This window comes from Corynebacterium drakensteinense (assembly GCF_041224285.1).
GTDB lineage: Bacteria > Actinomycetota > Actinomycetes > Mycobacteriales > Mycobacteriaceae > Corynebacterium.
In genome coordinates this window covers 57672-115342 of the sequence record NZ_JAXOFP010000007.1, presented here as the reverse complement: position 1 = coordinate 115342, position 57671 = coordinate 57672, and the positions used below count along the sequence as shown (strand labels likewise).

Below are 57671 nucleotides of genomic sequence, written 5' to 3'. Positions count from 1 at the left end.
GATCGTCGGTGTCTCCGGCGCATCGACGTGGATGCTGGCGGCAACGACAGTACTAATTACCGTGCTGATCATCGTGTTGTGGCGCCCACTGTTGTTTGCCTCCGTAGACCCGTTGATGGCACAGGCAGCTGGGGTTCCGGTGCGTGGGCTGGCCGTGTTGTTCGCGGTGATGGTGGGTTTGACCGCCGCGCAGTCCGTGCAGATCGTCGGTGCCCTGCTGGTGATGGCTCTGCTGATTACCCCAGGTGCTGCCGCGGTACAGGTGACGTCGTCGCCGGTGAAGGCCGTGCTGTTAGCGGTGGTTTTCGCAGAGATTTCCGCCGTGGGTGGTTTGGTTGCCTCCCTGGCTCCCGGCCTGCCGGTCTCGGTGTTCGTGACCTCGATTTCTTTCGTGATTTATCTGGTGTGCCGCATTATTGGCAACCTGCGTAGCCGCAAGACCTCCCGCGATGAGGTTGCCTATGCCCGCCGCATGAAAGCACTTGGCGCGGGAAACGATGCCACTGCGAATCCGCACCACCACGTCGCCCACGATGCTGGCGGCGAAGGAAAAGATCACCGGCGCTGAGCTCGCGGAACGGGCTCGGCGCGGGTAACGAGCAATAAAAAACACAAAACCGGGGCTTGCAGCCTGCCAGCTGGTGCTGGTGGTGGCTGCAAGCCCCGGTTGTCATTTCCGGAAAGTTATCGCCTAGGGCGTAGTAGTTACCGTTACCGGTTACGGCAAATTTTTACTTCTTACCGTTATCCCACTGGTTATCGGTACTCCACTGGGTGGTTTCTGCGTTGGCATCTACACCATCAGCGGTGGAGTTGTGACCAGCATCGCTATCGAAGTTCGGGGTAGAAAAGTCTTGGTCGTCAGAGTATTCCTGCCCGGAGCTCTGGCCGTAATTCTGGGCGGAGTTCTGGCCGGAGAAGTTCTCACCGCCAAAGTTCTGCTCAGCACCGAAGTTCTGCTCAGCGCCGGCAACGCCGGAGCCAGCAACGCCAGCACCGGCAAAACCAGCGCCAGCGCCAACAGACTGCTGGTTAGCAGCGGCTTCTTTTTCATCCTTGCGCTTACGGAACGGTGCGATAAACAGGTGATCCAGCGAGACCCGACCAGCACCGGCAGCAGCCAGCGCCAGACCTGCGGCGCCGATTACGGCGACAAACTCCCAGCCGCCGTCGGAAACAAAGATGCCGGAATCGCGGTGCGCAAACCACGCAGCACCGGCCATCTGCACGAACAGTACTGGGCCGACCAGGCGCACCAGCAGGCCAAGAATCAGGGCTGCGCCACCACCAATTTCAAACCAGGTAGCAATCTGTGCGGAAATCTCTGGGGAAGGCACACCCATTTCCTGGAAGGAGCTTGCGGTACCATCAATGGTCCACTCATTAAGCTTCTGCCAGCCGTGTGCGATGAGCACGCCACCCAGAATGATGCGGGCGATGAGCAGGAAAATATCTCTGATGACAGTCATATCACCAGTCTAACCGGTTAGTGGCCATGTCACCTATTCGCCTGGGCGAATGTCTCCACAGATGATGCGCCGGGATCGCCTATGTCCCCTTAACGTTAAGCACCTGCCGCAGTTCCGTGACCACCTCTACGAGATCTGCGGCATCAGCCATCACCTGGTCAATCGGCTTATACGCGTCCGGAATTTCATCCACCCATTGCTCACCTGGCCGGTACACGATATCGCCCATGCGACTCGCCAAATCTTCCGCGGTGTACTGCTTCTTTGCTTGCCGACGCGACATCACTCGCCCCGCCCCGTGCGGCGCAGAGTTCAGGCCCGCAGCGTTACCGCGACCGCACACAACATATGATCGCGCGCCCATCGAACCGGGAATCAACCCAAACTTGCCGACGCTGGCATCAATCGCACCCTTGCGGGTAAGCCACACGGACTCATCATTGATGGTCACCTTTTCGGTGTAGTTATGGTGGCAGTTCACGCGTTCCACCTCGGTATCTGCACTATCTGCAGGCACTTCCATGGAAATACGCCCGTCGTCATGCGCCTGGCGCATCATACGGGCCAACTGGTCAACGAAGCGATCCATCATCTCATCGCGGTTCAGCCGTGCAAACCGTTGCGCCCAAGCGAGTTCCCGCAGGTAAGTATCGAAGGACTCAGTCCCCTCACGCAGGTAGGCATGATCCTTTTCTGCAAGCTCAACACCCGCTTCTGCGATTTCTCGCGTCGCGATCTTAATGTGCTTTTGCGCGATCTTGTTCCCCACCCCGCGCGAACCCGAGTGCAGGAAACACCAGACATTATTATCGCCATCCAGGCACAACTCGATGAAGTGGTTGCCACCACCCAAGCTGCCTAGCTGCTCGCGCCACTTCGGGGAATGCGACAGGTCGACGTCGTCACGCTCGGCTAATTCCTCGAGTTCTTGAATACGAGCCTTGGTGTGCTCGCGGTGGATCTTCTTATTGTAATTTCCCGGCGAAAGCGGAATGGAACGCTCAACCTCATCCCGCAGCTGCTCCAGGGAAATCTGCGCAATATCGTCGGCAGTAAAAATGGTGCGCACTGCAGCCATTCCACAACCAATATCTACCCCGACAGCAGCCGGAATCACAGCCCCGACAGTGGGAATAACCGTGCCGATGGCTGTGCCCTTGCCGCTGTGTGCGTCGGGCATCAACGCGATATGTGGAGAAACAAAATCCAGCCGCCCCAACCCAGCGGCTTGGTCTGCGGTGTTCTGATCAATAATGCTGGCCCACGATAAAACCCGTGGGGCAAGTTCTATTGGCTTATGTGTCATGCTCACGAGCGTAGCAGTCAGGTAGCACACTATTCGAACATGTATGCGATTATATCTGGCGGTACCGTTCTTCGATACTTACATATACCGTTATTTTTGCAACTTTCTACGCTTTAATAAAATTCTGACACTTCGATAATTACCTATATGGTAATATTTGCAACATGAAGATGGGTGAAGCGATTGAATTGACAGCAGATTTAGCAACCCAACAATGGGGCCTGTTCACTTCAGCTCAAGCTCGTGCAAAGGGAATCGATGCGGTCACCCTCAACCGATTGGTCAATAAATCTTTACTCACCAGGATCCGACATGGAATTTACGCTTTTGCCGCTACGCTATGGACACCAGAACTTGATGTTCGAGTTCAATGGTTAGCGCTCGACCCTGCGACCATGGCTATTGACAGAATCGATGGCAACGACAATACCGCAGTAGTCTCCCATGAAACCGCGGCGAGCCTTTATGGAATTGGCGACCTACAAAACGAAAAAATCAACTTTACAACGAAAAAGCGACGTCAGACTAAGCAACCAGAGGTCATCTTCCATACTGCTGCATTAGCCGATACAGACATCACTTACCTTGATGGCCTCCCCATCACCACAATCCCAAGAACAGTTCGTGATTTGCTGGCATCCGGCCATGAACCAGGTCATGTCACTGACATCATCACTGCTGCTTTACAAGATGGACTAGTCAGCAGGGAAGATCTCAGCACTGAGCTTGCCGAGATTGCAACTTCACTTGGGGCTAGAGAAAACACCACCGTGGCACTACGAGCCCGTCTCAATGAACTTGTTCCCCTCCCTGCCGGAGAAGATCCTGTTGTGCAAGCAGTTCTAGACACACTGGAAAAAATTTCGGATTCAGCAATTGCCGCTGCACTCAACAAACTAAAACCCCTTGAGTTTTCTCCTGATATAAGGAAAAACCTTCAGCATTCGACTTCCCCGCGAACCCTCAGCGCATCGGAGCCTAACGGAAATGAATAATTCAAAGCTTCGAAATACCCATACCCAAATCACCGCAGGTTTACGTCAGCTGGCCAAAGACGAAGGTAAAAATCCAAACCATGTTTACAACAGGTTCTTTCGAGAAATCTTCCTCGCAGAACTGATGGCTATCGATGATGGCTGGGTCATAAAAGGAGGAACGAATCTCAACTGCATTCTTCCCGGCGCACGCCATACCAAAGATTTAGACTTATACCGCCAACAAAATCCAACTGGATACCTCGAAGCATCCAAAAATTTAGTGGCTCGCATGAATGGAACACGTGTCGGACCTTATGAATTTAAAGTAGAACATGCCAGACAACCGCAAAACAACGATGGTATTGAAAATATTCCTCTAAGAATCACCACCCGAATCGGCACGAGGAAATTTTTGGAATTCTGGATTGATGTTTCCGGCGACCTACAAGTTCCGCCGGTCACCTCAACCACAACCGTGAAGAGATCTGATAACCTCAACATCCCATTCGCGCCACAGACTTTCCAAATATTGTCATACCCAGTAGAAAACCAACTAGCTGACAAAATTTGCGCCATGTACGAAATGCACGAAGGTCGTGCATCAACGCGCTTTCGCGATCTCTACGACATCACTTTAATCGCACTCAATCTTGAAGTTGATTCTGAAGAACTTGCCCTCGCATTAAAAACTCAACAGCAAGTGCGAAATATGCGGTTACCCTTACGCTTTTCTCATCCGGGTAATGAATGGCCCCTTCGTTACCCGAGATTTATTAAACAACTCGGAATCGCTAATGAGGAAGTCTATGACATGAAAGCCTCATTAGAAATTGCCGAACAGTTATTTCTTCCAATACTATCTGACCAATTACCGCTCCACCCAATGACCTGGTCTCCAAATGAAAGAAGGTGGAAACAATGAACCGGCAAATGGCCATACAAGACAAGGCGGCAACATGCCTGCCGCCTCTGTCAAATCAGGCTAAACCAGACGAGCTAGCCGACGCGGCGCTGGCGCGCGAACTCACTCAAGACGGCACCGGCTGCCACCGACGCGTTCAGTGATTCCACCCAGCCCACGGTCGGAATCGACATCAGCACATCGCAGTTTTCGCGCACCAGCCGGGAAATACCCTTGCCTTCCGAGCCAACAACGACAACCACAGGATCGGTGCCGCCGTCGTAAGTATCCAAAGTGTGCTCGCCACCGGCTTCCAGCCCGACGACCTGGTAGCCGTTCTTCTGGAATTCTTTCACCGTCCGCGTCAGGTTCGTCGCCCGCGCGACCGGCAACTGTGCGGCGGTACCAGCAGAAGTACGCCAAGCAACAGCCGTGACCGAGGCCGAACGACGCTCCGGAATAATCACGCCGTGGCCACCGAAACCAGCGGTCGAACGGATAATCGCGCCGAGGTTTCGCGGGTCAGTGATGTTATCCAGAATGACGAACATGCCGGTCTCATTGCGCTGCTGCACATCAGAGATCAAGTCTTCTACCGTGGCATATTTAAACGGCGGAATCTGCAAACCAATGCCCTGGTGCATGCCGTTTCCGGTTTTGACATCCATCTCGTGGCGCGGCAATTCCGTAATCGGAATGCCACGGCTATTCGCCATCTGCACCGCCTGCGTGAGGCGCTCATCCGAACCGGTACCCGCAACCACGAACAACATGCTCGCTGGAACTTTGGCGTTCAGGCATTCCACCACCGGGTTACGGCCGACGACCAGCTCCGTCGTCGCCTCATGCTTGCCCGAGTTGGAACGCTCACGCTTGTTTTTCGCCTTGTGCTTCGCGTGATAGACGCGGTCTTCCGCCTTCGGAGTCGGGCCTTTGCCCGCCAGACCACGGCGACGCACCGCGCCGGAGCCTTTGGTGGCGCCCTTTTTGTTGGTCTTGCGGATTCCCGCGCCGCCCCTACCGTGGGTACGTGCCATAACTATTCACTATCCTTGCTCTAAAAATCTAAAATTCTGTATTCCCAGCACGACGTTGCATAATGCTAGCGCAGTTACGCTAATCCAGTTTGCGCCAACGCAGCACTACGCTGCGCAGGCTAGCGCAGTTTCCACTCCGCGCCATCCGGGGTGTCAATCACTTCGATCCCAGCGGCGCTCAAGCGGTCACGCACACCGTCGGCAGTTGCGAAGTCTTTGTCTTTCCGCGCAGCCGCCCGCAGCGCGAGTTCGTGTTCTATCAAACTAGCAAGAGCCTGCTGCACACCACTATCCGCAGATTGCGCGGCGCTACCCGACCACTGCTCATCCAACGGGTCGATACCCAAAATCGCAGTCATCGACCGCACCAGCGAAGCTAAAGCAACGGCCTTGGTGGCAGCTTTTTCGGCCAACGCATTATTGCCAGCTTTCACCGTCGTGTGAATCACCGCAAGTGCCCGCGGAACTGCGAAATCATCATCTAACGCCGCAACAAATTTCTTCCAGTGCGCGCGCACTTCAGCAGCATCATCGCCCGTCGGCAAGCAATCGTCGGCAAGCTCACCACCCACGATGCCAAGCTTGTCGACGTCTGTACCCGCCAGCTTCGACGCCCGCGCCACGAAATCCTCAATCCGGCGGTAGCCCGCGGCGGCCTCATGCACGGAAGGTTCCGAGTATTCCAAAACGCTGCGGTAATGCGCGCTGCCCAGGTAATAGCGCAGCTCCACCGGGCGGACCTTTTCCAGCAACGCATCAATATCAAGCACGTTGCCCAGCGATTTCGACATCTTCTCGCCGGCCATCGTCACCCAGTGATTGTGCATCCAGTAGCGGGCGAAACCATCGCCGGCAGCGTTCGACTGCGCGATCTCGTTTTCATGGTGCGGGAACTGCAAATCCAACCCGCCACAATGCACGTCGAATTCCGCGCCCAAGTAATACGTCGCCATCGCCGAACACTCCAGGTGCCAACCAGGGCGGCCATCACCCCACGGCGTAGGCCACGACGGTTCACCGGGTTTCGCGGCCTTCCACAACGCGAAGTCAAGGGGGTTTTTCTTTGCGGAATTTTCCGCCTCGCCTTGCTCCATATCTTCTGGGCGGTTGCCGGAAAGGTGGCCGTAATCCGAACCTTCTGCTTGTAGCCACGCGGCGACATCGAAATACACCGAACCGTCGACTGCATAGGCAAAGCCGTTATCCAGCAGGCGCTGCATATAGGCGACCATTTGCGTCACGTGCCCGGTGGCACGTGGCTCGACGCTCGGCGGCATCACGCCGAGGGACTGATAAGCGCGGGTAAATTCGCGTTCGTGGGTGGAGACCCATTCCCACCAGGGGCGCGAGTGGGCTGCGGCTTTGGTGAGGATTTTGTCGTCAATATCGGTCACGTTGCGCACGAATGCGACGTCATAACCTTTAGCCAGAAACCAGCGGCGCACAATATCGAACGCCACCCCAGAGCGCAGATGGCCGATGTGTGGTTTCGCCTGCGGGGTCGCCCCACACAGGTAGATCGAAACCTGACCTTCGCGCAGGGGTTGAAAATCGTGGGTCTGGCGCGTCGCGGTGTCAAAAATCCGTAAGCTCACAACCCACTAGTCTACGCACTGCCGCGCGCACTAGTTAGCGCGCCATACCACCGCGTTCGCGATTGCCGCGCGGCCTTCCTCGCGGCCGGTAAAACCCAGGTGATCCGTCGTCGTCGCTGATACCGAAACTGGTGCGCCGAGCAGCTCAGATAAGACTTGCTGGGCTTCTTCACGGCGCGGACTGAATTTCGGAGTCTGCCCGATCAGCTGCACCGCGACGTTGCCGATCTGGAAGTCATTGTCATCGAGAAGCTCGCGGACCTCGCGCAAAAGCTGCGCCCCGGACACGTTGGCATATTCTGGCCTGCCGACGCCAACGAATGAACCGAGATCACCCAGGCCAGACGCAGACAACAAAGCATCGACCATCGCGTGCGAGACGACGTCGCCATCGGAGTGCCCTTCGCAGCCATCGACGCCGTCGAAAAGCAGCCCGGCGATCCAGCACGGTTTACCGGCCTCGATTTGGTGGGCGTCGCTCGCAATGCCCACACGCGGGACGGGCATCGCAGCGGGTTGAGATTGCTGTGGCTGCGCAGTGGTTTGCTGCGGTTGCGCGCTGGATTGCGCGGAGTCCGGGTGCTGCGCGCTGGATTGCGCGGAGTCCGGGCGCGATGCCGCGGGCGCTTCCGCGCTTTCACGCAGATACGCCTGCGCCAGCAGCAGATCTTTGGGGGTGGTGATTTTCAGAGCGCGCTCATCGCCAGCCACGCAGATGACTGGCACGCCCTGCCATTCCAGCAACGAAGCATCATCGGTCGGGACGAAGCTTGTGGCTCCGGCTTCTTTTTCTGCTTGTACTCTGGCGAAATACGTCTCGTTGGCGGACAGCAGCGCGCTATACCGAAAGCCTTGTGGGGTTTGTGCGGCCCGCAATTCGCTGCGGTCCACGGTCTTGCCGACGCGCAGCTCGCCGCCGGGCTTGCCGTCGTGGTCGCCAGCAGGTTCGCCGCTAGCGCTGCTTGCAACAGTTTTGATGGTATCGACCACTGGCACCACCGGAATTACTCCGGCAGCGCCCTCGCGCACCGCGGCGATCACGCGAGTGATCATCTCGGGCGGAGTCAGCGCGCGAGCAGCATCGTGAACTAAAACCACCGGGTCGGCAGCACGAGCGCCGATTAGATCCGCCGCGGGTACCGAAATGGCTTCCAATCCGGCCATCACGGAATCGACGCGTTCACCACGTCCCGGCACCAAGCGCAGTTTCGGGATGCTCGCGTTGGTGCCAACTCCAACGCCGGTACTACCAGCAGAGCGTTCCGCGCAGCCTTCACAGCGTTCGAGCACTGCGGCGGCGTCGTCAAGCTTGTCTGGGGCAGCCACGACGATGATCTCGTCGACAAGCCCGGTTGCCTGCAGCGAGTTAATCGTGCGCTCGAGCAGGGTCTTCCCAGCAAGTTCGACGAATGCTTTCGGTTTTTCGGCGCCTAAACGATGACCCTGCCCGGCAGCAGCCACGATGGCGATTACTGGGGCAGGGTTAGCAGACACAGCGGGATTAATCTTCGTCATCGAAGCTGAGGTCGTCCAAGTCAACATCGACCTTGGTGTCTACCTCCGGGCCGGAAGTGCCGGTCAGACCAGCTGCGCGGTGGCGCTCGATGGTGGCATCGACTTCGGCGAGCATCTTATCGGCCTTGGCATCATCGACGGGCCCAGCCAGCGCGAGTTCACCCACCAGGATCTGGCGCGCTTTGACCAGCATGCGCTTTTCACCTGCGGAAAGGCCGCGGTCTTGATCACGTCGCCACAAATCGCGTACGACTTCAGCTACCTGGTTAATATCACCGGATGCCAGGCGCTCCTGATTGGCTTTGTAACGCCGCGACCAATTGCCGGCTTCTTCCACGTCGGTTTCGCGCAGCACAGAAAAGACCTTCTCCAGGCCTTCCTTGCCAACGACATCGCGCACACCGACGCGCTCGACGTTTTTCGATGGCACGCGGACAACCAGGTCAGATTGGTTGATGGAAAGCACGACGTATTCAAGCGTCTCCCCGCCCATCTCGCGCGTTTCAATGGCTTCGACCTTCGCCGCGCCGTGGTGCGGGTAGACAACAACCTCGCCGACCTTGATTTCCATTCCCACTCCTCGCTTAACAGGCAGACTTCAATCCGTCAGTTTAACACGGCAGGCATGCTTGACGACGAGCGGGATCGCGAATCGCACACCCAGAACGGGCCGCACGAGAACGTTTCAGCCTGACTAAATCCGCCAACCACAGCGAGCGTCGACAAGCACCCATAAAAAGTTTGCCCCCGAATGTCCCGCCGGGTGATGCGAAGGAAACCAGAAACTGTGTGCAACCGGGGGTAAACGGCTAAGGTAAAGTCTGAAAATTCTTTGTGCTCGATGAGTTGTTGGAGGACCCCACAGTGACGTCCCTGAAATCTGTTGTTCGTCGCGGCGGAACCATGTCCGCTGCCGCCCTGGCTGCCCTGACCCTGGCTGCCTGCTCGGCTGGCCACATCACCCAGACGTCTTCGCAGGTCGCGACCGTCGACGGCCAGAGCGCCGACAGCGAAAACAACGAGCTTTCTGTACGTGACGTCACCATCCTGCTGGACGACAACGCCGCTGCCCTGAAGTTCACCGCCACCAACCAAGACCCATCGATGAAGGCACACACCCTGCAATCGATTTCGGTCGACGGAAATGAAGTCTCCGTGGACTCGCTGGACCCTATCGAATCGGGCTGTACGGTCTTTGGTGATAGCGCGCTGGCTTTGAAGGACACCCCGCAGGCAGAAAGCGGTTGCATCCAGTACCTCGAAACCACTCTGGAAAACGATGACTTCGCTCCCGGCGGAAGCCGCGAAGTCGAATTCGTCTTCGACAACGCAACGATCACCGTTGATGCTGCAGTTTCTGCTGCTCCACTGGTCACCGGCGAACACGACCGCGACTGGGAAGAAGGCTACGCCCCACGCGGTGACGGTTCGATCAGCCGCGATTCCCACGGCCACGGCGACCACGGCGATGACCACAGCGGTCACTCCCACAACGAAGGCGATCACAGCCACTAAGCGTTGGCTGCTAGCGCCAGACCTTTGGCGCTAAGCATCAAACACTCAATCCATTCGATTTATTGTTCGAATTTAGCCCTGCTGGTGGGTTGCGTGTGCGGCCGCTGTCTTAGGATAAAGACATGGCGAAAAAACAGCGGGCTATTCACACCTGTTCCGAATGCGGCTATTCCTCCCCGAAATGGTTGGGGCGCTGCCCGGAATGCGGTTCGTGGGGCACGTTGGAAGAAACGGCCCCACTTTTTTCTGCCAGCGCAGCCAGCGGCTTGGGTTCCGATGCCGCGGGTGGCGGAGCGCGCGGGGGCGGTTTCGGCGGTGGAGCTGGTCGCCGCAGCAACAGCGGAAAGAACTCTCGCGGCGGCCTTACGCCCAGCAGCGCGGCGGTGCCGATCACGCAGATTTCGGCTAGCTCGGCCCGCAGCATGCACACCGGGATCGGGGAGTTAGACCGGGTGCTTGGCGATGGCATCGTCGCCGGTTCTGTGGTGTTAATGGCTGGTGAGCCGGGGGTGGGTAAATCTACTTTGCTGTTGGAAGTCGCCGCACGCTGGAGCCAAGAACCAGAACCCCAGGCAGATAGCGGAGAAAGCTTCGTCGCCGCTACTGAAAGCGCTGCAGACCAGCAAGCACAGCCTGCCACCCGCACGGCGTTGTATGTGACTGCAGAAGAATCCGCAGCGCAAGTTTATTCCCGTGCCAAACGTACCGGCGGGCTTTCCCCCACGCTATACCTGGCTGCAGAATCAGACCTGGATGTGGTCTTTGCCCAGGTTGAGGCGCTCCGTCCGTCACTCATCATCGTCGATTCCGTGCAAACCATGCAGGCTAGCGGCGTGGAAGGCGTAGCCGGTGGGGTCGCCCAATCACGGGCTGTAACCGCGGCGCTGACCACCCTGGCCAAGACCACGGGCATTCCGATCTTGCTGGTCGGGCACGTAACCAAAGACGGCAACGTCGCCGGCCCCCGCGTGCTGGAGCATCTGGTGGATGTCGTGCTCAACTTTGAAGGCGAACGCCAGTCCAGCCTGCGGATGCTGCGCGGAATTAAAAACCGCTTCGGCGCCACCGACGAGGTCGGCTGTTTTGAACAAACCGCCGACGGTATCCGCGAAGTTGCCGACCCATCCGGGCTGTTCCTATCCCACCACGGCGCGACACCCAACGGTTCCGCGGTCACCGTCGCCATGGATGGGGTGCGCCCGCTGGTGGCAGAAGTACAATCACTGACGGTAGATCCCGTCGCCAAGAACCCTCGCCGAGTAGTCACCGGACTAGATCAAAACCGCATTCCGCTGGTTCTGGCTGTGCTGCAGGCGCGTGCCGGTGAGCGCACCAATGAAAAAGACGCCTACGTCGCCACCGTCGGTGGGGTGCGTATTACAGAAACCGCCACGGATCTAGCGGTGGCACTGGCGACGTGGTCATCGCTGCATGAAACACCGCTGCCGGCCAAGACCGTGTTCATTGGAGAAATCGGTCTGGCCGGCGAATTGCGCACGGTGCCGAATTTGAAACGGCGCCTGCAAGAAGCCGCGCGTATCGGTTATCGCTGCGCCGTTGCCCCAAGCCGCAACGACGCAGAAGACCGCGCTCTGGCACGAGATTTAGCGGCCGACGGGCTGGATCTGCGCAGCGTCAGCACCCTGCGCCAGGCACTAGCCGTGGTGCGTGAACTGCGCGGTTAGCCGCTGCGGGTAGGCCTTTACGGTTAGCCGCCACCGCCAGCGCAAACATGCCGCTATCCCCTAGGCCCGCAGCGCGAAGGTAAGTGCGTCGGAGGCGTTATCGCCAACGACAGCGTGCAGGAAGTAGTTGCCTGCAGGGGTAGCTGGGCGGTGGTTGCACTCGCCCGGCGCGGAGTTGGTACGCGACCACACGGCTTCGAAGTGGCGGGTTTGCCCAGCCTTGAATTCCTGCTCACCGGTGATTACCGCCGGGTAGCAGTCGGTATCCGCCCACATGCGGTGGTTGGTGTTGAGGTCATAAACTTCGAAACGCAACGGGTTCTCGTCCAAGTTCACCGTGCAGTCGTGCTCAGTGGGGTTGTCGATAGACATGTAGAACGAAGGCTGCTCCCCTGGGCCGTAGTATGCCTGGTTGCTGTTGGCCGTCACGCGCAAATTGTGCAGATCGCAGGTGCTGGCAGCAGCAGTGGTTTCATCGGCTTCGGCATACGGCGATGGGCGCTCATCGGCCGAGTTTTTGTCTTCATCCTTGCGCGGGCGGTCCGCCTGCTTGGCGTCGTCGGCGGCGTCGATGTCGTCGGCTTCTTTCGCCGCGCTGTCGTTGGCTGCGTCGTCGGCATCTTTATCCGTAGCGTCTTTATCTTCACGCGCCGCGGTGGCGGTCGCGGTCTGGTTAGCAGCCGAGGAATCTGCCGTGGACTGCGCGTTCTGGTCGTCGTTGCCGCCAAAGACGGCACTGAAGAACCACACCAGCAACAGCACGACCACAATAGCGATTGCCAGGCCAGCGATGCGGCGGCGCCGGTAGATTTCTTCGGGCAGGCGGGGTTGTCTTGGGGAAGTCACAATTCCTAATTTATAACGAATCCGCAGCCACTGGGCGCAAGGACAACGCGTGTCCTAGCACCAGACCGTACATACACAGCTAGTGCACGCCATTAAGAACAACCGGCTCTACCCTGCCCTCGCTCAAGTTATAGCGCAGGCCCACGATCCCCATCGACTGGCGGATCAACCCCTGACCCAGCCCCGGAGCGCGGGCCATCAGCTGGTACACGGTCTCGGTGATGTGCTGGCGTTCGACGTCCTCGCGGGTAACCAGACCGCGCTTGTTGGCCTCTGTCACGGACATCAGTACACGCTCGACGATGGTGCGCTGGAAGCCGTTTGGTGCAGAACCACCTTCGGCAAATTCCATGGTGGCGCGCACCGCACCACAGGATTCGTGCCCCATGACTACCAGCAGGTTGACGTCGAATTTCTCAATGGCGTATTCCACCGAAGCAATGATCGAGCTATCAATGATTTGCCCGGCGGTTCGGATCACAAAGGCGTCGCCAAGCCCTAGGTCAAAGACCATTTCGACGGGCACACGCGAGTCCGAGCACGAAAAGATTACTACGCGCGGCGACTGGCCCACACTCAACAACGAACGGTATTCCGGGTCCTGATTTGGCCGCTCGGAACGGTTCGCCATAAACCGCTCATTGCCCTCCCGAAGGGCCTCCCACACTGCCTGCGGAGTCTTGGCCACATTCTGCATACTCACAGCTTCTATTTTGTCCTAAACTATGCGCGATGACGAATCACTCGGACGCGCACACGGAATCAAAGCGAAGCGCCCAAACATCCATCGAACTGGATGCCACCGCGCTTCTACCTGACCTGCGGGATTGGTACGACGACAATGGCCGTGACTTACCGTGGCGCGCTGCGGAAACCACCGCGTGGGGCGTGTTGGTTTCTGAGGTCATGAGCCAACAAACCCCGGTCGCCCGCGTCGCCCCGCAGTGGCTGGAATGGATGGACCGGTGGCCCACCCCTGCTGCCCTTGCCGCCGCTAGTCAGGCTGATGTGCTGCGCGCGTGGGGCCGGTTGGGGTATCCGCGGCGCGCACTGCGTTTGTGGGAGTGCGCGCAGGCGATTGTGGAGCGTCACGACGGCGAGGTGCCACGGGATGTTGACGCGCTGTTGGCGCTTCCCGGCATTGGGGATTACACCGCGCGGGCGGTGGCGTGTTTTGCTTTCGGGCAGAATGTTCCGGTGGTGGATACCAACGTGCGCCGGGTTTATGAACGCGCTTGGCAGGGGCAGTTTCTGGCGCCACAGCCAGCGAAAAAGCAGTTACGGCAAGTGGGTGCGTTGCTTGCCGACGGTTCCGGGCCACGAACTTCTGTCGCTTTGATGGAGCTCGGCGCGTTGGTGTGCACGGCGCGCTCACCGCAGTGTTCAGTGTGTCCGCTGCGTGCCGGTTGCGCGTGGGTGCGCGCTGGTTCGCCAGCGCCGAGTGAATCGGAGATGGCTGCGCAGAAAAAGCGGGTGCAGAAATTCGCGGGCACCGACCGGCAGGTGCGCGGCAAGATCATGGCAGTGTTGCGGGAGGCTTCCGAGCCCGTCCCCAAGCCGGAAATCGACGTGGTGTGGCCGAAAGATGAGCAGCGGGAGCGGGCGTTGCGGTCTTTGCTTGCCGACGGTTTGGTGCGCGAAGTTCCTGGCGGTGGCGGATTCGCGCTTCCGGAGTAGAGCTGCACTGCAATAACGGAAATAACGGAGCCCCGGGTGCTTGCACTTGGCAGAGGCATCACCGGGGCGTTCGTCTGTCATTGTAGCATTAGAATATGGATGATCAAAATAGAATCGATCCCAAACTCGTTTTAGAAAGTCTCCCGGAACCGAGACTTCGCCCATTTCGCTTTGCAGCAGAGGACGACTCAGCAAAAACGCTACAGCTTTACAATTGGAACGCTCAAATGGCAGGCGCAGCTCTTGAACAACTCTCATACCTTGAAGTTCTGCTCCGTCATGCCATAGATAGGCGACTTGCCAAGACAGTTGCAGAGGAATTCAATGGGATCCCTTGGTTTCTCTTTCCCCCATTTTATGATGCTCAAAAAGACACGCTAGAAAAAGTCCGCCGCCAGCTTCGTCCTATAGGAGAAGAAACGCGGGACCAGATCATCGCCGGGTTACCCCTGGGTTTCTGGACCGGATGGTTCGGATCAAAGTATGAACAATTATGGCGTGATTCTTTGTATGAAGCGTTCCCAAACGGTACTAAACGCCGCAAAGAAATCACAGCTCTCACCGAGCAGATTAGAAAATTTCGCAACCTGGATGAAAAGCGTGGACCGGACGGTACAAGTAAGTAAAAACCGGCCAATTACACCATTGGATACGGTAGTCGTTCCCACTACGAAAGCATGGGATTTTTATCAAAATTCACGAGCATATATATGCCAAGCAGGCCGCTATTTCCAAAAGACGAAACATATTGCGTTTTACGCAAACCGGGAAATTCAACAGGAAATCCCGGCCATCAAAAGACGCTACGACAATGTTGTCTGGAACCATACTGAGGCCAATCGTCTAATGGATAGCCCCAGCCGTGATGACAGAAAACTTGGCAAAATAATGCAAAACGGACTGGATTGCGACTGGACACATGGAAAATACCAAGTTTTCATCCTCTCCCAGCCGCCAGACCCCTCGCATGTAAGGCTTCCGGCACCACTCAAAAAACGACCGCGATGGCAGATCTTCAGCATTTGTTCGAAGACAGCGGTACACAAGTATCCACAAGCTACGGCACGCGGATGATGTTTGGGATCTCGCCTAGACCCAACTCAAACTAGAATCACCTGAAACTACAGATAACTCGTGTTAATCACAGGGCACCCATGTGAAGTCACCCCCTCAAAATGGGGGTGCCGATAAAATTACAAGAGGGTGATTAATTGGACCTTTACGTTTAAGCTTGCCGTCATGTATTTTAAATCACACTTTTCTAAACAAAAGAGTAGTACCGATGCCGACTCTGCCACGCCGACTCGCACCGGCATTAGCAACAGCATCCGTAAAGGCTTCAGCTTAGCTGCCGCCAGTTTCATGGCCGCAGGACTTTTAACCTCAGCTGGCGCTTCCGCAGCACATGCCGATGAAGCAGTGGTTCCTGATTCCGCCACCACTGCTCCCGTGGCGTCGCCAACTGGTCCAACGCCAGGCACATTGCTGGAAGCCACCCCAGCTCCCCACCTGCTCAACATCGTCGGGCCACAGCTACCCGGATATGCGCAGCGCATCCGCTACGCTTCGCAAGATTCCAACGGTGCGCCAGTCGACGTTACCGGTTATGTCATCGAGCCAACTACACCTTGGCAAGGCAACGGGCCAACCCCGACCATCGTGATGGCGCCCGGCACCCGCGGTGCTGGCGATCAATGTGCACCGTCAGTGACACCAGATCTGTTTTCGGCATTCCACCTGCAAAACAACGCCGTTGGGCAACCGTATCTGAGCGCCAATGCTAACTACGAGCTTCCGCTGCAATACCTCGCGAACCTCACCGGCATCCGCATTATTAGCACCGATTACATCGGCCTGGGCAGCCCAGGCGCGCACACGTACGTGAATTCCGTCGAAGAAGCCCACGCGGTACTCGATGCAGCGCGTGCAGGCTTACAAGCTGCCGGTGTACCTGCTGATTCCCCAGTCGGATTCGCTGGATATTCTCAGGGTGGCGGCGCCGTCGCAGCAGCTGCTGAGCACAAGGCTAGCTATGCCCCAGAGCTGAACTTGGTGGGCACTTTTGCGGGAGCTCCTCCTGCGGATCTGCGCCAGGTGCTTGAAGCTGTCGACGGTTCGTCCATCGTGGCGGTCCTGGGCTACACCCTTAACGGCTACCTGGAGCGCACCCCAGAGCTGCGCTCTCTCATCGACGAAGAATTCAACGACGAAGGCAAGCGCTTTTTGGCTGATGCAGAAATCAGCTGCATCGGCGACGGCACCATCAACTGGGCTTTTACCGATACCCGTACGCTAACCAACAGTGGGGAATCCTTTTCCGAAATCATTAACCGCCGAACCGAACTTGGCGCAATGATCGATGCGCAGAAGCTGGGCAATCGGCCGATTTCGGGGCCGATGCTGGTTTCCAACTCGGGTAACGATGACATCATTCCGCACGGGCAAGCTGCAGAAATGGCACGCAATTATTGTGCCCACGGCGGGGAAATTGAATTCCTCAGCACCGACGTGCCACCAATTTTGCCGAATCTCAAGCCAGGTGCGAACCACGCGCTGCCATTGTTTAGCGATATGCCAGCTGGCTTGCGCTACTTGACGGATCGTTTCAACGCTATCCAGCCGGGCAACAGCTGCGGGACGTTTTAAACGCTAGCACTAGCCCCTGCCATCATGACAAAAGCTGGCCTGCTACCTCATAGTGAGGAGCAGGCCAGCTTCGTTATGCGGCGGCTGTTTTCACATCCGCTAGGCAACGGGCTCTAGCAGCACCACCCAGCACGGGCGGCGCCACCAGCGCCACTGGCTTTTTATTGGTCACGCTGTGGTTGCGGCTGCGGGCCAGATGGGCCATCGGAATCATCCGAATCATCATCGCCACGCTCGTCTTCAGGGCGTTCCAGCAGCGCACCAGAATCACCGGAGTTTGGCAAGTCTGGACTCAGTGTATCTGGTTGACCGTTCGGGTCACCCACGGTTCCCGGCTGATCGTCCGAGTTGTCGTCGCCGGATCCACCGGAGCCACCCTTGCCGTCATTGTTGTCGTCGTCGTTGCTATCTGCGTCATCTGCGGCAACAGGGGCATCGACTTCGCGCACGTCGTCTTCATCCAGCTCGCCGAACTCGTCTTCCGGCAGCGGCTTCGGACGTGGGCTGAAGGTGAAAGTGCCCTTCTTCTTGTTGTCCTCGTCGAAATCTTCCACGTCAACGGACACGATCTCGCCGGCACCAAGCTCACCGAACAAGATCTTCTCCGACATTGGATCTTCGATCTCCCGCTGAATGGTACGGCGCAACGGACGTGCACCCAATACAGGATCGAAACCGCGGCGAGCCAGCAGCTTCTTCGCGTTCTCGGATAGCTCGATATCCATGTCGCGGTCCTGCAGCTGCTTGGCAACACGGCCGATCAACAAGTCGACCATCTCGACGATCTGTTCCTGGGTCAACTGGTGGAAGACCACGGTCTCATCGATACGGTTCAAAAACTCTGGACGGAAGTGCTTCTTCAGCTCTTCGTCGACCTTGTTCTTCATCCGCTCATAGCGCGTATCTGGGTCCGCCTCTGATTCAGAGGAGAAGCCCAAACCAACGGCCTTGGAGATATCCGAGGTACCCAGGTTCGAGGTGAAGATCAGCACGGTGTTCTTGAAGTCGACCTCACGGCCCTGACCGTCGGTCAAACGTCCTTCTTCCAGCACCTGCAGCAAGGTGTTGTAGATCTCCTTGTGCGCCTTCTCGATCTCGTCGAAAAGCACCACGGAAAATGGCTTGCGGCGAACCTTCTCGGTCAACTGGCCGCCTTCTTCGTGGCCAACGTATCCCGGAGGGGCACCGAACAGGCGGGACGCCGTGAAGCGGTCGTGGAATTCCGACATGTCGATCTGGATCAGATCGTCATCGTTGCCGAACAGGTAGTTCGCCAGCGACTTCGACAGCTCCGTTTTACCCACACCGGATGGTCCGGCGAAGATGAAGGAACCAGAAGGACGGTTCGGATCCTTCAAACCCGCGCGGGTACGACGGATCGCACGGGAGACCGCCTTGACGGCTTCGTTCTGGCCGATAATGCGCTTGTGCAGCTCTTCTTCCATGTTGAGCAGACGGTTGGACTCTGCCTCCGTCATACGCAACGCCGGGATACCGGTCCAGTGCGAAAGCACATCAGCGATCTGGTCCTCGCCGACCTCGGCAATATCTTCCAGGTCGTTTTCGCGCCACGCCTTTTCTTTCTCCGCGCGCTCTTCGTTCAGCTTGCGCTCGCTATCGCGTAAACGAGCAGCCTTTTCGAAGTCCTGGCCGTCAATGGCAGCCTCCTTGTCGCGTCGAACTTCCGCAATGCGCTCATCAACCTCACGCAGGCTATCCGGAGCGATCAAGCGCTTGATGCGCATGCGAGCGCCGGCCTCGTCGAGCAAGTCGACGGCCTTATCTGGCAAGAAGCGGTCATTGATGTAACGGTGCGCCAGCTTCGCCGCTGCCTCTAGCGCATCATCGGTGTAGGACACACGGTGGTGTGCCTCGTACTTATCGCGCAGCCCCTTCAGGATGAGCACGGTATCTTCCAGGGATGGTTCTTCGACCTTGACCGGCTGGAAACGACGCTCCAGTGCCGCATCCTTTTCGATGTGCTTGCGGTATTCCTCCAGGGTGGTAGCACCGATGGTCTGCAGTTCACCGCGCGCCAGTTTCGGTTTCAGCAACGATGCAGCATCGATAGCGCCTTCTGCGGCACCGGCACCAACCAGGTTGTGGATCTCGTCGATGAACAAGATGATGTCACCGCGCTGGTTGATCTCTTTCAGAACCTTCTTCAGGCGTTCTTCAAAGTCACCACGGTAACGAGAACCGGCAATCAGCGAACCCAGGTCCAGCGAGTACAGCTGCTTGTCTTTCAGCGTTTCTGGAACCTTGCCGTTAACGATATCTAGCGCCAAGCCCTCAACGACGGCCGTTTTACCGACACCAGGTTCACCGATCAGCACCGGGTTGTTCTTCGTGCGGCGCGAGAGCACCTGCATGATGCGCTCGACCTCAGAATCACGGCCGACGACTGGGTCCAGCTTGCCTTCCTTGGCAGCCTGGGTGAGGTTACGGCCGAACTGATCCAGCACCAGCGAGTTGGAGCGGTCGCCTTTGCCGCCCCCGCCAGAGCCGCCGCCCATGGATGGGCCAGCACCAGCGCCGGCCAGTCCACCGCCACCCGGCGCGCCTGCAGAACCGCTACCGGAGCCATCCTGGTTGCCGCCTTCGTAACCAGACAGCAGCTGAATAACCTGCTGACGCACACGTGGCAGATCAGCACCCAGCTTGGTCAATACCTGGGCTGCAACACCTTCACCCTCACGGATCAAGCCGAGCAGCAGGAACTCTGTGCCAATGTATTTGTGGCCCATCTGTAGGCCTTCGCGCAGGGAAAGTTCCAGGACCTTCTTTGCGCGTGGAGTAAATGGGATGTGCCCACTGTGTGGTTGGGAGCCCTGGCCGATGATCTCTTCGACCTCATTGCGGACATCGTCTAAGGAGATCCCCATGGATTCCAGGGCTTTGGCTGCCACCCCTTCACCCTCGTGGATCAAGCCGAGCAGAATGTGCTCGGTTCCGATGTAGTTGTGGTTAAGCATGCGAGCTTCTTCTTGCGCCAAGACGATGACGCGGCGAGCTCGGTCCGTAAACCGTTCAAACATGTGCTCTTAGTTCTCCCTAACCGATTTGCGTTATGTTCCACCCACCATAACGCGCAACTATCACCAACCCTTCCCGTTTCGCGACCCCGTTCTGCTTTTCGACGAGTTATTGCAGGTCAAATGCCTGTTCGCCAATAGCGAACAGGCATTTTGTTATCACCGGCCAATAGCAAAAGGCGGCGCTCGGAGTGGAGATTTCCGAAACGCCGCCTTAACCTTCTACAGCCTTCTGCAGCAGCTTTCTAGAGCTTTCTACAGTTTGCTCGTATCAGGCAAAACGTTGTGTGAGCTGAGTAAGCTCTGCGATCACTAGCGAGCGATGGTCGATGGCTCCTCACCCAAACGTGCCTTTCGCACGTAATCGACTTCCTCGTCGAGTTCGGCAGCCGCGCCACGACGCCGAGAGGCGTAGATGACCAGCGACAGCCCCGTTGACAAGAGAGCAAAGACCAGCATGCCGCCGAGACCGCCCCAGAAGGTGGCGTCGTAAAGACCATCGGTGGCGCGCATGAACGCATCGCGGGTGTAGCTCATTGGGTGGAAGCTGTGCAGGAACTTCAGCGGTGCCGGAGTAGCATCCAGTGGCCAGATACCACCGAAGACGAACAGTCCGAGCGCGAACAGTCCCAGCGAGAACACGCCGCCGTACATGCGGCCGAACAGGATACGCAAGAACTGGAACACGGCCGAACCGGTGACCGCGGTCAATGCCAGCACTCCGATGCCGATCAGCCAGTTATCCGGCTTCCAGCCCAGAGCGACGGAGAATCCAGCGAAGAATCCGATCACCGCGAAGTTGACCAGCGAGATCAGGCCGAGTGCACGCAGGACCGGCCCCAGCACGGTGAAGCTGTTGGCGCGCTTGCCGACGATGTGTGGCAGCAGCGTCGACAGCAGTGCCATGGCGAGGTATCCGAAGACGACGATCACCAGAATTGCTGCACCGGCAGTGATGTTTTTGACGGTCGGGTCAGACTCGTCTTGCACCGTCTGCACTGGGTGCACGTTCGACGCGGTGAAGTTAATCGGTACCGCGATATTCGACGCGGATTCTTCCGGCTTCGTGATATTCGGTGCCTTGGCAGCACCCTCGGCAAGCTTGGTGGACAGTTCGCCCGTACCATCTTTCAGGCGGGTCATGCCGTCCATCAACTGGCCGCCACCGTCGGCAAGCTGGGTGGTGCCGTCTTTCAGGCGTCCTACGCCGTCGGTCAGATCGCCGGTTCCGGCATTCAGGCGAGTGGCACCGTTATCCAGCTGGTTAGCGCCATCTGCCAGGCGCGCGACACCGCCGTTGAGCTGGTTGATACCGTCGTTAAGCTGGTGAGCACCATCTTGCAGGCGCAGTACACCGCCGCGGTAACGCGCGTTCGGGTCAGCCAAGTTGTAGTGCAGCTCGCCGGTACCGTCGCGCAGACGGTTGAGCTGGTTGACCATGTTCTGCTGGTTTGCAGGGTCAAGTCGATTCACGATTCCAGCAAGCTTTTCGGCCTCCGCGTGTGCGCCAAAGGTGTGCAGCATGTCGATAATCGGCTGCATATCCGGCAATGCACCCTGCACATGTTCTAACAGTGGCAGCAGCATGCCGGTCAACTGGTTCACGCCTTCGTCGATCTGGCGAGCGCCGTCGGCAAGCTGGTCGGTACCATCCACCAAGGCGTCGGTTCCGTTTGCTAGCTGGGTAGAGCCATCCTGCAGACGCGCTGCACCATTCGACAGTTCTGCGACACCACCTTGCAGGCGTGTGGTTCCGGCTTTCAGGTCGGTCGTACCTTGGTGTAGACGACCGGCACCGTCTTGCAAATCAGATGCGCCTTTGTCCAAACGATTGATGCCATCAACGGCGCGAGTACCGCCGTCTTTCAACTGTGTAGCGCCCTCGTCTAAGCGCCCTGCACCGTCGGCAGCCTGGTGCAGGCCCTCGCCCATGCGGTCCAGACCGTCGATGACTTGGGTGGCGTATTTCTTAGAAATCGCATTAGCGACGCTGCTTTGCACCTGCGGAATCAGGCTGTTGGTGATCACCGCACCGTTGGTTCCGTAGAAGTCGTTTTCTGCGAAGTGAATATTCGGCTGGCGCGGGTTGTCACTAATGATGGTGACCGCATCGTCCGAGAATTCCTTCGGGATCGTAACGACGAAGAGGTAATCACCGCGGGTCAGGCCCTTATCGCCCTGCTCTTTATCGACTTCGGAAAAGTTCAGATAGTCAGTTTCCAGCAGGCCTTCGACGACTTGGTCACCGTAGTTGACGTACTCGCCGTTGCGCTCGACGCCTTCGTCTTCATTGACAACCGCCAGGGCAACATCACGCAGGTATTTCGATGGGTCCCACATCGCCCACATGAACGTCGCAGCACCGACCAGTGGCAGCACCAGAGTGAGCACAACCAGGATGCGCGGGATTGTTGTCCGCGGACGCCAGTCGAGCATCCGGTGCCACAAGTTTTTATCGTTGGCAGCTTGTGCGCCGGACTCTGCAGCCGAGCTCGACGAATTTCCTGGCGTGCTTGACGACGCCGCGGCTGCGTTATCTGCAGTACTCACGAGAAGACACCTCCACTAAATGTCTGTGAGAGTTCAGTTCCGTGCCGACATATCCGCGGTGCGCGGGGTTAATATGCAGCGACTGGCTCTGACCCATGCTTGCTTGGAAAACAAAAAATAATTGCTCGCAAGAGCGAAATACTGCGAGACCTAATTAGTATAGTTTTCCTAGCAAACATGTTTGGTTTTTAAAACGCATCACACAGAAAAATCCGGTTTGTGATGTGGAACACTACAGTATATGACTATTAACTGTTTGGCTAATCCACGTAGCGCTTTACCCGAAAACCCAGGTAAGAAAAAAGTGCCTTATCCCCTATCCTGGGAAATCCCAGCGGGAATAGGCACCGAACTTGTGATCTAGCGCGCGAGGCTCCTCACCTGTGGCATGCTAGCCCTTCACACCAGATCTAGCCCTTCACAGCAGATTACGGCGTCGCAATGTAACGGGTATCCAGATATTCGTTAATACCTTCGGTACCGCCTTCCCGGCCGAAGCCGGATTCTTTGATTCCGCCGAATGGTGCAGCCACATCGGAAACACCACCGCGGTTGATCGCCACCATGCCGGAATTGAGCTCATGCGCCAAACGCTCTGCGGTGTGGACGTTTTCGCTGAAGCCATAGGCAGCCAAGCCAACCGAGGTGTCGTTGGCAGCAGCGATGGCATCATCCAGATCAGAATAGGTGGTGATTGCCACGACTGGGCCGAAGATCTCTTCGCGCAAAATCTCGGCATCTTCCGGAATCTCCGAGAGCACCGTGGCTGGGTAGAAATAACCCTCACCTTCTGGAACCTCGCCGCCAGTGTGCACCGTGGCGCCAGCCTTGCGGGCGTCGTCGACCAGCTTCGCAATGCCATCGCGCTGCGCAGCGGTGATCATCGGCCCCAGGTCGACGCCTTCGCTCAGGCCGTGACCAACGGTGACCTGCGCGAGCTTCTGGGTAATGCGGCGGGTGAATTCTGCGGCGATGTCTTCGTGCACGATGAAGCGGTTCGCCGCCACGCAAGCCTGGCCACCATTGCGCATCTTCGCTGCGTACGCGCAATCCAGCACGCGGTCCAGATCAGCATCCTTGTGGATAACGAATGGCGCATTTCCGCCCAATTCCATCGAGGTGCGCTGCAGGTTTTTCGCGGACTGCTCAACCAAAATCTTGCCGACGCCCGTCGAACCGGTAAAGGTGACCTTGCGCAGGCGTGCATCCTCCATCAATTCGCGCGACATTACAGAGGACTTCGTCGTCGGCACGATAGAAACCACACCGCTTGGTACGTTGTGCTTCTCGAATACCTCGGAAATTACCTCACCAAGCAGCAGCATCGTCAGTGGGGTTTCTTTCGCTGGCTTGACAATCATCGTGCACCCAGCAGCCAGAGCTGGGGCAATCTTGCGGGTGGCCATGGCAAATGGGAAGTTCCACGGGGTTACCGCCAAGCATGGGCCCACTGGATCGTGCGTGACGCGGATGGTGCCAGCACCCGATGGGGACTTTCCGTAGTGGCCGTCGATGCGCACGGCTTCCTCGGCGAACCAACGCAAGTATTCCGAGCCGTAGCCGACCTCGCCTTTCGCCTCTGCATAAGCCTTGCCCATTTCCAGGGTCATGACCTTGGCGAAATCTTCAGTGCGTTCCTGGACAGCGTTAAAAAGGTCGACCAAAACATCCGCGCGCTGGCGGGCGGTAAATTCTTTCGCCCACGTGTTTTGTGCGGCGTCGGCAAGATCCAAGGTCTTCATCCACTGCGAAGAATCGGCATCAGCAACCTTGGCCAATACCTTCCCCGTGGCTGGGTCTTCCACCTCGAAATAAGCGCCGCCGACGGCGTCGACCTGCTCGTTGCCCATCCAGATCTTGGTGGGCACATTGTTGATCAATTCAGTGTATGGTGCGTAATCGAAACTCATACCCACACTCTACGCGCGAATTTCCGCGCTAGTTTTTCTGTTCCGCATCCGGTTGTGGCCGCTGCATAAAAAAGGTCGCCGGAATGAACGCCGTGACCATCAACGCACCGACGAAAAACGCCGAGCGCACCCCATCGGCCGTTGCCGCAGCTTCGCCCAGGCCCTCCGCCAAACTGGAATCGGTGCCGTGGGTCAAAATCACCAGCAACAACGCTGTGCCCGCGGCGGCAGCCAGTTGCTGCAAGGTGGTCAAAATCGCCGAACCGTGGCTGTACAACTCGCCAGACAGCGAGCTCAGCGCGGTGGTCATCATCGGTGTCATCAGCAAACCGAAGCCGAAAGCAAAGACCATGTGGCAAGCGACCAGCTGCCACACTTGCGTATCGACGGACAACGTCGCAAACAGCCAGGAGCCGGTAGCCATCAACAACGCTCCCGGAATCATGATCGGTTTCGGGCCCACGGAATCGTAGATGCGCCCGATAATCGGCGACATCACCGCCTGGATCACGCCGCCGGGCAGCACGATCAACCCAGCGGTGCGCGCGCTTTCGCCCAGACCGTTTTGCACGAAAATCGGCAGCATGGTCACGGTACCAATCAGCATCGCGAACGAGAGCAGTGCGATCAGCACGGCCAGGCTGAAGTTACGTATTTTAAACGGCCGCAAATCCAACAGCGCCTTGTTCTTTTTGCCCAACCGCAGCTGGCGGAGGCCGAACGCTACCAAGGCGACGACAGCGACAATCAGCAATCCCACCAGCAAGCCGACGTTATTGCCGCTATCCAGCGCGGTCTCCAGCGAAGACAGTGAATAGACGATGCCACCGAAAGCCACCACGGACAACGCGACGGAGACCAGGTCGATCGGCTGGGTGGTGTCTTCACCCACGTTGCTAAGCAACTTCGCACCCAGCAGCAGCACGCCCACCAGCAGCGGCAGCATGCACAAGAAAATCGCGTGCCAGGTGAAAGCCTCCAGTATGATGCCGCCGACGGTAGGGCCAGTCGCCGGGGCCACCGCGATGACGACACCGATAAAGCCCATGACCGTCCCGCGACGCTCCAGCGGAACCATCTGCAGCATCACCGTCATCAGCAGCGGAACAATCAGCGCGGTACCCGCGGCCTGCACGATGCGCCCCAGCAAGAGCAGCGGAAATACCGGGGCAAGCGCGCCCATGATCGTGCCGATGATGAACAACCCGACCGAAGAAAAGAAGATCTGCCGGGTGCTAAAGCGCTGGATCAAATATCCGGTGGTCGGGATGATCACGGCCATCGTCAGCATGAAAACGGTGATCAGCCACTGCGCGCTGGCAGCGTTAATAGCAAAATCTTGCATGATCGCTGGCAAGGCGACCGACAACGAGGTCTCGTTCAAAATCATCACCGTCGCTGCCAAAACCAGCGTGACAAGCACGCCGACGACCTGCGACGAGAGTTTCTCCGCAGAATTATCTGCGCTGGACTGCGTTACGCCAGGTTGTTTTCTACCAACGTTTTGATCACCGGAAGCCAGATCGGTTTCCACATCATGTGCACGTTTATTAGCTTTGCTCATACCCTGCGGTCCTTTTCTGTGCTTCCTACCCACTTAGCTACTTAAGCCGCGAGTGACGTTGTACGCGGCGCGGACGTTGTACGCCGCGAGTGACGTGGAGAAATTGCTCGTTAGGTTGTGGCTTGTATCGCCACAACCAGTAAAAACAACAAAGGCTGGGGGTCACCCAGCCTTTGCTGCTTAGACTTCGGTTCTACTCCGTAAAACCGTATCTGTCGAGTGTGCGCTCGCAGCTAGCCCTGCTCCGGTTTCACGATGGGGAACAGCACCGTTTCCCGAATACCCAGACCAGTCAACGCCATGAGCAAGCGGTCGATTCCCATGCCGGTACCAGCTGTTGGCGGCATGCCTTGTTCCATGGCAGCCAGGAAATCCTCGTCCAAGACCATGGCTTCTTCATCGCCACCGGCGGCCAAACGGGCCTGGTCTTCGAAGCGCTCACGCTGGATCACGGGGTCGATCAACTCCGAATAGCCGGTCGCCAATTCAAAGCCACGCACATACAGATCCCACTTCTCAGTCACCTTCGGCTTCGAGCGGTGATCACGGGTCAGCGGGGAGGTCTCTACTGGGAAATCTTTGACAAAGATCGGGCCTTCCAGCTGGTCTTCACACAACAGCTCCCAGATCTCTTCAACCAATTTGCCGTGCTGCCATCCGCCGTCTTTCGGAACCTGCAGGCCGATAGCATCGGCAATCGCCAGCAACTCGTCGACAGTCGAATCGACGGTGACTTCCGGCTGATCCGGGAACTTGCGCGCCAGCGCCTCGTTCAACGACGGGTACATCTCGATTTCTGGCCATTCGCCGGAAAGATCGTACTCGGTGCCGTCGGCAAGCGTAACCACCTGGGAACCAAAGACTTCCTGGGCAATATATTGCACGGCCTCGCGGATCATCGTCGCGCCCGTGTTGTAATCGCCCCACGCCTGGTAGGTCTCCAGCATCGCGAACTCCGGCGAGTGCGAGCGGTCGATGCCCTCATTGCGGAAGTTGCGGTTGATTTCAAAAACGCGGTCAATGCCGCCGACGACGGCGCGCTTCAGGAACAACTCTGGGGCAATACGCAGGTAGAGATCCAGATCCAGGGCGTTCGAGTGGGTCACGAATGGACGCGCAGCGGCACCGCCATGCTGGGTTTGCAGCATCGGGGTTTCAATCTCGACGAAATCCTGGCCCTCTAAGTAATTACGCAGCGCACGGATAACCTTGACGCGGGTCATCGCATTCTCGCGGGCCTCCTTGCGCACGATCAAATCGTTATAACGCTGCCGCACGCGGGTATCTTCCGCCATTTCCGCGAACGATACCGGCAGCGGGCGAATCGACTTCGAGGCCATCTGCCAAGAGTTCACGAACACGGACAGCTCGCCGCGTCGGGAAGAAATCACCCGACCTTGCACGGCGACGAAATCGCCCATGTCGACGTCGGCCTTCCACGCATCCAGCGCCTCTTTGCCGACCTCTGCCAGCGAGAGCATCGCCTGCACCTGGGTGCCGTCACCGTCTTGCAGGGTCGCAAAACACAACTTGCCGGTATCGCGCTTAAACAGCAGGCGCCCCGCGATGGCCACCTCATCACCGGAATCTCCGCCCGGCTGAATATAGGTCACGCCATTTTCGCGGGTGACCTGCGGCTGCTCACCCGCGTCCTGGCCGTTAGCTGCACCGTGAGCGGCGGCGTCGGTCTCCTCCGGCTGCACAACGACGTAGGCTTTGCGCAGCTCGGCAAGGCTCATGGTGCGCTCTACCGCGACCGGGTATGCCTGCTCACCACGGTCGAGCAAACGCTGGCGCTTTTCCCGCCGGATACGCAACTGTTCCGGCAGGCTATCAGGGGCATCGGGGGAATTTTTCTGCTGACTCACCCGGCCCAGGGTAGTCGAAAACTGTCACAAAAGATAAGCCCGGCAACCCCCAATAACAGTATTTTGCTACTCTCATGCGACAATAACTGTGATTCGACACACGGGTAACCCCCGTCGTGACAGCGGAAACAAGCATCGGTTATTTTTCAGCATGGTTATGCGTCTTGCGCACTACCTAGAGCTACACAGGAGGCGACAGCTGTGAACTCACTGTATTTAGTGGTCATCGGACTCGCGATGATCATCGGTGGATACCTCATCTATTCGAAATTCCTCGGCAAAAGCATCTTCCAACTTTCCGAGCGCTATAAAACCCCAGCACACACCATGAACGACGGCGTCGACTACGTGCCGACGAACAAGTTCGTGCTCTGGGGCCACCACTTCACCTCTGTTGCCGGTGCCGCTCCCATCGTCGGCCCTGCCGTCGCCATCATTTGGGGCTGGCTGCCGGCATTCCTGTGGGTCACCCTGGGCACCATTTTCATAGCCGGCATGCACGACATGGGCATCCTGTGGGCCTCGCAGCGCCACCGCGGCCAATCCATCGGCACGCTGTCCGGGCGTTATATCGGTAAACGCGGGCGCAACCTGTTCCTCGTCGTCATCTTCTTGCTGCTGCTGATGGTCGTCGCCGCCTTCGCCGTCGTCATCTCCAACTTGCTCATCGCTAACCCCTCGGCCGTGATTCCGACCTGGGGTGCGATCGTCGTCGCGCTGCTGATCGGCCAGGCCGTCTACCGCTTGCAATGGAACCTGCCGGTCGTCTCCGTTCTCGGCGTGGTTGCCCTTTACACCCTGGTCATCATCGGCGACCGCTTCCCCATCGAGCTGCCAGAAACCGTGTGGGGTATCCCTGCCAACGGTGTGTGGATCATACTGCTGTTCATCTACGCCGCGATCGCCTCCCTTCTGCCGGTCTGGGTGCTGCTGCAGCCACGCGACTACATCAACGGCTTGCAACTGTTCATCGCGCTGGGCATTCTCTACGGTTCGATGCTGATCTCGGCGCCATCCATCGTCGCGCCAACGCTGAACACCAATGTGCCGGAAGGCACCCCGTCGATGTGGCCGCTGCTGTTCGTCACCATCGCCTGCGGTGCCATCTCTGGTTTCCACGGCATGGTCTCGTCCGGCACCTCGTCGAAGCAGCTGGAAAAAGAAACCGATGCCCGCTTCGTCGGCTACTTCGGCGCCGTCGGCGAGGGCCTGCTGGCACTGGGTACCATCATCGCGGTCTCGGCTGGCTTCCAGTCGCTAGCGGAGTGGGAAGAAATCTACAGCGCATTTAACGAAGGCGGCATCAACGCCTTCGTCGAGGGCGGCACCAACATCGTCAACGCTGGCCTGGGGATTCCGGTGGGCATCTCGACGACGATCTTGGCGACGATGGCCGTGCTGTTCGCCGCCACCACCATGGACACCGGCGTGCGTCTGCAACGCCTGGTAGTCCAGGAAATCGCCGAGGTCGCCGGGGTGCGTCTGAAGGCCTTTTCCGCCACCATCATCGCGGTAGGCATCGCCCTCGTGCTCACTTTCTCCGCGGGTGCCGACGGCTCCGGCGGCATGACGCTGTGGCCACTGTTCGGCACCACCAACCAGATCATGGCCGCGCTTTCGCTCTCGATCATCGCCATCATCCTGGCGCACCTGCGCCGCCCAACCTGGCTGGTTGTCATCCCGGGCATCTTCGTCATGGTTGCCTCCCTGTGGGCAGCGATCGCGCAGCTGGGCACCTTCATCTCCGATGGCAACTGGTTGCTGGTGCTGATCGACGTCGTCATCCTAATCTGCGCAGTCTGGGTGGTTTTCGAGGCCACCGCTGCCTACCGGCGTGCCCGCAACACCCCGAAGGTGGTCTGGTCCGACGAGGACTCCGACGCTCCCCTGCCGCAGGCGCGGGCGCTGAAGCAGGAAAATTAGAGCGGGCAGGGTAGAACGTGATGTCGATCGTCGACAAGCTCAAAGCCTTCGGCCAGGGCCTTAACGAGTATTATTCCGCGCCATACCGGGCCACGTTTGCCCGCGCGCGGCAGGAAGAAGATGATCTGTTCCAGCTGCTCGTCATGTCCGAAGCGCTGGGGATTCCCAACCCGGCGAGTTTTTATACGCTCGAGTTGCTGCCGATCATCTACGAAGATTTTCATGCCTGGCACCGCCGCATGGGGATGCTGCGCTCACCGTTGGAGGAGATCCAATGTTGTTAGAGCAGATTAAAGCTCTTGTCGACGATGGTGATGGTGTTGGTGCTGGTGCTGGTGGTTCTAGCGGCGCTGGTCGGCGCATCATCTTTTTCGGTGGCAAAGGCGGCGTCGGCAAGTCCACGATCGCTTCGGCGGTAGCTCTCGGGTTGGCCCAGAACGGCTATTCCGTGCAATTGGTTTCCACTGACCCCGCGCACAACCTGGGTCATATGTGGGAGCAAACCGTCGGCAGCGCTGGTGCAGCGGCTGCGGTTACGGCCAACCTCGATTTGCTGGAGCTGGATCCGGCAGCAACCACCGAAGCGCATATTGCGCAGGTAGAAGACACCATGCGCCGGATGATGCCTGAGCGCCTGCACGGCGAGGTGGCCAAGCACCTGGATTTGGCGCGGAATTCTCCCGGCACGCACGAAGCCGCGATGGTCGAGGCGATCGCGCAGGTGGTGGAAGATTCCACGCACGATTTCTTGATTTTCGATACCGCCCCGTCCGGGCACACCTCACGCCTGTTGGCGGTGCCGGAGTTGATGAATGCCTGGACGCAGGGGCTGATGAACCGGCGGGATAAATCCGAGCGGTTTTCCGAGCTGATCCGCGGGATGGATCCGAAGCACACCGCCGAAGATAGCGTGGACCGCCGTAACCAGGCATTGCGCTCAATCTTGCACAAGCGCCAGCAGCGTTTTGCGCGGCTGCGGGATGCGCTGCAGAACCAGGCGGTGTTTTATCTGGTGCTCACAGCGGAAAAGGTGCCGGTGTTAGAAACCGCAGAGCTGCACGCGGAGCTGACAAAAACCGGGATCACCGTGGGCGGTGCGGTGGTCAACCGGCGTTCGCCAGCAGATCAAGGCGAGTTTCTGGCGAACCGACGTCGGCTGGAAGATACCGCACTCGACGATCTGCACCGCCGATTGCCGCAGGTCGCCGTGACTGAGGTGCCGCTGCTGGATTCGGAGGTCGGCACCCCGGCCGCCCTGGCGGACATCGCCGCGCACCTGGGCTCGGATTAGCTGCTTGGCGACGGCTGGCTATCTGGGTGTCTGTCTGGCTGTCTGAGTGTCTGGCTATCTGGCGGTCTGACTTTGGGCTATCTGGCTTTGGGCTGAGCAGCTCGCGTTAACTAGCTATCGCCATCGAGATTGCGGAAACCAATCCCGACGGGCACCCCGACGTTGTCGACCAAGCGCACCCCACCAAAACTCGCCGCTACCAACAAACGGGCATCGCCCTGTTCCGGCGCTGGGCCGAAATCGCGGGCGCGCAGCTGCAGATACTCCGGTTGCACTCCGGCGGCCTGCAATACCTCCGCCGCGGTATCCACAACTGCCTGCCCGCCGCGTTCTGCAACGTGCGCGCCGGCAGTCAACGCCGCGGATAAAGCCATGGCCGGTTCGCGGTATTCTTCTGGGATCTGCGTGTTGCGCAGGCTCATTGCCAATCCATCCGGCATGCGCACCGTCGGTACGCCCTGTACCTTAACGGGCAGGTGCAGATCCGTCATCGCCTGCTGCAGGCGCAGCAAGAATTCGTAGTCTTTTTCCCCAGCCACGATCGTCTCGGGAGACACGGCGTGTACCAGGCTGAGATGGGTGGTAAGCGCCTGCGCAAGCTCGGCGGGATCTTCCAAACCTGCCGGGGCGGTGATTTGGGTGCGCAAGCCTTGTGGCCACAGGCTGTGTGGCTGGCCCGGTTTCCGGGTATAGGCAACCACGGCATCGACGCCGGATTCCCGCAGGATCTCCAGGGATTCCGGTGCCAGTGCCCCGTCGTCAGGAAGCTCTAGCGCTGCCACTGCAACACCGAGTTGTTTCGCGGTACGCAGCAGCACGCGGTGGCCGGTGTGCATGTCTTGGCCAAGGACCACCAGGTGCAGGGATTTTCCGGTAGTGCGCATGACACGCGAAAACCTCGCGATCTCCGCGAGGTCAAACTGCGTGGCTTGCCCGAAAGCAAAACTCATAATCGACGAACCTGATTTATCTTTCGTAGTCGAAGTGCTGGTCTCTGTGCGCGCTAGCGAGGAGCTACCGCCGCGCGTTGCTTATTTCTTCGTGCGCTTGAGTAGCTCGGCAACAGAAATTCCCGAGGTGTTCTCATCACGACGGCGCCGGTGTGGCCGGTTATCATCCCCGCCACTCGCGCTGGTGGCTGCCTCCTGCGGTGCGGCGTGTGAGCCGGAGCCTTGTGCTGAAGCATTGTAGGGGCGCAAGCGGTTCGAGCTCGCGGATGCCTCCGCCGCAGCAGAGCTCTCGCTTGCCGACGCTGGCTGCTGGTTCGCCGAGGTAGACGGCTTCTTGGAGGTTTCCCCGACCGAATCCCACCGCACCGCGTGGAAGCGGGAGGTATCAAACACTGGATCCTTCGAGCGCTGGCGTGGCTCTGCGGCGGCTTGCGCAGTGGACTTCTGCGCGGTGGTGTTCTGCGTGGAGGTGTGCGCAGTGGTGTTCTGCGTGGTGGTGGTCTGTGCTGTGGAGTTCTGCGTGGAGGTCTTCTTCGCTGCAGCGGGCTTTGGTTGAGCAGGCTTGGGTTCAGCGGTCTTGGGTGCAGCAGGTTTCGCTGCAGCAGGTTGTGCCTTCACAGTTTCTGCAGGCTTGTACTCCACACGCTGCGATTGCTTTTCTTGCTCACGCTCACTAATCAGCGCAGACAGCGGATTCGGCTGCGGCTGGCTTGGCTGACTACCCAAATTGCCCGCGATCGCCTCGCGGCTCGGCGCACCATAACTACCCGCCCCCAGACCGGCCCCCGCCTGATCGAAAGAAAACGCGGAATTCGCCTGCTGCGTCTGCTGCTCCAACTCGCGGATACGCCGCGCTTCTGCCTGCAACGCGGCCGGCTCGTAACCGAACTCGCGGTCCTGCAACTCCTCCAAATGCGTGCGGATCACCGACAGCTCGTTGCGAATGTCCTCCCACATTTCTTCAAAACGGTGGGCGTCAACCGTGTTGGGGTAGGCGTCGGCAAGCGCAGGCTGCGCAGCAGCCCCAGCGGTGCGGGATTCTTGCTGCTCCCGCACAAAACGCTCGTGATCCGCCACGCGCTGTTCCGCGTCCTGTGCTTGACGACGATAGCGGGTGACCAGGAAAAACCCGATGACCGCCGACCACAACGATGCGAGCAATGCCAGGCGCAGCGCAGTCTCGGAGTTCGACAACAGCATCACGACCGTCGCCACCACTGCCAAAACGATCAGCACGATCACGCCGATCTGGCCGCGGTCGACCTGCTTGTCATTATCGCCAGTACCGGCGCCACCGCGTCGGTAGTGCCCGTCGCTAGCGGCGCGCTGGTGGGAGTCGTACGCGTACGAAGATTTCTCCTGCTCCATGGAGTTCACTTTAGCTAAAAACTTGCCTCCGGTGGCATCGGGGTTTGGCAGGCCCGCTCCAAATACAACCCGGCTGCGGCTAAGGCCACACCACCCAGGGCAGCGCCCAGCACGCTGGGCAGATCATCGCGGGCGGCGACCAGCTCGCTGGCTTTCGGGAGCACAAAGCTCGCAATCCCGGCGTAACCGCCACCCAAAATTGCGCCCGTCCATGCCGAAGCCTGGCCAAGCACCAAGTAACGCGCGGCAGTCAGCGGGTCGAGTTGGCTGCTGTCCATGCCGATCCCGTGATCTTCCCGGGAACCAGCCACACGCCGACCGAGCACCACGCAGACTACCGCCATCGCCCACAACGCCACTGCCACCAACACCGGCACTGCGGGCAGGCGCCCGTAGAGCTGCCAGGCAATAATCGCGGTGCACGCGCACGCGAACAAGGCGGTGGCGACCAGCCAGGGAATCGAAGTGGTTTTCATCGGCACATCACCGGAAGCTTTCCCCGCGCGTGATGCCGGCTGTGTCTTCATCGGGTAGTTCCGCCAGTAACTCGGCGACACGACGCCCGCCGAGCACGGCATCCGGGTTGATCTCTAACCACGGCATTAAAACGAAGGCGCGCTGGTGCGCATACGGGTGCGGCAAGCGTAGCTCATCAGTATCACTGGTGATCTCGGTGTCGGTGCCGTTTGCCGTGCTGGTGCCCCTATCGGTGTCAGCGGCGTTGTCGGTGTCAACAGTACTTGCGGCACTCTCCCACGCGGCAACGATATCCACGTCCAAGGTGCGCGGGCCCCACTTGTGCACCCGCACCCGCCCGGCGGCGTTTTCCAGTGCTTGCCCGCGGTGCAACAGCTCCACCGGCGACTGCTCCACTTCCACGACGAGGATGGCATTGAGAAAATCCGGCTGGTCTTCCACGCCCCACGCCGGGGTGCGATAAATCGACGAGGCCGCGCGCAACTGGCCTGCCTCGTCGAAATCGCGGTACACCGAATCCAACAATTCGCGGGAATCGTCCATGTTCGAACCGATAGATACCACGGCGGTGATGCTCATCGGCGCATCCTCGCAACCACGGCAACGTCTTTGAATGGCAGTGGGATCGGCGCCTGCGGTTTGTGCAGGGTCACTTCGATCGCGGCGAGTTGCTCGTAATCCGCCAGGGCTTGCTCAGCAATACGATAAGCGACGGTTTCTATCAGATCTTCAGGCTCACCCGTGACGACGTCGTGCGCTAGCTGGGCCAGCTCCGCGTAGTTGACGGTATCGTCCAACTTATTTGCCGCAGAAAAATCCAGCCAGCAGGTGATGTCGACGAAGAAATTCTGCCCGTGCCGACGTTCTTCTTCCAGCACGCCGTGGTAGCCGTAGCACTCCACGCCTTTGAGTTCTATTCTGTCCATCCCCGCGCTGCCTGCCTTTCTGCGTAGTCTGCGTCAATGTAGTCTGCGTCAATTTTTCCTGGTCGGCTGGAGCCCGTGAGCGTCGCCTCTTGCCGTCACGCCCGTGTTGCGCCGCTAGTTGCCACCAGTGTGCCAGGCATAGGCGACGTCGACAGAATCTCGGGAAACCGCCACCTCGTGCACGCGCACCGCCCAGGCACCGCAATGCGCGGATAATGCCGTCACCGCCGCGGTCGCAGGATCTGCCAATTGTGGGCCGGATTCCAGCCCTCGCGCCCCACGGATGGCGGCCAAAAAACGCTTGCGCGACGCCCCCACCAAGATCGGATACGCCCCATCGGTGAAGCTACGCAGCGCATGGAGCAGTGCCCAGTTGTCACTGGCCGATTTCGCAAAGCCCAAGCCTGGGTCGAGCGCAATATTGTGCTCAGCAACCCCCGCGGCCAAGGCATTGTCGACGAGCCGGTCGAGGCTGGCATGCACATCTGCGACCACGTCGCCGTCGTGTTCCCCGCTGGCATCGCCAAATTGCAGGGTCTGCCAATGCATGAGGCACACCGGCAGCCCGGATTGCGCCATCACGCGGTACATGTGCGGGTCTGCCATGCCGCCCGAGACGTCGTTAATCATGGACACCCCGGCTTCCACGGCGGCTTCGGCGGTGGTCGCGCGCATGGTATCGATGGAGGTCACGATCCCTGCGGCAGCCAGCTCCCGGATCACTGGAGTGATGCGTTGTTTTTCATGTTCGGGATCCACCCGCGTTGCTCCCGGACGCGTCGATTCCCCACCGACGTCGATGATGTCTGCGCCCTGGTGAATCAGCCGGTGCGCGTGCTCGACGGCCCGGTCCACGGTGTTGTAGCGCCCGCCGTCGGAAAACGAATCATCGGTGACGTTCACGATGCCCATCACCTGACAACGGCTGCGAGCTGCCGAGTCACTGTTGCGTGACAGTACTAATGCTGGTGGAGAAGGGTTCGAGGCATTCATGGTGGACCTACCTAGCTAGTTAGCTGCGGATTAAGCTCATGACTTCCGCGCGCGAGGACGCATTCACCCGGAAGCCGCCGCGCACCGCGGACGTCGTCGTTACGGCACCCGGCTTGCGGATACCGCGCATCGCCATGCACAAATGCTCACATTCAATAACGACGATCACCGACTGCGCCTGCAGTTTTTCCATCAAGGCATCCGCAATTTGGCTGGTCAGGCGTTCTTGTACCTGCGGGCGTTTGGCATACAGGTCTGCCAGGCGCGCCAACTTCGACAGCCCGGTGACATCGCCGTTTCTTCCCGGGATGTAGCCGATGTGCACGTTGCCGAAAAACGGCACCAGGTGGTGTTCGCAGGTGGAATAAATCGGGATATCACGCACCAGCACCAGTTCTTGGTGGTCCTCGGAAAAGGTGCGTTCCAATACATCGGTCGGTTCTTCGTGTAGGCCAGCAAAAACCTCTTTGTACGCGCGGGCCACGCGAGCTGGGGTATCACGCAAACCTTCACGGTCGGGGTCTTCGCCCACCGCATACAGCAACTCGCGCACGGCGGCTTCTGCGCGTTCTTGATCGAAGTTGCCGGTTGTCTCGGAGTTAGTCATCGCTCGGTGTCTCCATGGTGATCGTTGTTGCCATGCTCGTCGTTCTCCGCATATGGTGCGGCATCTTCTTTGCGGTGCTTTCCGCCATCGTTATTCGTGTCGCCGCCTTCACCGCGTGCAGCGCCGCTGTCCTGCGCGCCGACGGATTCGCCAGCCGCATCGTCGCGCTTGTTCTCCAGCTTCGGCAACCCAGCCACGCCGACCGCGTTGTTGTCACCGAAGATCAGGCCGATCTCGCCTTCTTCTACGCCGTGCTCACCAGAGCCTGCACCAGCCCCAGCGCCAGCGCCGTTGTGCTGGGTTGCTTGGCGACGTTCACGTGCCCGCAGTGAAGCCTCCAGCAAGGACAAACGCTTCGGTGGCTCTTCGCCGCGCTCTTCTGCCAGTTCCGCGGGAGTCTTCACCGGATCATGGCCTGCTTGTTGCGGGAAGCGCACGTCGCCATCAAAGATATCCACGCGCTGTGGGTCGATTCCGTCGAAAATCGCCTCCAGATCTGGCCGGCGCAGGGTCTCTTTTTCCAACAGGTTCCGCGCCAAGGTATCCAGGTATCCCCGGTGTTCGGCCAAGATGGAATACGCTTTGCGGTGCGCGTTATCCAGCAAATACTGCAATTCTTCGTCGATCGTGCGCGCGATCTGCTCGGAATACCCTGAGGTTCCGCCGCCACCGCGACCAGAGAACGGATCTCCCTGTTCCTCGCCATATTTCACGGTGCCGAGCGCCGGGGAGAAACCGTATTCGGTGACCATCGCGCGGGCGATCTTGGTGGCTTGTTCGATATCGCTGGAAGCACCGGTGGTTGGGGTACCAAAGACGAGTTCCTCGGCAGCACGCCCGCCCATCGCAAAGACCAAACGAGCGAACATTTCTTCGCGGTTGTACATGCCTTTGTCATCTTCTTGCGAGGTCATCGCATGCCCGCCGGTGCGCCCACGCGCCAAGATGGTCACCTTGTACACGCGCTCGATATCGCGCAGCGCCCAGGCCGCCAGCGTGTGGCCGCCTTCGTGGTAAGCGGTGACTTTCTTCTCGTGCTCAGAAATCACCTTGCTGGAACGGCGCGGCCCGCCCACCACGCGGTCGGTGGCTTCTTCCAAGGCGTCGGCAGTAATCACGTTGCCGCCGATGCGCGCGGTCAACAGCGCCGCCTCGTTGAGCACATTCGCCAAGTCCGCACCGGACATGCCAGCGGTGCGCTTCGCCAATTGCGTGACATCCACGTTCGATGCCAACGGCTTGCCCTCGGAGTGCACGCGCAGGATCGCCTCGCGGCCTTTCAGGTCCGGCGGGGTCACCGGAATCTGCCGGTCGAAACGTCCCGGACGCAGCAGCGCCGGGTCCAGGATGTCCGGACGGTTGGTGGCGGCAATCAGGATCACGCCTTCACGGTCACCGAAACCATCCATTTCCACCAGCATCTGGTTCAAGGTTTGCTCGCGCTCGTCGTGGCCACCGCCGGTGCCGGAACCGCGCTGGCGTCCCACGGCATCGATCTCGTCGATGAAGATGATGCACGGCGAATTTTCCTTCGCCGTCTTGAACAGATCGCGCACGCGGGAAGCACCCACGCCGACGAACATTTCGACGAAGTCCGAACCCGAGATGGTATAAAACGGCACCCCTGCCTCACCAGCGACAGCACGCGCCAGCAGGGTTTTACCGGTGCCCGGTGGGCCGTAGAGCAACACACCGCGCGGGATTTTCGCGCCCAGCTCGTGGTAGCGAGTGGGATCTTCCAGGAAGTCTTTGATCTCGTGCAGCTCGTCGACGGCCTCGTCGGCACCCGCCACATCCTTGAAGGTGTTGGTGGGCATATCTTTGGTGAGCTCTTTGGCTTTGTTGCCGCCGATGCCCAGCATGCTGCCCTTTTGCATGCGCGTGAGGAAGAAAAACAGCAGACCGAACAACAGCAGCATCGGAAGCATGAACGAGAGCATGCTCATCAAGAAGCTGTCGCTGGTGACGTTCGTGTCGTATTCTTGCACGTCACCGTCTTGCACCGCGCGGAAAATCTCCGGGGACGTGCGCGCAGGGTATTGTGCGATCACGGAATCGACGCCGTCTTGTTCGTCGACGGTGATCTCGTCGCGCAGCTCCAGGCGCAAGGTCTGTTCGCGGTCGTCAATCTGCGCCTTTTCGACGTTGTTATCGGCCAGCTGCTCCAGCGCAACCGAGGTATCTACGTCAAGAAAATGGCGGGTATCGTCGCTCAGCCGAGTGATGGTGAACAACAGCATCAGGAAAACGGCAGCGCCGGCCCCGATTTGAATAATGCGTTTGTTTTTCATGAATCCTATTTACGAGCAGTACACATTGGGGTGCCAGATGTGCTTTACGACGAATACACGTCCGGGTGCAGCGTGCCAACATAAGGCAGGTCGCGGTAGCTTTCCGCGTAGTCCAGCCCATAGCCGATGACGAATTCGTTGGGGATGTCGAAGCCGATGTCGTAAAGATCCAGCTTGGCGGTCACGACCTCTGGCTTGCGCAGCAAGGTGATCACGTTCAGCGAGTGCGGGTTGCGGTTACGCAGGTTGCGCATCAACCACGAAAGCGTCAAGCCGGAGTCGATGATGTCTTCGACGATCAACACGTCTTTGCCTTCGATTTCGCGGTCGAGGTCTTTCAGAATCCGCACCACGCCCGACGACGTCGTCGAGTTGCCGTAGGACGATACCGCCATGAATTCCATCTCGGAGGGGATGGACAACGCGCGGGCGAAGTCCGTCAAAAACACCGCCGCGCCTTTGAGCACGCACACCAGCAGCAAGTCGCGCCCGCGGTATTCTTCCGAAACCTTATCCGCGAGTTCTTGCACACGCTGCTTGATCTCTGCTTCGCTGATCAGCACCGATTCGACATCGCGGCCGTAGCGACTTTCCGGGACGTCATAGAACTTATCGTCAACGGATTTTTGCACCGTGGTGTGAGTGTGATCTGCCATGGGTGGCCTTTCGCTGAGGCTTTTGTAATTGTTGTATCACGCAATTCTTGTCGACGCCTAGGTGGCACCGTCAATTTCGCTGTGTAGTAGCACCAGTGTGCCAGCTTGCCGGGCTAGTTCCAACCCGTTACCGACAGAAACGGCACCTTGTCCGTGCCAGTCGTCGATTAACGCCATGATAGCCGCTAGCACACTGGCGTTAACCCGCGCCCCGTGCTGGTGCAGGAAGGCGGCGATCGCCCGACGCGCTACCGGGGCAGGTCCCAGCGTGGCGATGGTGAGGCGCGGTGGTTTTTGGTGTCTCGGCTGCTGGTGCTGGTCGCGGTGTTGGCGTTGGTCACGGTGCTGCTCACGGTGGTGCTCACGCTCTCGGTGCGAGTTCTCGGCGGCAACAGATTCCGTCAATGCCGTATGTGCCAGTGTTTGCAGGTAGGTGTCGTCGTCACGCAGCAGGTTGGCTGCTTGCTGCAGCGGCGCGGTGGCATCTCCACCGACGATCTCGTCCAACAGCGGGAGCACATGCTGACGGATGGCGACGCGCCGAAAAGCATCCTGGCTGTTGTGGGGATCATCCCAGGCATCTACTCCGAGTTCTCTACAGGCCCCGACGGTATCTGCGCGACGAATGTTTAGCAGCGGGCGCACGATGGTATGCCCCTGGTAGTCGCTGTTTTCTGCCATCGCGGCGGCTTTGCCGCGTAGCAGGCCGAGCAACAAGGTTTCTGCTTGGTCGTCGCCGGTGTGTGCCACCAGAATCGGGCGCTGGCCGGCGACCTCGCAGAGTGCGCGGTAGCGGGCATGCCGGGCGGCAGCTTCCAGGTTGCCCGTCGCAGAGTGGTTCGGCTCAGAGTACTCCGGCTCCGAGGTCGTGGCAGCGCCAGCCGCAACACCGAGATCCACGGCGACCACTTCCCCACTCAGCCCCCAGCGCCGCACCTGCGCGATGGCGTTGTCAGAGACTTCCCGCGAACCAGCTTGCAATTGGTGATCAACGCTGACTACATGCGCCGGGAGTTTTTCTGCGGCTGCCGCCGCGGCTAAAGCCAGGGAGTCGGGGCCGCCACTCACAGCGAGGATGACGGCCGCGCTCGTGTTCTCGCCAGTAATGCCCTGTCGATTCAGTGCATCCCGCAGCGCAGTGCGCACCCGCAGAAAATGCGGCGAGCGCCGTGGCCAAAACGGGGCCACGCTTTTATTCTGCGCTGCACCGCCGCGCCGCTCTGAATCACCATCGGCAGCCCTGCCGCCACGTGCCGTCACTTAGTGCTCCCGCAAGGCCGAGACGAACTCATCCAGCTGCGCCCGAGCAGGCAAAATCGGCGCATCATTGACCAACAAGCCATAGGCATAGGTATGCCCCGAACGACCAGTAACAATGCCCACCAGCGCCGAAGTATCAGTCAACGTGCCGGTTTTCGCGCGGGCATAGCCGCGGGCAGAAAGCTCGGCGTAGCGATCATCCAAAGTGCCATCACCACCGGCGACGGGCAACAGATCCAATAAGGTGCGCACGTCGCCGCCGGCACCATCCACCCCGGCGCCGTCACCGGTACTTCTCGTGCTGGTGCTCCCGTCACCGTCGTCACTGCCGTCGCCTGCAGCGAGCTGCAGGCACTGCACCAAAAGGTTCGCGGTCAGGCGGTTGTGTGCAGACAGTCCAGAGTTATCGCGAATCTGCGCATTGCCTACCTCAACGCCGATTTCGCGGAGAATCTGCAGCGTGGCGGTGGTGGCATCAGCGAACGTCGCCCCGCTCGCGCCCTGCGCAACGGCGAATTCGCGGGCAATGGCTTCGGCCATCACGTTGTCGGAGTGTTTGATCATCAGCTCGAGACGCTCGCGCAGAATTGGCGATTCCAGCACGGCGACCTGCGGCATCGGCGGTGCGCCGTTAACCACGCCAACTTGGCTCGCCCCCACCCGATCGGCCAGGGCTTTGGCTACATCAAAGGCTGGGTTTGTCGAACGCGGAACGTCGCCAGTGGTCGCGCCGATTCGTCCGCCGTAGAGCATCGCCGGTTCCATCGGCGCGATATAGCCTTCGGCCACATTCGACGGATCCCAGCCTTCGGCTTGGACAGGCCCCGACCACAAGCTGGTATCAATCTCGACGGAATCCGCCTGGCCGATCGCCGCAGCTGCGGCATCGAGATCCGCATCATCCAACCACACGTCGCCGGCGGCACGGATAACAACGCGTCCGCCGTCTTGCTCGATGACGGTTTCCAGGCGTTTATCCAGGTCCATGCCCGCCAATGCGGCGGTGGCGGTCAAAATTTTCGTCGACGAGGCCGGCAGCAGCTGGCGATCAGCCTGGTGTGCATACACAGATTGACCTGCGGTCAGATCGACAACGGCTGCACCCAGCTCGCCATCAATCAACGGTGCCTGGAACCCTGCGGCGGGGCTGGCGGGCGCGGTGGTGTCGTCGTCAAGCGAGGTTTCTACCGGGTGGATCGGCAACTGCGCAGGCGCCAGCTCGTAGGCGGGCGCGGATTCCACGTCGCGATAAGCCTGGTGGTAGGCGACGCCAACCACCGTGGTAGCAGCGACGACAACGATGGCGATGACCAGCGATACCCACCAAAAGACCTTCATGGCGGTTGATTCTAGCGCGGATGGGTGCCGCAGGTCTGCGCAGGTCCGGCGGCGAGGAAGGTAAACTGTGCAATCGAGTTCCTCGAATTTCCAACACAGAAAGGTGGATGCAATGAGTGTGGAAGTAACCATTGAAATCCCACGCGGTTCCCGCAACAAGTACGAGATCGACCACGAGTCCGGCAAGGTTTACCTGGACCGTTACCTGTTCACCCCGATGGCTTACCCGGCTGACTACGGTTTCATCGACCACACTCTCGGCGAGGACGGCGACCCTCTTGACGCGCTGGTCATCCTGCCAGAGCCAGTGTTCCCGGGCGTGGTGGTGGAATCGCGCATCGTCGGCGTGTTCAAGATGACTGACGAAGCCGGCGGCGACGACAAGCTGTTGGCAGTTGTCGACGACCCACGCTGGGCGCACATCCAAGACATTGACGACGTCGACCAGCACACCAAGGACGAAATCGAGCACTTCTTCACCCGCTACAAGGACCTGGAGCCAAACAAGGAAGTCACCGGTTCGGGTTGGGGCGACAAGGCCGAGGCAGAAAAGATTCACGCAGAGGCTTTGGAGCGCTACAAGGGCTAGGTCGTAGCTTGTTATAGCCAGCTTGGGTCCGTACGGGGCGCGTCGGCGTGCGTTTCGTGCGGCCTGATTCGTGAGTTTCATGTGTTTCGCGCGATTTTTACAAATAGGCCGCGAAAATCGGGGGTTTCAGGCCCACTATTTGTAAAAATCGCACCAAAACGCAAATTCGCAAACTTTCGGGGGATAAGAGTGCACATTTTTCGGGGGAAAAGAGCCGCCCAGCAAGCACAACAGCACGGTGCAATCCGCATCGCCAACGGGCTTTACTTGTCAGAAGAACCCACGCCGGAGCAACTCGCGCGCATCATGAGCGAGCAGTGGCCAGACTGCGCGCTCGACGGCGCATCCGCAGCACGCAAGCATCTAGACGAACCACTGCAGTTTCCGCTACAGGTCTTGCGCGAGTCTTCCCTGCCGCCGAGCGAGTATTTCACGTCTCGACGCGCCCGCCCGAAAGGTACGCTTACCTGGGATGGCGTCAATATTTGCAACCCGTTGCAAGCTGTCGAGGCGCTGCCGGGAAAAGAAGCCGTCGCCTTCTTGGAAGCCTTTTATTCCGGCAAGGACGGGCCCGGACGGCTGCAGCAGAACAAGCAGGATTTCCAGCGGTTGCCGCAGCAGGTCACACGCGCACTCAACCGGGCAATCATCGGCACCGATAGCGTGCCGGAGCGTCAACTCACTCGCGCGCTAGAGCAGCATTTCACAGTCCGCAATAACGTAAAGATCGGCCCTTACCACTGGGATCTGGTACTCGAAGACTACAAAATCGCCATCGAAGTCGACGGCTTTGCCTATCACCATGCGGAAAACCGTCGCCAGTTTGAATTGGACCGCCACAAACTCAACGACGCCGTCCATCGTGGATGGACGCCGCTGCATTACACTGCGACGACGATTAGCCATTACCCGAAGTTCGTGGCGGAACACGTGCGGGCCATTGCCAAACGCAGGCGCCCGTTTGCACGCCCACCCTGGTTGTGGCATCGGTTGTGGGACTGAGCCGACGCGGGCTCGAACGCCACCAAACCACTCGCAGAACCAACGACCCGCGGTGCCGACCACGCGCGCCACTAAACCGCACCCGGCATCAGTGGCCGGTACCTGAGTCCAGCACCTGCGCCCAGGTACTTGCGCCTCGCGGTAACCGCACGGTTACACCGCGAGCGCAAGTTTTTCGCACTAGGCTGGTGTCATGAGTAACGAAGGCAACAAGCAAGAAGTGACTGTCAACGAAGTTTCCGTGCACGAGGTTCCTGCGGGCGCGCAGTTTATCGACGTCCGTGAGCGCGACGAATACAGCGCCGGGCATGCCAGCGGTACCGTGAACTTCCCGTTGAGTGAGTTCACGGACTACGTCGAGCAGATCAACACTGATCACGATGTCTATGTCATCTGTAAATCCGGTGGCCGTTCTGCCAAGGCCTGCGAGTACTTGACCCAGGCCATCGGCGCCACCGCCTTTAGCGTTGCGGGTGGCACCACCGCTTGGGCAGAAGCTGAGCTTCCGATGGAGCGCTAGCGCTAGTCCCCGATCTGATCGCGGCCGCGTTGAACGATCAGCGGGTCCGGTTCTCCGACCACCTCGTGGTCTTTGTTCGTGTATTCGAATTTGGAGAGCAGGTACCGCATGGCGTTGATGCGGCCGCGTTTTTTGTCGTTGGATTTGATCGTGATCCACGGAGATTCTTCGGTGTCCGTGTAGCGGAATTGCTCTTCTTTGGCGTTGGTGTAATCGTCCCATTTATCCAACGACGCCAGGTCCATTGGCGAAAGTTTCCATTGGCGCACTGGGTCGATCTGTCGGATGGCGAACCGGGTGCGTTGTTCTTTTTTCGTCACGGAGAACCAGAATTTTGTCAGCGATATCCCTGAGCCGAGAATCATGTTTTCCAGCATCGGCACTTCGCGCAGAAACTCCGCGTGCTGGGATTCGGTGCAAAAGCCCATGACGCGTTCGACGCCGGAGCGGTTGTACCAGGAGCGGTCGAAGAACACCATTTCTCCGCCAGCCGGGAAGTGCTGGATATAACGCTGGAAGTACCAGGAGGTAGATTCGCGTGGCGACGGCTTCTCTAACGCGACGGTGCGTGCGCCGCGTGGGTTGAGGTGCTCGTTGAAGCGCTTGATGGTGCCGCCTTTGCCAGCTGCATCGCGGCCTTCGAAAAGAATGATGTGGCGCTGGCCGGTTTCTTTCGTCCAGTTTTGGAATTTCAGCAGCTCGATTTGTAACGCGCGTTTAGTGCGTTCGTATTCTTCGCGCGTCATGCGCTCGTCGTAAGGATAGTTTTCTCGCCACGTGTCGACGGGTTCGCCGCTGGGGGTGATCAGTGAGGGATCGTCTTCGTCGGAATCATCGACGATGTAGCCGTCGGTTTCTGCGAGGTCGATGGTGGGGAGTTCGTCTTCAAAATCGGCTGCCATGGTGCCAGTCTAGCCCGCGGTGTGGTTTCTGTCTCGGGTCTTTACGCAATGTTCATACACTTTATTCAGTCGGTATTGCGACGTTCTATTGCACTGAAGTTGGTTTCCGGGACGCAAAAACTCCCCTTCCGAATTGGAAGAGGAGTTTAACCCTGGTGGCTATCTAGCCAATGGGATTACTTAGCGCCTGGAAGCAGCTTCGCGAGGCCCTCGAAGCCTTCAAAGATGTTCTTGAAAGCTTCGAAAATGCCTTTGAAGCCGGACGAAAAGCTCACGGCGTTCGACGAGATGTCTACGAGGTTTTCCATGTTGTCTCCTTGGGGATGATGAAATGGTAACGACCAGCCACCGCTTCAAACGATGTTAAGTCGTCAAAAATTTATATTCGGACTACTCGCTGCTGATCTTAGCGCTTAGTGGATTAAAGGCGTCTTTGATGGTGCTGGAAAAACCGTTGTTTTCGCCGTCATAGAAGAATTCCAGACCCTTGGTGATGTTCTCGAAAGCCTTGAAGAAGGTAACAGCGTTGCCCAGCTGTTCCTGGATGATTTCAACGTTCATGAATTTCTCCTCATGAGGATTCCCCCGGCACTCCCAGGGTGGATGTTCAATTTCCCGACGCCCCAGGGCGTCATGAGATTTATTGTGTCACAGAACGATAAATTGTCAAGCGTTTCTGTCCACGCAGCGCCAGATAAAAAAGTTGGCATATCCATTAGTTTTGCCGTTCACCGAATATTCATTCGTCAACCACGGATCACACAAGAGACAAGGAAACGCTAACCAAAACAAATAGCCAGCTCATTGCTATATTTCAGCAGCTTTACAGCGAATTCCGAACCAGCCAAGGTTAACCACGGGCTAATTTTTCTGTCACAGTTTTCTTCAGAGTCACGGAGAATCGACACACTGTGATCCACCCCATTTCGGGTGATTTCATTGCAAACAAAAATCATTTTCGCATAGCTTTACTCACCCGATTCTGACCCTACAAATAGAAAAAGCGCCGCTCCCCAATCACTCAGGAAACGGCGCTTGCGCAGCGATACAGCGGCAGCTGCTTACATCATGCCGCCCATGCCACCCATTGGGTCGGCACCAGCAGCGGCGTCAGCACCGGCTGGCTCTGGCTTATCCGCAACCACAGCCTCGGTGGTCAGGAACAGCGCTGCGATCGAAGCAGCGTTCTGCAGAGCAGAGCGGGTGACCTTGACTGGGTCGTTAATACCAGCAGCCATCAGGTCGACGTACTCACCGGTAGCGGCGTTCAGGCCTTCACCTGGGTTCAGGCGGGAAACCTTATCGGCAACGACGCCGGGCTCCAGGCCGGAGTTGTAGGCGATCTGCTTCAGCGGTGCAGACAGTGCCTCGCGGACGATCTTCACACCGATGGCTTCGTCGCCAGTCAGATCCAGCGCATCCAGGGCGGAAGCAGCCTGCAGCAGGGCCACGCCACCGCCGGCGACGATGCCCTCGTCGACAGCAGCCTTGGCGTTACGCACGGCGTCTTCGATGCGGTGCTTGCGCTCCTTGAGCTCAACCTCGGTAGCAGCACCGACCTTCAGCACGGCGACGCCGCCGGACAGCTTCGCCAGGCGCTCCTGCAGCTTCTCGCGGTCGTAATCGGAATCGGAGTTCTCGATCTCTGCGCGGATCTGCTTGATGCGGCCGTCGATCTGCGCCTGCTCGCCAGCGCCCTGCACGATGGTGGTCTCGTCCTTGGTAACGACAACCTTGCGCGCGGTACCCAGCTGGGAGATGTCGGCGGTCTCCAGCGACAGGCCAACCTCTTCAGAGATAACCTGGCCACCGGTCAAGATAGCCATGTCCTGCAGGGTTGCCTTGCGACGGTCACCGAAGCCCGGAGCCTTCACGGCAACGGACTTGAAGGTGCCGCGGATCTTGTTCACCACGAGGGTGGACAGGGCTTCGCCCTCGACGTCCTCGGCGATGATCAGCAGCGGCTTGTTGGACTGCATGACCTTTTCCAGCAGACCAACCAGTTCTTTAATGTTGGAAACCTTGCCGGAAACCAGCAGGATGTATGGGTCTTCCAGCACAGCCTCGCCACGCTCCACGTCGGTGGCGAAGTAAGCAGAGATGTAGCCCTTGTCGAAGCGCATACCTTCGGTGACCTCGAGGTCCACACCAAAGGTGTTGGATTCTTCGACGGTGATTACAGAATCCTTGTTCACCTGGCCGTTGCCGACGGTGTACATGGCTTCGGCGATCTTTTCGCCAATCGCAGGATCAGCCGCCGAAATGCCGGCGGTGGTAGCGATCTGCTCTTGGGTTTCTACTTCCTTGGCAGTTTCCAGCAAACGCTCCACCACGGCCTTGGTGGCTGCTTCGATGCCGCGCTTGATGCCCATTGGGTTGGAACCGGCAGCAACGTTGCGCAGGCCCTCTTTCACCAGCGACTGCGCCAGCACGGTAGCGGTGGTGGTGCCGTCGCCGGCAACGTCGTCAGTCTTTTTTGCTACCTCTTTGACCAGCTCTGCGCCGATCTTTTCGTATGCTTCATCCAGCTCGATTTCACGAGCGATCGAGACACCATCGTTGGTGATCGTTGGCGCGCCCCACGACTTTTCCAGGACGACGTTGCGTCCCTTTGGTCCCAGGGTGACCTTGACGGCGTCGGCCAGCGTGTTCAGGCCGCGCTCTAGGCCACGGCGTGCTTCTTCGTCGAAAGCAATCTGCTTTGCCATGTGTTTTGTGCTCCTTTTATTGGTGAAGGACAACACTCACGGGAACGATCACGCCAGGCGCCCGCGACGGCACGAATGGTGTGAGTGTGCACCATCCTCACCTGCGTGATAGGTCTATTAGTAGTGGTTTAGCACTCCACTACCGGAAGTGCTAGCAACCATTCTGGCACTCACCCCGCCCGAGTGCAAGATTTTTCCGGCGGCGTTTCGCGCAACTTTCCTGCTAGGTTAGCGAGCATGAACATTGACAGCAGCAACCGCAGCTTTGCCGAAAATCTCAGCTCCGCAGAAAACGAACAGGCTTTGGCCGAGCACATTCGCAGCCAGCGTGCAGAGATTTTCTCGCAACTCGCAGAACTCATCGCTTTCAATTCCGTCTACCTGCCAGACAACCCACAGCTCAAAGAAGAGCACACCAATGCCGGAAACTGGGTTGACGCAGCACTCACCGAAGCCGGCCTGCAGGTCGATGCCATCCAGACCGTCGACGGTTCCACCACCTATCTCGCATCCAGCCCGAAGATCGAAGGCGCCCCCACGGTCTTGCTGTACTCGCATTACGACGTCGTCCTAGCCGGCGATCCTACCGACTGGACCGCAGACCCATTCACCCTGACCGAGCGCGACGGCCGCTGGTATGCCCGCGGCGCCGCCGACTGCAAAGGTTCGCTGGCGATGCACCTGGCTGGCCTGCGCGCAGTCGATGCCACCGTCGGTCTGGACAATCTGGGAATCAACCTGCGCGTGCTCGTCGAAGGCTCCGAAGAGCAGGGCGGCGACGGCCTGGACAAACTGATTAAACAGCGCCCGGAACTGTTCCAGGCGGATGTCATGCTCATCGCCGATGGCGGAAACGTCGCCGCCGGCACCCCCACCATCACCACTGCCCTGCGCGGCGGTGCGCAGCTCAAGGTTTCCGTCGACACGCTGCGCGCCCCAGTCCATTCCGGCTTGTTCGGCGGCGTGGCCCCAGATGCCACCTTGGCTTTGATGCGCGCCTTGCAATCGCTTTACGACGAATCCGGCCACACCGTCATCACCGGCTTCGAACCCACCGACGAGCCGCAGTGGCACTGGGATGGCGCCAGCTACGACCCACAAACTTTCCGCTCTGATGCCGGCGTTCTCGATGGCGTCGGGCTGCACGGCAAAGACACGGACGCCGAAATTGCCTCGCAGCTGTGGTCGCGACCAGCAGCGACGATTACCGCCTTTACTTCCCGCCCAACTTCCGACGTCGTCAATGCAGTCACCCACCACGCAGAAGCCGTGGTGAACCTGCGCGTGCCGTTCCACCTGGACACCCAGGACGTCGTCGACGCTGCCGCGCAACAAATCCGCGATGCCGTGCCGTTTAACGCGCACATCGAGGTCACGGCAGAAGATGTCTTCAGCCCGTTTTCTACCAGCACCGAATCCGCCGCTTTCGACGTTTTCGAATCCTCGATGGCCACCGCTTTCGGCCGCGAGGTGCAAAACACCGGCAACGGCGCATCCATCCCGCTGACCACCGCGTTGGCCGAAGCCAACCCGGATGCCGATATCGCCGTCTACGGGCTGTGCGAGCCGCAAACCACGATCCACTCGCCAGATGAATCGGTCGACCCCGAAGAAATCATCCGCCTGGCCACCACCGAAGCGCTGTTTATCACCCGCTTAGCCGCGCAAACTGCACAAGCCGCGCAAGCTGCGCAGAACTCGCAGGGCACGGAATCCACACAAGCCACGCAAACCACGCAAGCCACTGGCACCAACAGCGAAGGGTAACCGCCGTGTCCAGCTACCACGACCCGTCCAACCCAAACCACGAACATCTCGCGCACGCACTGCGCCACCACATCAACGCGCAACGCCAGCGCACCTTTGGTGACTTGGCGCAGCTGTGCACCATCCCCTCACTGGCGCTGAATGACGAACACGCCAAGGACATGGATCGATCAGCCGCGATGATCCGCGACCTCATGGTCGAGCGTGGCCTCGAGACCGAAATCATCGACACCAGCGACGGCTCACCGGCGATCGTCGGCAAGCGGGCGGCGAAAAACAACGCCCCGACGGTGCTGTTGTATTGCCACCATGACGTCGTCGATATTTCCACCCCGGAGGAATGGGAATCCGACCCGTTCATCCTCACCGAGCGTGACGGGCGCTGGTACGCGCGTGGTGCTGCCGACTGCAAAGGCAACCTGCTGATGCACCTGGCCGCGATCCGCGCCGTCGATGCCGTCGGCGGTTGCGATGCGGGCATCATTCTGGTTTGTGAAGGCTCCGAGGAGCGCGGCGGGCAGGGCTTGCAGGATCTTGTCGACGAACGCCCCGAGCTTTTTGACGCCGACCTGATCTGCATCGCCGATACCGCATCCGGACAGGCGGGCTTGCCGACGCTGACCACCAGCCTGCGCGGTGGCGGGCAACTGACCGTCACCGTCGACACGCTGGAAGCCCCCGTTCACTCCGGCCAGTTTGGTGGCGCGGCCCCAGATGCCGTGGCTGCCCTAGTGCGCGTGCTGGCCACACTGCATGACGACGACGGCCAAGTCGCGGTCGACGGTTTGGGGCAGCACCGCAACTGGGACGGCAGCCCTTACCCTGCCGAAGAGGATGAGGCCCGCGATGCCGCAGGACTGCTCGACGGCGTCGACCTGCTCGGCGCCAGCGAGGATGAGATGGCTGATCTGGTCTGGGCGCGCCCGGCGGTGACGATCACCGGCTTTAGCTCGACCCCGGTAGAAGAAGCCATCAACGCCGTGCCGGCTACCGCGTCGGCGCAGCTCAACCTGCGCGTGCCACCGGGGGTGGATACCCAGCAGGCGGCAGAAAAAGTTGCCGCACATCTACGGGAGAACATCAGCTGGGGTGCGCACATCGATGTCGAAATCACCTCAGCCAACCCGTCGTTCGCCGCTGATACCTCCGGGGCGCTGTTCGAACTACTCAGCGAGTGTATCGCCGAAGCCTACGGGCAAGAGACCGAAATGATCGGCACCGGCGGGTCCATCCCCCTAACGGTGAAGTTGGCAGAAAAATTCCCAGATGCGGAGTTCGGGCTGTACGGCGTCGCCGAATCAGCTTCGGCCATACATTCGAGTAACGAATCTGTTGATCCTGAAGAAATTTCGCGCTTGGCACTGGCAGAAGCTCTGCTGTTGACGCGTCTCCATTTCCGCTAGACTTGAAAAAGTCTTTAGCCCGCGCGCAATAAACGGGAGGCGGAATTAATTGTGCTCATCCTGCTAGGTTCCCTAGCCTGCGCCTCAATCCTGGCGCCGCTTCTGATCCGCTGGTTGGGCCGCCCGGCCTTCGCCCTACTCGCCGTGGTTCCCGCGGTGGGTTTTTTCTGGTTGCTGCAGCATTTCGTCGACGGCACTTTCACTGACGAGGGCACGCTGGAATATTCCTTGGCCTGGGTCCCGGAAATTCAGCTGTATATCGATTTGCGCATCGATGCATTATCCGCATTGTTTGGGCTGATCATCACCGGGGTGGGTGCACTGGTGATGCTGTATTGCTGGGGGTATTTCACTTCCACGACGCGACGCCTGGCCATGTTCGCAGGCCAAATGATGGCCTTTGCCACCGTCATGATGGGCCTGGTCTCCTCGGATAACTTCCTGCTGCTCTACATTTTCTGGGAAGCCACCTCGATTCTATCTTTCCTGCTGGTTTCCTACTACGGCGAGCGGGCTTCTTCCCGACGTGCCGCGGGCCAGGCTTTGATGGTCACCGTGCTCGGTGGCCTGACGATGCTGGTGGGCATCGTGTTGCTGGGACAAACCACCGGCACGTGGCGGTTCTCGGAACTCAGCGCTTTCGCGGCCACCGCAGAACTCAACGAGGTGCCGTATATCGGTGTTTCCATCGTGCTGGTCATCGTCGGTGCGCTGTCAAAATCCGCCATTGCCCCATTCCACTTCTGGTTGCCTGGCGCCATGGCTGCCCCGACTCCGGTCTCGGCATACCTGCACTCCGCTGCGATGGTGAAAGCCGGCATTTACCTGGTTGCTCGCCTAGCACCGGATTTTGCGCAGGTGCCCAGCTGGCACGCCTTGATCATTCCGCTGGCATTGTTCACCATGCTGCTGGGCGGTTGGATGGCGCTGAAACAGCGCGACCTGAAGCTGATTCTGGCTTACGGCACCGTCTCCCAACTCGGTTTTATCACCTCAGTCGTGGCCATCGGTTCGCGCGAAGCCATGCTGGCCGGTCTGGCACTGACCGTCGCGCACTCACTGTTTAAAGCGACGCTGTTTATGGTCGTCGGCGCGATCGACCATTCCACCGGAACCCGCGATATTTTCGATCTCTCCGGTTTGGGCCGCAAGCAACCGCTGTTAGCAGCCATCGCTATTCTGGCAGCGGCCTCGATGGCCGGTGTGATCCCGATGCTAGGATTCGTCGCCAAGGAAGCCGCCCTGGAAGCCGTGCTGCACGAGCAGCTGCTGTTCGGTACGCCACGCCAGCTGATCTTGGTGTTCATTACCGTCGGCTCGGTGCTGACGGTCGCTTATTCCATCCGGGTGATTTACGGCGCGTTTGCGAGCAAGAAACCCACCCACCCTACTGGCGGCGGCATATGCCAAGAAGTCACCCAGATGAAACCAATCACGGTGCTGCTCTGGGGCCCACCGGCAGTACTGGTGGGGTTGACCATCTTCTTCGGTCTGCGCCCGATCATCATCTCCAATGCCATTAATCAACACCTAGATTCCGAGTATGCGCAGCTGGCTGGCGCGGGCCACGGTGCAGCAGCCACGCACGCGACGGACCTGGCACTGTGGCACGGCTGGACTGTGCCACTGGCAATTTCAGCGGGCATTCTGGTCGTTGGTGGTCTTTTCCACTGGCAGCGTCACGCCCTGGCGAAGGCCTATTTCGAATATCCGGCACTGGGTAACGCCAACGACGCCTACTACGCCATTCTGAACCGACTGCGGAGGATTTCGCTGCGTTTGACTGCCTCAACCCAGCGCGGTTCGTTGCAGTACAACCTGGGTGTCATTTTCGTCGTCCTCACCGTGTTGCCTCTGGTGGCACTGCTGTTGGGTGACCGGACGAATATCCGGCTTAGCCTGGGTGAATCACCGTGGCAAGCCGCGGCCGCGGTAGCGATCATTGCTGCCGCGATCGCGGCGACCGTCATGCACAACCGTCTGTCGGCGGTGATCTTGGTCGGTGTCACCGGTTACTTCTTGGCGTTTATTTTTGCCATGTATGGCGCACCTGATCTGGCTTTGACCCAGGTGCTGGTGGAAACCGTGCTGATGATCATTTTCATGTTGGTGCTGCGAAAAATGCCGACCAATGTGGAATGGCGCGGCAGCCCGCAGTTCAACCGTTTCCGCGCCTGGCTGTCTATCGCAGTGGCATTTTCCGTGGTCACCGTCGCGTTGTTCGCCATGAACGCGCGCACGGCACCATTAATTTCCGAGCCGATGCCAGCACTGGCAGAACAAATCTCGCACGGTTTGAACACCGTGAATGTGATCCTGGTGGACTTCCGCGCCTGGGACACGATGGGCGAAACCATCGTGCTGATCATCGCCTCGCTCGGTGTGGCCTCGCTGGTCTTCCGCACCAACTCGTTTGTCCGGCATTCCCGTCGGCCGATCCTCACTGCGGTTTCGCGCCGCTGGTTGGCCGCCCAAGTAGAAACGGAACGTGCAGCAAACCGCTCGATCATGGTCGATGTGGCCACGCGCGTGCTGTTCCCGTCGATGATGGCACTATCGGTGTATTTCTTCTTCGCCGGCCACAACGCCCCAGGCGGTGGCTTCGCTGGCGGCTTGGTCGCTGCTCTGGCTCTTTCCTTGCGCTATGTCGCCGGTGGTCGCGCTGAATTGGAAGAAACCCTGCCCGTCGATCCCGCACGGCTGTTCTTCTTCGGCCTGCTGCTTTCTACCGGCTCAGCCCTGGTACCGATGGCCTTCGGCGATCCGCCGCTGACGTCGTACTACGCGTCGGTGGACATCCCTGTCATCGGTGCGGTCTCCTTGCCTTCGGCATTGATTTTCGACGCTGCGGTGTACCTGATCGTGATTGGCATGACGATGTACGTGCTCACCTCCTTGGGTACGCAACTGGATCTGGAAGAAGAAGAGCGCAAGCAGCGCGCACGTGATCGCGCGAAGAACCTCAAGCGCAAAAACGAACAGCGCAAAAACGAGCGGCAGGCTGCCAAACGCACACAACAACAAGCAATCACCACCGCTGGAGAATCCGGAGAAAGGAGCCGTAGCTAATGGAAGCGAACCTGTTCCTGCTACTCGCCTCCGGGGTGATGCTCGCCGCCGGGGTCTATCTGATGCTCGACCGCGCGGTCACGAAAATCGTGCTTGGTTTGCTGCTGATCGGCAACGCCGCCAATCTGCTGATTCTGCAAGCTGGCGGCCCCGCCGGATCACCACCGATTACCGGCAGCGAATCCTCGCTCTATCCGGACCGGGAAGCCGATCCTCTGGCCCAAGCGATGATCCTGACTGCGATCGTGATCGCCATGGCGCTGACGGCATTCTTGCTTTCCTTGGCTTACCGCCAGTACCGCTACCGTTCTGCCGACGTCGTGGAAGACGACCACGAGGACGCAGCAATTGCCGCCCGGCCGATCAACGCTGCCGCAGGCCCAGACCACGACGCCTCCGACGACCCGAAGACCGGGCGCGCCACCGAAGAAGGCGACCGCTTCGGCCCAGAGTCGTTTGAAAAGCCCGTCGAAGACGCCAAAGGAACGGAAGGCGCCGATGACTAGACTAGAATCCCTTACCGAGGCAGTACTACCGTACATGCCTTTTTTGATCCCGCTGCCGGTGATCCTTCCCGCGCTTGCAGCGGCCGGGTGTCTGCTGTTTCCACGCATGCTCAACGTACGGCGTGCCTTCGTGTTCTTCACCCTGTTGGCACTCGCGGTGCTCTCGGCCACCATGCTCATCGTCGTCGACGGCGAAGGCATCCAAACCCTGCAGATCGGCGGTTGGGACGCCCCACTGGGCATCACCCTGGTCGCTGACCGCTTGTCGACGATGATGCTGTTCGTCAGCTCTATCATTTTGTTTGCGGTGATGTGGTTCGCCATCGCGCAGGGCATCCGGGATGACACGAAGGATGAACCCGTCGCGGTTTTTCTGCCGTCGTACATGCTGCTGACGATGGGCGTGAACCTGTCATTCCTGGCAGGTGACTTGTTCAACCTGTACGTCGGCTTCGAAATCTTCCTGGTGGCCTCGTATGTCTTGATGACGCTGGGCGCTTCCCCATCGCGCGTTCGTGCCGGTGTGGGTTATGTGATGGTTTCGATGGCCAGCTCCATGGTGTTCCTGTTCGGCATTGCCGTAACCTATGCGGCCGTCGGTACGGTGAACCTGGCCCAGATTGGCCAGCGCATGGAAGATATTCCGGGTGGCACGCAGGCCGCTATTTTCGGCGTGTTGCTGGTCGCTTTCGGTATTAAAGCCGCGGTTTTCCCGCTGGATTCCTGGCTTCCCGACGCCTACCCCACCGCCCCATCGCTGGTCACCGCCGTGTTCGCGGGCCTGTTGACCAAGGTTGGTGTCTACGCCATCATCCGCATGCGCACCACCGTGTTCACCGACGGCAGCTTGGATTCGCTGCTGATGATCGTCGCCCTAGCCACGATGCTCATCGGTATCTTGGGCGCGATGGCGCAAAACGATATCAAACGTTTGCTGTCGTTCACGCTGGTCTCACACATCGGTTTCATGATCTTCGGTATCGGCCTAGACAGCTCGCAAGGCCTATCCGGTGCAATCTTCTACATGGTGCACCACATTTTGGTGCAAACCGCGTTGTTCCTGGTCGTCGGCCTGATCGAACGCCACGCGGGCACATCGTCGCTGCGCCGGTTGGGGTCGCTGATGTATACCGCACCGATTATCGCCGTGCTGTACCTCATCCCGGCACTCAACCTGGGTGGCATCCCGCCGTTTTCCGGCTTCATGGGCAAAGTCATGCTCTTCCATGCTGGCGCCGAAGCCAATACTTGGATGTCCTGGGTACTGATCGGCGGTGCCGTGGTGACCTCCCTGCTGACGCTCTACGTGATGGTCATGGTCTGGTCCAAGGGCTTCCTCCGCGACCGGAAAGACGCCCCAGAAGGCAACATGGCCATCGCCCGGCCCGCCCCTTTAGCGGATATCACCCAGGAAGTGGAGTTCTCCGAGCGGGAATCCGTCGGACGCACACCATTCGGCATGATCGCAGCGACCGCGATGCTGGTGCTCGCATCCACCACGATCAGCGTCGTGGCTGGCCCTATCGCCAGCATCACCGACCGTGCAGCCAATTCCACCCAAGACGTCAACATTTACCGCACCGCGGTATTAGGAACCGATCCGAGCGAGCCGACGCGCAACCTGGAACTCGAGCGGCTCGACGACGGTGAGGATCGTCGGGAAGAGTCTGCAGAAGACACAGAGTCTGAAGAACGCACAGAGTCTGCTACACCGTCCCGTACATCCGGCAAGGGAGGCGATTCCTAATGAGAACCAGGACACCGGGCTCGCAGGGAAACCAGGCCCGCGATGAATCGCAGAAGAGCCCAGCCCGCGAAGCGCACTTCAGAAAACGTGTGCCTAAAGGCCTGCGTAACCGCTTCCGCCCATGGTTTATCACCTGGTTGATGATCATGTGGATCATCCTGGTCGGCGAGATTAGCTGGGGCAATATCGTCGCTGGGTTAATCGTCGGCACGCTCGTGGTCTACCTCCTACCACTGCCTGCGATGCCCGTTGCTGGCCTGCACGTCTCCTGGCACAAACTGGCATGGTTTTCGGTGGTATTCGTTGTCGAACTGCTCAGAGCCTCACTGCACGTGGCCTATCTGGCGCTGCGCCCGAAAGAGCTGCCGAAAACCGCAATCGTTACCGCCCCGATGCGGGTGTCGAGCGAATTCGTTTTGGTCCTGGCAGTCACGTTGTACAACCTGCAGCCGGGCGGCGCGATCACGGATATTGATATTGCCAACCGCACGCTGACGATTCACCTGCTCGACGCGGATAACGACGAGCGCATCGAGCAAGAAATCGAGCGCGTCAAAATCCTCGAAGCCCGCATGATCGAGATCTTCGAAAGGACCTAGCCCATGGATCGAGAGTTGTATACCACGCTGATGATCTTCCCCGCATTACTGATCAGCGCGGCCTTGGCAATCACGGTGTGGCGCATTATCGTCGGGCCGAATTCGCTGGACCGGCTCATTGGTCTGGATGGCATGGTCGCGATGATGCAATGCGCAGGCGCCACCTATATTGCGTGGACGAAAAATTCCACCGTGGTCTACGCCATGATGGTCATCGCGATGCTGGCGTTTATTTCCACCGTTGCCGTCACGCGTTTCCGGAAAAGGGATGTGAGTTAACCATGAATTGGGCTTTGCTTGCCGACGTCGTCTCCCTGGTGTTAGTCACCGTGGGCGCAATTTTCGTCTTTTCCGCCGCCGTCGGAGTCGCCCGTTTTGGCGATACGATGTCGCGCGTGCACGCGGTGACCAAACCGCAGACCGCCGGGTTGATCATGTGCATCATCGGCGCCGGGATCCACCTGGTGGTCGCGGATTACGACAACGGCTGGCAGTCCGATATCGGGGTGCTGTTTTTGCTGGTGATTTTCGCGCTGCTGACCAGCCCGGTTACCGCGCAGCGCCTGGGCCGCATTGGGCGTCGTGAAGGTTTGTACGCGCCGGATTCTGCGATGTCGCGCAACGACCGCCCAGCCAAGCGCACGCTGCGCAAAAAAGACCCCCGCAAAAGCTAGCTACCCAGC

Annotated in this window: 51 protein-coding genes and 1 pseudogene (2 of these 52 cut by a window edge); 22 read left to right on the top strand and 30 right to left on the bottom strand. The window is 59.1% G+C overall.

Annotation, left to right across the window (positions count from 1 at the left end; all coding sequences use genetic code 11):
* Positions 1 to 568 carry the 3' portion of a metal ABC transporter permease gene (locus U1140_RS05810; protein WP_369846590.1) on the top strand. Its footprint begins 380 nt before the window's first position, so the window shows 568 of its 948 coding nt (coding positions 381–948); the start codon falls outside the window, past its left edge; its stop codon occupies positions 566 to 568.
* 163 nt (positions 569 to 731) lie between these two features.
* On the opposite strand, the gene U1140_RS05805 is transcribed toward U1140_RS05810, so the two are convergent.
* Both U1140_RS05805 and U1140_RS05800 read right to left on the bottom strand, forming a co-directional pair.
* Positions 732 to 1469 (bottom strand): DoxX family protein, encoded by a 738-nt coding sequence (locus tag U1140_RS05805; protein ID WP_369846589.1) that lies wholly within the window; start codon positions 1467 to 1469, stop codon positions 732 to 734.
* A gap of 79 nt (positions 1470 to 1548) precedes the next feature.
* On the bottom strand, positions 1549 to 2775 hold the full coding sequence (locus U1140_RS05800; RefSeq protein ID WP_369846588.1) for an RtcB family protein: 1227 nt from the start codon (positions 2773 to 2775) through the stop codon (positions 1549 to 1551).
* 164 nt (positions 2776 to 2939) lie between these two features.
* On the opposite strand from U1140_RS05800, the gene U1140_RS05795 reads away from it, so the two are divergent.
* Together U1140_RS05795 and U1140_RS05790 are read left to right on the top strand one after the other, a co-directional pair.
* Positions 2940 to 3770 (top strand): type IV toxin-antitoxin system AbiEi family antitoxin domain-containing protein, encoded by an 831-nt coding sequence (locus tag U1140_RS05795; protein ID WP_369846587.1) that lies wholly within the window; start codon positions 2940 to 2942, stop codon positions 3768 to 3770.
* Positions 3763 to 4674 carry a nucleotidyl transferase AbiEii/AbiGii toxin family protein gene (locus U1140_RS05790; RefSeq protein ID WP_369846586.1) on the top strand — a complete coding sequence of 304 codons (912 nt, stop codon included), beginning with the start codon at positions 3763 to 3765 and terminating at the stop codon, positions 4672 to 4674. The genes U1140_RS05795 and U1140_RS05790 overlap by 8 nt, the downstream gene beginning before the upstream one ends.
* A 74-nt stretch (positions 4675 to 4748) precedes the next feature.
* On the opposite strand, the gene rlmB is transcribed toward U1140_RS05790, so the two are convergent.
* From rlmB to U1140_RS05765, 5 genes and pseudogenes are all read right to left on the bottom strand, one after another.
* On the bottom strand, positions 4749 to 5690 hold the full coding sequence (gene rlmB / locus U1140_RS05785) for a 23S rRNA (guanosine(2251)-2'-O)-methyltransferase RlmB (protein ID WP_369846585.1): 942 nt from the start codon (positions 5688 to 5690) through the stop codon (positions 4749 to 4751).
* A 119-nt stretch (positions 5691 to 5809) separates the two neighbouring features.
* On the bottom strand, positions 5810 to 7285 hold the full coding sequence (gene cysS / locus U1140_RS05780; protein ID WP_369846584.1) for a cysteine--tRNA ligase: 1476 nt from the start codon (positions 7283 to 7285) through the stop codon (positions 5810 to 5812).
* A gap of 30 nt (positions 7286 to 7315) precedes the next feature.
* Positions 7316 to 7792: a 2-C-methyl-D-erythritol 2,4-cyclodiphosphate synthase gene (gene ispF / locus U1140_RS05775; protein WP_306515119.1), complete on the bottom strand. Its 477-nt coding sequence runs from the start codon at positions 7790 to 7792 to the stop codon at positions 7316 to 7318.
* 192 nt (positions 7793 to 7984) lie between these two features.
* Positions 7985 to 8800 (bottom strand): annotated as a pseudogene (locus tag U1140_RS05770) (IspD/TarI family cytidylyltransferase); the annotation flags it as partial.
* Complete coding sequence (locus U1140_RS05765; RefSeq protein WP_369846583.1) at positions 8787 to 9371, bottom strand: CarD family transcriptional regulator; 585 nt, start codon at positions 9369 to 9371, stop codon at positions 8787 to 8789. The gene U1140_RS05765 and the pseudogene U1140_RS05770, both read right to left, overlap by 14 nt.
* 278 nt (positions 9372 to 9649) lie before the next feature.
* Here U1140_RS05765 and U1140_RS05760 point away from each other — a divergent pair, with 278 nt between their 5' ends.
* Together U1140_RS05760 and U1140_RS05755 are read left to right on the top strand one after the other, a co-directional pair.
* Complete coding sequence (locus tag U1140_RS05760; protein ID WP_369846607.1) at positions 9650 to 10315, top strand: hypothetical protein; 666 nt, start codon at positions 9650 to 9652, stop codon at positions 10313 to 10315.
* A gap of 122 nt (positions 10316 to 10437) precedes the next feature.
* Positions 10438 to 12000 (top strand): DNA repair protein RadA, encoded by a 1563-nt coding sequence (locus U1140_RS05755; RefSeq protein ID WP_369846581.1) that lies wholly within the window; start codon positions 10438 to 10440, stop codon positions 11998 to 12000.
* Positions 12001 to 12060: 60 nt separating this feature from the next.
* Here U1140_RS05755 and U1140_RS05750 read toward each other — a convergent pair whose 3' ends face one another.
* Positions 12061 to 12846 (bottom strand): hypothetical protein, encoded by a 786-nt coding sequence (locus U1140_RS05750; protein ID WP_369846580.1) that lies wholly within the window; start codon positions 12844 to 12846, stop codon positions 12061 to 12063.
* A gap of 79 nt (positions 12847 to 12925) precedes the next feature.
* Positions 12926 to 13543 carry a carbonic anhydrase gene (locus U1140_RS05745; protein WP_259816333.1) on the bottom strand — a complete coding sequence of 206 codons (618 nt, stop codon included), beginning with the start codon at positions 13541 to 13543 and terminating at the stop codon, positions 12926 to 12928.
* Between the two features lie 95 nt (positions 13544 to 13638).
* Between U1140_RS05745 and U1140_RS05740 the strand changes: the two genes are divergently transcribed.
* The 3 genes from U1140_RS05740 to U1140_RS05730 all read left to right on the top strand — a co-directional run bounded on the left by U1140_RS05740 (position 13639) and on the right by U1140_RS05730 (position 17169).
* On the top strand, positions 13639 to 14523 hold the full coding sequence (locus tag U1140_RS05740; protein ID WP_369846606.1) for an HhH-GPD family protein: 885 nt from the start codon (positions 13639 to 13641) through the stop codon (positions 14521 to 14523).
* 95 nt (positions 14524 to 14618) lie between these two features.
* Positions 14619 to 15149, top strand: a complete 531-nt coding sequence (locus tag U1140_RS05735) for a hypothetical protein (protein WP_369846579.1) — start codon at positions 14619 to 14621, stop codon at positions 15147 to 15149.
* A 613-nt stretch (positions 15150 to 15762) separates the two neighbouring features.
* Positions 15763 to 17169 (top strand): lipase family protein, encoded by a 1407-nt coding sequence (locus U1140_RS05730; RefSeq protein ID WP_369846578.1) that lies wholly within the window; start codon positions 15763 to 15765, stop codon positions 17167 to 17169.
* A 161-nt stretch (positions 17170 to 17330) separates the two neighbouring features.
* Here the strand turns inward: U1140_RS05730 and U1140_RS05725 are convergent, their stop codons facing one another.
* The 5 genes from U1140_RS05725 to lysS form a co-directional block, all read right to left on the bottom strand.
* On the bottom strand, positions 17331 to 20207 hold the full coding sequence (locus U1140_RS05725) for an ATP-dependent Clp protease ATP-binding subunit (protein ID WP_369846577.1): 2877 nt from the start codon (positions 20205 to 20207) through the stop codon (positions 17331 to 17333).
* Positions 20208 to 20516: 309 nt separating this feature from the next.
* Entirely contained in the window at positions 20517 to 22754 is a 2238-nt protein-coding gene (locus tag U1140_RS05720) for a YhgE/Pip family protein (protein WP_369846576.1), read from the bottom strand.
* Positions 22755 to 23182: 428 nt separating this feature from the next.
* Positions 23183 to 24664 (bottom strand): NAD-dependent succinate-semialdehyde dehydrogenase, encoded by a 1482-nt coding sequence (locus tag U1140_RS05715; RefSeq protein WP_369846575.1) that lies wholly within the window; start codon positions 24662 to 24664, stop codon positions 23183 to 23185.
* 28 nt (positions 24665 to 24692) lie between these two features.
* Positions 24693 to 26228: an MDR family MFS transporter gene (locus U1140_RS05710; protein WP_369846574.1), complete on the bottom strand. Its 1536-nt coding sequence runs from the start codon at positions 26226 to 26228 to the stop codon at positions 24693 to 24695.
* Between the two features lie 233 nt (positions 26229 to 26461).
* On the bottom strand, positions 26462 to 28096 hold the full coding sequence (lysS, locus tag U1140_RS05705; protein WP_369846573.1) for a lysine--tRNA ligase: 1635 nt from the start codon (positions 28094 to 28096) through the stop codon (positions 26462 to 26464).
* 201 nt (positions 28097 to 28297) lie between these two features.
* On the opposite strand from lysS, the gene U1140_RS05700 reads away from it, so the two are divergent.
* From U1140_RS05700 to U1140_RS05690, 3 genes are read left to right on the top strand one after another with little or no spacing between them, the layout of a single operon-like run.
* Positions 28298 to 30019 carry a carbon starvation CstA family protein gene (locus U1140_RS05700; RefSeq protein WP_369846572.1) on the top strand — a complete coding sequence of 574 codons (1722 nt, stop codon included), beginning with the start codon at positions 28298 to 28300 and terminating at the stop codon, positions 30017 to 30019.
* A gap of 20 nt (positions 30020 to 30039) precedes the next feature.
* Positions 30040 to 30303 carry a cory-CC-star protein gene (locus U1140_RS05695; RefSeq protein WP_027018201.1) on the top strand — a complete coding sequence of 88 codons (264 nt, stop codon included), beginning with the start codon at positions 30040 to 30042 and terminating at the stop codon, positions 30301 to 30303.
* Entirely contained in the window at positions 30294 to 31310 is a 1017-nt protein-coding gene (locus U1140_RS05690; RefSeq protein WP_369846571.1) for an ArsA family ATPase, read from the top strand. Before U1140_RS05695 ends, U1140_RS05690 begins: the two co-directional genes overlap by 10 nt.
* Before the next feature lie 110 nt (positions 31311 to 31420).
* Here the strand turns inward: U1140_RS05690 and U1140_RS05685 are convergent, their stop codons facing one another.
* From U1140_RS05685 to U1140_RS05635, 11 genes are all read right to left on the bottom strand, one after another.
* Positions 31421 to 32260 carry a pantoate--beta-alanine ligase gene (locus tag U1140_RS05685; protein WP_369846570.1) on the bottom strand — a complete coding sequence of 280 codons (840 nt, stop codon included), beginning with the start codon at positions 32258 to 32260 and terminating at the stop codon, positions 31421 to 31423.
* An 81-nt stretch (positions 32261 to 32341) separates the two neighbouring features.
* Positions 32342 to 33628 carry a DUF6779 domain-containing protein gene (locus U1140_RS05680; RefSeq protein WP_369846569.1) on the bottom strand — a complete coding sequence of 429 codons (1287 nt, stop codon included), beginning with the start codon at positions 33626 to 33628 and terminating at the stop codon, positions 32342 to 32344.
* A 14-nt stretch (positions 33629 to 33642) separates the two neighbouring features.
* On the bottom strand, positions 33643 to 34104 hold the full coding sequence (locus U1140_RS05675) for a DUF3180 domain-containing protein (RefSeq protein WP_369846568.1): 462 nt from the start codon (positions 34102 to 34104) through the stop codon (positions 33643 to 33645).
* 7 nt (positions 34105 to 34111) lie between these two features.
* Positions 34112 to 34678 carry a 2-amino-4-hydroxy-6-hydroxymethyldihydropteridine diphosphokinase gene (gene folK / locus U1140_RS05670; RefSeq protein WP_369846605.1) on the bottom strand — a complete coding sequence of 189 codons (567 nt, stop codon included), beginning with the start codon at positions 34676 to 34678 and terminating at the stop codon, positions 34112 to 34114.
* Between the two features lie 2 nt (positions 34679 to 34680).
* On the bottom strand, positions 34681 to 35031 hold the full coding sequence (gene folB, locus U1140_RS05665; RefSeq protein WP_369846567.1) for a dihydroneopterin aldolase: 351 nt from the start codon (positions 35029 to 35031) through the stop codon (positions 34681 to 34683).
* 114 nt (positions 35032 to 35145) lie between these two features.
* Positions 35146 to 35943 (bottom strand): dihydropteroate synthase, encoded by a 798-nt coding sequence (gene folP, locus U1140_RS05660; protein ID WP_369846604.1) that lies wholly within the window; start codon positions 35941 to 35943, stop codon positions 35146 to 35148.
* 100 nt (positions 35944 to 36043) lie between these two features.
* Positions 36044 to 36631 carry a GTP cyclohydrolase I FolE gene (gene folE, locus U1140_RS05655; RefSeq protein WP_369846566.1) on the bottom strand — a complete coding sequence of 196 codons (588 nt, stop codon included), beginning with the start codon at positions 36629 to 36631 and terminating at the stop codon, positions 36044 to 36046.
* Positions 36628 to 38922 carry an ATP-dependent zinc metalloprotease FtsH gene (gene ftsH / locus U1140_RS05650; RefSeq protein ID WP_369846565.1) on the bottom strand — a complete coding sequence of 765 codons (2295 nt, stop codon included), beginning with the start codon at positions 38920 to 38922 and terminating at the stop codon, positions 36628 to 36630. Before ftsH ends, folE begins: the two co-directional genes overlap by 4 nt.
* Positions 38923 to 38966: 44 nt before the next feature.
* A complete protein-coding gene (hpt, locus tag U1140_RS05645) occupies positions 38967 to 39578 on the bottom strand; it encodes a hypoxanthine phosphoribosyltransferase (RefSeq protein WP_369846564.1) in 612 nt (203 codons plus the stop codon).
* Positions 39579 to 39635: 57 nt separating this feature from the next.
* Positions 39636 to 40838: a tRNA lysidine(34) synthetase TilS gene (gene tilS, locus U1140_RS05640; protein ID WP_369846563.1), complete on the bottom strand. Its 1203-nt coding sequence runs from the start codon at positions 40836 to 40838 to the stop codon at positions 39636 to 39638.
* The gene (locus tag U1140_RS05635) at positions 40839 to 42176 is read right to left on the bottom strand and encodes a D-alanyl-D-alanine carboxypeptidase/D-alanyl-D-alanine-endopeptidase (RefSeq protein WP_369846562.1); all 1338 of its coding nucleotides are present in this window, start codon (positions 42174 to 42176) and stop codon (positions 40839 to 40841) included.
* A gap of 112 nt (positions 42177 to 42288) precedes the next feature.
* Between U1140_RS05635 and U1140_RS05630 the strand changes: the two genes are divergently transcribed.
* From U1140_RS05630 to U1140_RS05620, 3 genes are all read left to right on the top strand, one after another.
* Complete coding sequence (locus U1140_RS05630) at positions 42289 to 42765, top strand: inorganic diphosphatase (protein WP_018120783.1); 477 nt, start codon at positions 42289 to 42291, stop codon at positions 42763 to 42765.
* Between the two features lie 189 nt (positions 42766 to 42954).
* A complete protein-coding gene (locus U1140_RS05625) occupies positions 42955 to 43767 on the top strand; it encodes an endonuclease domain-containing protein (RefSeq protein ID WP_369846561.1) in 813 nt (270 codons plus the stop codon).
* Positions 43768 to 43960: 193 nt separating this feature from the next.
* Positions 43961 to 44287, top strand: coding sequence for a rhodanese-like domain-containing protein (locus tag U1140_RS05620; RefSeq protein WP_369846559.1), 327 nt, complete (start codon positions 43961 to 43963; stop codon positions 44285 to 44287).
* A gap of 2 nt (positions 44288 to 44289) precedes the next feature.
* On the opposite strand, the gene ppk2 is transcribed toward U1140_RS05620, so the two are convergent.
* From ppk2 to groL, 4 genes are all read right to left on the bottom strand, one after another.
* A complete protein-coding gene (gene ppk2 / locus U1140_RS05615) occupies positions 44290 to 45189 on the bottom strand; it encodes a polyphosphate kinase 2 (protein ID WP_369846558.1) in 900 nt (299 codons plus the stop codon).
* A gap of 176 nt (positions 45190 to 45365) precedes the next feature.
* On the bottom strand, positions 45366 to 45497 hold the full coding sequence (locus U1140_RS05610; RefSeq protein ID WP_369846557.1) for a hypothetical protein: 132 nt from the start codon (positions 45495 to 45497) through the stop codon (positions 45366 to 45368).
* Between the two features lie 82 nt (positions 45498 to 45579).
* Positions 45580 to 45750: a hypothetical protein gene (locus U1140_RS05605; protein WP_369846556.1), complete on the bottom strand. Its 171-nt coding sequence runs from the start codon at positions 45748 to 45750 to the stop codon at positions 45580 to 45582.
* 500 nt (positions 45751 to 46250) lie between these two features.
* On the bottom strand, positions 46251 to 47897 hold the full coding sequence (groL, locus tag U1140_RS05600; RefSeq protein ID WP_369846555.1) for a chaperonin GroEL: 1647 nt from the start codon (positions 47895 to 47897) through the stop codon (positions 46251 to 46253).
* Between the two features lie 237 nt (positions 47898 to 48134).
* Here groL and U1140_RS05595 point away from each other — a divergent pair, with 237 nt between their 5' ends.
* Genes U1140_RS05595 through U1140_RS05560 form a run of 8 tightly spaced genes read left to right on the top strand, consistent with a single transcriptional unit; the run spans position 48135 to position 57662 of the window.
* Positions 48135 to 49664: a M20/M25/M40 family metallo-hydrolase gene (locus U1140_RS05595; protein ID WP_369846554.1), complete on the top strand. Its 1530-nt coding sequence runs from the start codon at positions 48135 to 48137 to the stop codon at positions 49662 to 49664.
* Positions 49665 to 49669: 5 nt separating this feature from the next.
* Positions 49670 to 51067 carry a M20/M25/M40 family metallo-hydrolase gene (locus U1140_RS05590; protein WP_369846553.1) on the top strand — a complete coding sequence of 466 codons (1398 nt, stop codon included), beginning with the start codon at positions 49670 to 49672 and terminating at the stop codon, positions 51065 to 51067.
* A 51-nt stretch (positions 51068 to 51118) separates the two neighbouring features.
* On the top strand, positions 51119 to 54136 hold the full coding sequence (locus U1140_RS05585) for a Na+/H+ antiporter subunit A (protein WP_369846552.1): 3018 nt from the start codon (positions 51119 to 51121) through the stop codon (positions 54134 to 54136).
* A complete protein-coding gene (locus U1140_RS05580) occupies positions 54136 to 54642 on the top strand; it encodes a Na(+)/H(+) antiporter subunit C (RefSeq protein WP_018120773.1) in 507 nt (168 codons plus the stop codon). Before U1140_RS05585 ends, U1140_RS05580 begins: the two co-directional genes overlap by 1 nt.
* Positions 54635 to 56389, top strand: coding sequence for a Na+/H+ antiporter subunit D (locus tag U1140_RS05575; protein WP_369846551.1), 1755 nt, complete (start codon positions 54635 to 54637; stop codon positions 56387 to 56389). The genes U1140_RS05580 and U1140_RS05575 overlap by 8 nt, the downstream gene beginning before the upstream one ends.
* On the top strand, positions 56389 to 56988 hold the full coding sequence (locus U1140_RS05570) for a Na+/H+ antiporter subunit E (protein ID WP_369846550.1): 600 nt from the start codon (positions 56389 to 56391) through the stop codon (positions 56986 to 56988). Before U1140_RS05575 ends, U1140_RS05570 begins: the two co-directional genes overlap by 1 nt.
* A 3-nt stretch (positions 56989 to 56991) precedes the next feature.
* Positions 56992 to 57267, top strand: coding sequence for a monovalent cation/H+ antiporter complex subunit F (locus tag U1140_RS05565; protein ID WP_306515209.1), 276 nt, complete (start codon positions 56992 to 56994; stop codon positions 57265 to 57267).
* A 2-nt stretch (positions 57268 to 57269) separates the two neighbouring features.
* Positions 57270 to 57662, top strand: coding sequence for a monovalent cation/H(+) antiporter subunit G (locus U1140_RS05560; RefSeq protein WP_369846549.1), 393 nt, complete (start codon positions 57270 to 57272; stop codon positions 57660 to 57662).
* On the opposite strand, the gene U1140_RS05555 is transcribed toward U1140_RS05560, so the two are convergent.
* On the bottom strand, positions 57659 to 57671 hold the 3' end of the coding sequence (locus U1140_RS05555; RefSeq protein ID WP_369846548.1) for a glutamate--cysteine ligase. 1163 nt of this gene lie beyond the right edge of the window; only the last 13 of its 1176 coding nucleotides appear in the window; the start codon falls outside the window, past its right edge; the stop codon is at positions 57659 to 57661. The genes U1140_RS05560 and U1140_RS05555 overlap by 4 nt on opposite strands.

Bases quoted from the DNA above. Each gene is read 5' to 3' on its own strand.
- U1140_RS05805 (WP_369846589.1), bottom strand. From the start codon at position 1,469: ATGACTGTCATCAGAGATATTTTCCTGCTCATCGCCCGCATCATTCTG.
- U1140_RS05800 (WP_369846588.1), bottom strand. From the start codon at position 2,775: ATGACACATAAGCCAATAGAACTTGCCCCACGGGTTTTATCGTGGGCC.
- U1140_RS05795 (WP_369846587.1), top strand. From the start codon at position 2,940: ATGAAGATGGGTGAAGCGATTGAATTGACAGCAGATTTAGCAACCCAA.
- U1140_RS05790 (WP_369846586.1), top strand. From the start codon at position 3,763: ATGAATAATTCAAAGCTTCGAAATACCCATACCCAAATCACCGCAGGT.
- rlmB (WP_369846585.1), bottom strand. From the start codon at position 5,690: ATGGCACGTACCCACGGTAGGGGCGGCGCGGGAATCCGCAAGACCAAC.
- ispF (WP_306515119.1), bottom strand. From the start codon at position 7,792: ATGCCCGTCCCGCGTGTGGGCATTGCGAGCGACGCCCACCAAATCGAG.
- U1140_RS05765 (WP_369846583.1), bottom strand. From the start codon at position 9,371: ATGGAAATCAAGGTCGGCGAGGTTGTTGTCTACCCGCACCACGGCGCG.
- U1140_RS05755 (WP_369846581.1), top strand. From the start codon at position 10,438: ATGGCGAAAAAACAGCGGGCTATTCACACCTGTTCCGAATGCGGCTAT.
- U1140_RS05745 (WP_259816333.1), bottom strand. From the start codon at position 13,543: ATGCAGAATGTGGCCAAGACTCCGCAGGCAGTGTGGGAGGCCCTTCGG.
- U1140_RS05735 (WP_369846579.1), top strand. From the start codon at position 14,619: ATGGATGATCAAAATAGAATCGATCCCAAACTCGTTTTAGAAAGTCTC.
- U1140_RS05730 (WP_369846578.1), top strand. From the start codon at position 15,763: ATGTATTTTAAATCACACTTTTCTAAACAAAAGAGTAGTACCGATGCC.
- U1140_RS05725 (WP_369846577.1), bottom strand. From the start codon at position 20,207: ATGTTTGAACGGTTTACGGACCGAGCTCGCCGCGTCATCGTCTTGGCG.
- U1140_RS05715 (WP_369846575.1), bottom strand. From the start codon at position 24,664: ATGAGTTTCGATTACGCACCATACACTGAATTGATCAACAATGTGCCC.
- U1140_RS05710 (WP_369846574.1), bottom strand. From the start codon at position 26,228: ATGAGCAAAGCTAATAAACGTGCACATGATGTGGAAACCGATCTGGCT.
- U1140_RS05695 (WP_027018201.1), top strand. From the start codon at position 30,040: ATGTCGATCGTCGACAAGCTCAAAGCCTTCGGCCAGGGCCTTAACGAG.
- U1140_RS05690 (WP_369846571.1), top strand. From the start codon at position 30,294: ATGTTGTTAGAGCAGATTAAAGCTCTTGTCGACGATGGTGATGGTGTT.
- U1140_RS05685 (WP_369846570.1), bottom strand. From the start codon at position 32,260: ATGAGTTTTGCTTTCGGGCAAGCCACGCAGTTTGACCTCGCGGAGATC.
- U1140_RS05680 (WP_369846569.1), bottom strand. From the start codon at position 33,628: ATGGAGCAGGAGAAATCTTCGTACGCGTACGACTCCCACCAGCGCGCC.
- U1140_RS05675 (WP_369846568.1), bottom strand. From the start codon at position 34,104: ATGAAAACCACTTCGATTCCCTGGCTGGTCGCCACCGCCTTGTTCGCG.
- folB (WP_369846567.1), bottom strand. From the start codon at position 35,031: ATGGACAGAATAGAACTCAAAGGCGTGGAGTGCTACGGCTACCACGGC.
- folP (WP_369846604.1), bottom strand. From the start codon at position 35,943: ATGGGCATCGTGAACGTCACCGATGATTCGTTTTCCGACGGCGGGCGC.
- folE (WP_369846566.1), bottom strand. From the start codon at position 36,631: ATGACTAACTCCGAGACAACCGGCAACTTCGATCAAGAACGCGCAGAA.
- ftsH (WP_369846565.1), bottom strand. From the start codon at position 38,922: ATGAAAAACAAACGCATTATTCAAATCGGGGCCGGCGCTGCCGTTTTC.
- hpt (WP_369846564.1), bottom strand. From the start codon at position 39,578: ATGGCAGATCACACTCACACCACGGTGCAAAAATCCGTTGACGATAAG.
- U1140_RS05635 (WP_369846562.1), bottom strand. From the start codon at position 42,176: ATGAAGGTCTTTTGGTGGGTATCGCTGGTCATCGCCATCGTTGTCGTC.
- U1140_RS05630 (WP_018120783.1), top strand. From the start codon at position 42,289: ATGAGTGTGGAAGTAACCATTGAAATCCCACGCGGTTCCCGCAACAAG.
- U1140_RS05620 (WP_369846559.1), top strand. From the start codon at position 43,961: ATGAGTAACGAAGGCAACAAGCAAGAAGTGACTGTCAACGAAGTTTCC.
- ppk2 (WP_369846558.1), bottom strand. From the start codon at position 45,189: ATGGCAGCCGATTTTGAAGACGAACTCCCCACCATCGACCTCGCAGAA.
- U1140_RS05610 (WP_369846557.1), bottom strand. From the start codon at position 45,497: ATGGAAAACCTCGTAGACATCTCGTCGAACGCCGTGAGCTTTTCGTCC.
- U1140_RS05605 (WP_369846556.1), bottom strand. From the start codon at position 45,750: ATGAACGTTGAAATCATCCAGGAACAGCTGGGCAACGCTGTTACCTTC.
- groL (WP_369846555.1), bottom strand. From the start codon at position 47,897: ATGGCAAAGCAGATTGCTTTCGACGAAGAAGCACGCCGTGGCCTAGAG.
- U1140_RS05595 (WP_369846554.1), top strand. From the start codon at position 48,135: ATGAACATTGACAGCAGCAACCGCAGCTTTGCCGAAAATCTCAGCTCC.
- U1140_RS05580 (WP_018120773.1), top strand. From the start codon at position 54,136: ATGGAAGCGAACCTGTTCCTGCTACTCGCCTCCGGGGTGATGCTCGCC.
- U1140_RS05575 (WP_369846551.1), top strand. From the start codon at position 54,635: ATGACTAGACTAGAATCCCTTACCGAGGCAGTACTACCGTACATGCCT.
- U1140_RS05570 (WP_369846550.1), top strand. From the start codon at position 56,389: ATGAGAACCAGGACACCGGGCTCGCAGGGAAACCAGGCCCGCGATGAA.
- U1140_RS05565 (WP_306515209.1), top strand. From the start codon at position 56,992: ATGGATCGAGAGTTGTATACCACGCTGATGATCTTCCCCGCATTACTG.
- U1140_RS05560 (WP_369846549.1), top strand. From the start codon at position 57,270: ATGAATTGGGCTTTGCTTGCCGACGTCGTCTCCCTGGTGTTAGTCACC.